The organism is Pectobacterium sp. S5 (assembly GCF_051707265.1).
Classification (GTDB): domain Bacteria; phylum Pseudomonadota; class Gammaproteobacteria; order Enterobacterales; family Enterobacteriaceae; genus Pectobacterium; species Pectobacterium polare.
On sequence record NZ_JAULSZ010000004.1, the window covers coordinates 230687 to 286316 of the forward strand.

At 50.6% G+C, this 55630-nt stretch carries 61 protein-coding genes and 1 tRNA gene (2 of these 62 cut by a window edge); 33 read left to right on the forward strand and 29 right to left on the reverse strand.

What is annotated here, in order from left to right; translation table 11 throughout:
• A protein-coding gene (locus tag QWJ20_RS15845) for a glycosyl hydrolase family 28 protein (protein ID WP_433992970.1) crosses the window boundary here: on the reverse strand, positions 1 to 678 show its beginning. Its footprint begins 1302 nt before the window's first position; the window shows 678 of its 1980 coding nt (coding positions 1–678); the start codon lies at positions 676 to 678; its stop codon lies off the left edge, out of view.
• A 139-nt stretch (positions 679 to 817) separates the two neighbouring features.
• Complete coding sequence (locus QWJ20_RS15850; protein ID WP_433992971.1) at positions 818 to 2386, reverse strand: pectate lyase family protein; 1569 nt, start codon at positions 2384 to 2386, stop codon at positions 818 to 820.
• 530 nt (positions 2387 to 2916) lie between these two features.
• Here QWJ20_RS15850 and gspB point away from each other — a divergent pair.
• Positions 2917 to 3486, forward strand: coding sequence for a type II secretion system assembly factor GspB (gspB, locus tag QWJ20_RS15855; RefSeq protein WP_226308523.1), 570 nt, complete (start codon positions 2917 to 2919; stop codon positions 3484 to 3486).
• Here the strand turns inward: gspB and gspS are convergent.
• Entirely contained in the window at positions 3483 to 3896 is a 414-nt protein-coding gene (gene gspS / locus QWJ20_RS15860; protein ID WP_095700124.1) for a type II secretion system pilot lipoprotein GspS, read from the reverse strand. The two genes, gspB and gspS, sit on opposite strands and share 4 nt — an antisense overlap.
• Positions 3897 to 4017: 121 nt before the next feature.
• Positions 4018 to 5259 carry an alanine transaminase gene (gene alaC / locus QWJ20_RS15865; RefSeq protein WP_349718606.1) on the reverse strand — a complete coding sequence of 414 codons (1242 nt, stop codon included), beginning with the start codon at positions 5257 to 5259 and terminating at the stop codon, positions 4018 to 4020.
• Between the two features lie 383 nt (positions 5260 to 5642).
• Between alaC and dgcA the strand changes: the two genes are divergently transcribed.
• Together dgcA and QWJ20_RS15875 are read left to right on the forward strand one after the other, a co-directional pair.
• Positions 5643 to 6623 carry an N-acetyl-D-Glu racemase DgcA gene (dgcA, locus tag QWJ20_RS15870; RefSeq protein WP_433992972.1) on the forward strand — a complete coding sequence of 327 codons (981 nt, stop codon included), beginning with the start codon at positions 5643 to 5645 and terminating at the stop codon, positions 6621 to 6623.
• A 42-nt stretch (positions 6624 to 6665) separates the two neighbouring features.
• Positions 6666 to 7535: a D-amino-acid transaminase gene (locus QWJ20_RS15875; protein ID WP_433992973.1), complete on the forward strand. Its 870-nt coding sequence runs from the start codon at positions 6666 to 6668 to the stop codon at positions 7533 to 7535.
• A gap of 60 nt (positions 7536 to 7595) precedes the next feature.
• On the opposite strand, the gene QWJ20_RS15880 is transcribed toward QWJ20_RS15875, so the two are convergent.
• Positions 7596 to 10049, reverse strand: coding sequence for a DUF3772 domain-containing protein (locus QWJ20_RS15880; RefSeq protein WP_120358460.1), 2454 nt, complete (start codon positions 10047 to 10049; stop codon positions 7596 to 7598).
• A gap of 398 nt (positions 10050 to 10447) precedes the next feature.
• Between QWJ20_RS15880 and QWJ20_RS15885 the strand changes: the two genes are divergently transcribed.
• From QWJ20_RS15885 to QWJ20_RS15910, 6 genes are all read left to right on the forward strand, one after another.
• Positions 10448 to 10524: transfer RNA gene (locus tag QWJ20_RS15885), tRNA-Arg, on the forward strand.
• A gap of 165 nt (positions 10525 to 10689) precedes the next feature.
• Positions 10690 to 11904 carry a tyrosine-type recombinase/integrase gene (locus tag QWJ20_RS15890; RefSeq protein WP_433993085.1) on the forward strand — a complete coding sequence of 405 codons (1215 nt, stop codon included), beginning with the start codon at positions 10690 to 10692 and terminating at the stop codon, positions 11902 to 11904.
• 143 nt (positions 11905 to 12047) lie between these two features.
• Positions 12048 to 12770, forward strand: coding sequence for a hypothetical protein (locus QWJ20_RS15895; RefSeq protein WP_433992974.1), 723 nt, complete (start codon positions 12048 to 12050; stop codon positions 12768 to 12770).
• 221 nt (positions 12771 to 12991) lie between these two features.
• Positions 12992 to 13189, forward strand: coding sequence for a helix-turn-helix transcriptional regulator (locus tag QWJ20_RS15900; protein WP_433992975.1), 198 nt, complete (start codon positions 12992 to 12994; stop codon positions 13187 to 13189).
• A complete protein-coding gene (locus QWJ20_RS15905; protein WP_433993086.1) occupies positions 13186 to 13632 on the forward strand; it encodes a hypothetical protein in 447 nt (148 codons plus the stop codon). The genes QWJ20_RS15900 and QWJ20_RS15905 overlap by 4 nt, the downstream gene beginning before the upstream one ends.
• Positions 13633 to 13646: 14 nt before the next feature.
• Positions 13647 to 14444: an antA/AntB antirepressor family protein gene (locus tag QWJ20_RS15910; protein ID WP_433992976.1), complete on the forward strand. Its 798-nt coding sequence runs from the start codon at positions 13647 to 13649 to the stop codon at positions 14442 to 14444.
• A 90-nt stretch (positions 14445 to 14534) separates the two neighbouring features.
• On the opposite strand, the gene QWJ20_RS15915 is transcribed toward QWJ20_RS15910, so the two are convergent.
• Positions 14535 to 14726: a YlcI/YnfO family protein gene (locus tag QWJ20_RS15915; RefSeq protein ID WP_433992977.1), complete on the reverse strand. Its 192-nt coding sequence runs from the start codon at positions 14724 to 14726 to the stop codon at positions 14535 to 14537.
• A gap of 213 nt (positions 14727 to 14939) precedes the next feature.
• Here QWJ20_RS15915 and QWJ20_RS15920 point away from each other — a divergent pair, with 213 nt between their 5' ends.
• The 13 genes from QWJ20_RS15920 (at position 14940) to QWJ20_RS15980 (ending at position 23125) form a co-directional block, all read left to right on the forward strand.
• Positions 14940 to 15131, forward strand: a complete 192-nt coding sequence (locus QWJ20_RS15920; protein WP_233958183.1) for a host cell division inhibitor Icd-like protein — start codon at positions 14940 to 14942, stop codon at positions 15129 to 15131.
• The gene (locus QWJ20_RS15925) at positions 15121 to 15309 is read left to right on the forward strand and encodes a hypothetical protein (RefSeq protein ID WP_127156103.1); all 189 of its coding nucleotides are present in this window, start codon (positions 15121 to 15123) and stop codon (positions 15307 to 15309) included. The genes QWJ20_RS15920 and QWJ20_RS15925 overlap by 11 nt, the downstream gene beginning before the upstream one ends.
• On the forward strand, positions 15302 to 15508 hold the full coding sequence (locus QWJ20_RS15930; protein WP_433992978.1) for a hypothetical protein: 207 nt from the start codon (positions 15302 to 15304) through the stop codon (positions 15506 to 15508). The genes QWJ20_RS15925 and QWJ20_RS15930 overlap by 8 nt, the downstream gene beginning before the upstream one ends.
• Positions 15501 to 15710 carry a hypothetical protein gene (locus QWJ20_RS15935; protein ID WP_433992979.1) on the forward strand — a complete coding sequence of 70 codons (210 nt, stop codon included), beginning with the start codon at positions 15501 to 15503 and terminating at the stop codon, positions 15708 to 15710. Before QWJ20_RS15930 ends, QWJ20_RS15935 begins: the two co-directional genes overlap by 8 nt.
• On the forward strand, positions 15707 to 15934 hold the full coding sequence (locus QWJ20_RS15940) for a hypothetical protein (RefSeq protein WP_433992980.1): 228 nt from the start codon (positions 15707 to 15709) through the stop codon (positions 15932 to 15934). The genes QWJ20_RS15935 and QWJ20_RS15940 overlap by 4 nt, the downstream gene beginning before the upstream one ends.
• Positions 15934 to 18618, forward strand: coding sequence for a DUF927 domain-containing protein (locus QWJ20_RS15945; RefSeq protein WP_433992981.1), 2685 nt, complete (start codon positions 15934 to 15936; stop codon positions 18616 to 18618). Before QWJ20_RS15940 ends, QWJ20_RS15945 begins: the two co-directional genes overlap by 1 nt.
• A gap of 169 nt (positions 18619 to 18787) precedes the next feature.
• Entirely contained in the window at positions 18788 to 19225 is a 438-nt protein-coding gene (locus QWJ20_RS15950) for a single-stranded DNA-binding protein (protein ID WP_433992982.1), read from the forward strand.
• Positions 19226 to 19236: 11 nt separating this feature from the next.
• The gene (locus tag QWJ20_RS15955; RefSeq protein ID WP_433992983.1) at positions 19237 to 19689 is read left to right on the forward strand and encodes a ProQ/FINO family protein; all 453 of its coding nucleotides are present in this window, start codon (positions 19237 to 19239) and stop codon (positions 19687 to 19689) included.
• Positions 19690 to 19747: 58 nt separating this feature from the next.
• Entirely contained in the window at positions 19748 to 20404 is a 657-nt protein-coding gene (locus QWJ20_RS15960; protein WP_433992984.1) for a hypothetical protein, read from the forward strand.
• A gap of 64 nt (positions 20405 to 20468) precedes the next feature.
• Complete coding sequence (locus QWJ20_RS15965; RefSeq protein ID WP_433992985.1) at positions 20469 to 21539, forward strand: hypothetical protein; 1071 nt, start codon at positions 20469 to 20471, stop codon at positions 21537 to 21539.
• 98 nt (positions 21540 to 21637) lie between these two features.
• A complete protein-coding gene (locus QWJ20_RS15970; RefSeq protein ID WP_433992986.1) occupies positions 21638 to 22150 on the forward strand; it encodes a helix-turn-helix transcriptional regulator in 513 nt (170 codons plus the stop codon).
• A 449-nt stretch (positions 22151 to 22599) separates the two neighbouring features.
• Positions 22600 to 22851 carry a hypothetical protein gene (locus QWJ20_RS15975; protein ID WP_433992987.1) on the forward strand — a complete coding sequence of 84 codons (252 nt, stop codon included), beginning with the start codon at positions 22600 to 22602 and terminating at the stop codon, positions 22849 to 22851.
• 37 nt (positions 22852 to 22888) lie between these two features.
• Positions 22889 to 23125: a hypothetical protein gene (locus tag QWJ20_RS15980; RefSeq protein ID WP_433992988.1), complete on the forward strand. Its 237-nt coding sequence runs from the start codon at positions 22889 to 22891 to the stop codon at positions 23123 to 23125.
• 259 nt (positions 23126 to 23384) lie between these two features.
• Here the strand turns inward: QWJ20_RS15980 and QWJ20_RS15985 are convergent, their stop codons facing one another.
• Complete coding sequence (locus tag QWJ20_RS15985) at positions 23385 to 23735, reverse strand: hypothetical protein (protein ID WP_433992989.1); 351 nt, start codon at positions 23733 to 23735, stop codon at positions 23385 to 23387.
• A gap of 235 nt (positions 23736 to 23970) precedes the next feature.
• Between QWJ20_RS15985 and QWJ20_RS15990 the strand changes: the two genes are divergently transcribed.
• Both QWJ20_RS15990 and QWJ20_RS15995 read left to right on the forward strand, forming a co-directional pair.
• A complete protein-coding gene (locus tag QWJ20_RS15990) occupies positions 23971 to 24153 on the forward strand; it encodes a hypothetical protein (RefSeq protein WP_433992990.1) in 183 nt (60 codons plus the stop codon).
• Between the two features lie 222 nt (positions 24154 to 24375).
• Positions 24376 to 25008: a putative metallopeptidase gene (locus QWJ20_RS15995; RefSeq protein WP_433992991.1), complete on the forward strand. Its 633-nt coding sequence runs from the start codon at positions 24376 to 24378 to the stop codon at positions 25006 to 25008.
• An 855-nt stretch (positions 25009 to 25863) separates the two neighbouring features.
• Here the strand turns inward: QWJ20_RS15995 and QWJ20_RS16000 are convergent.
• Positions 25864 to 26328: a hypothetical protein gene (locus QWJ20_RS16000; protein WP_433992992.1), complete on the reverse strand. Its 465-nt coding sequence runs from the start codon at positions 26326 to 26328 to the stop codon at positions 25864 to 25866.
• Positions 26329 to 26360: 32 nt separating this feature from the next.
• Positions 26361 to 26702, reverse strand: coding sequence for a DUF6388 family protein (locus QWJ20_RS16005; protein WP_433992993.1), 342 nt, complete (start codon positions 26700 to 26702; stop codon positions 26361 to 26363).
• Between the two features lie 283 nt (positions 26703 to 26985).
• On the opposite strand from QWJ20_RS16005, the gene vapB reads away from it, so the two are divergent.
• Complete coding sequence (gene vapB / locus QWJ20_RS16010) at positions 26986 to 27210, forward strand: type II toxin-antitoxin system VapB family antitoxin (RefSeq protein WP_433992994.1); 225 nt, start codon at positions 26986 to 26988, stop codon at positions 27208 to 27210.
• A 96-nt stretch (positions 27211 to 27306) separates the two neighbouring features.
• Here vapB and QWJ20_RS16015 read toward each other — a convergent pair whose 3' ends face one another.
• The 6 genes from QWJ20_RS16015 to QWJ20_RS16040 all read right to left on the reverse strand — a co-directional run bounded on the left by QWJ20_RS16015 (position 27307) and on the right by QWJ20_RS16040 (position 33907).
• A complete protein-coding gene (locus QWJ20_RS16015) occupies positions 27307 to 28740 on the reverse strand; it encodes an FAD-binding protein (RefSeq protein WP_433992995.1) in 1434 nt (477 codons plus the stop codon).
• Positions 28737 to 29615 carry a TauD/TfdA family dioxygenase gene (locus QWJ20_RS16020; RefSeq protein WP_039512884.1) on the reverse strand — a complete coding sequence of 293 codons (879 nt, stop codon included), beginning with the start codon at positions 29613 to 29615 and terminating at the stop codon, positions 28737 to 28739. The genes QWJ20_RS16015 and QWJ20_RS16020 overlap by 4 nt, the downstream gene beginning before the upstream one ends.
• A 239-nt stretch (positions 29616 to 29854) precedes the next feature.
• Complete coding sequence (locus tag QWJ20_RS16025; RefSeq protein ID WP_010300175.1) at positions 29855 to 30076, reverse strand: acyl carrier protein; 222 nt, start codon at positions 30074 to 30076, stop codon at positions 29855 to 29857.
• 16 nt (positions 30077 to 30092) lie between these two features.
• On the reverse strand, positions 30093 to 31526 hold the full coding sequence (locus QWJ20_RS16030) for an AMP-binding protein (protein WP_433992996.1): 1434 nt from the start codon (positions 31524 to 31526) through the stop codon (positions 30093 to 30095).
• On the reverse strand, positions 31523 to 32641 hold the full coding sequence (locus QWJ20_RS16035; RefSeq protein WP_433993087.1) for a membrane-bound O-acyltransferase: 1119 nt from the start codon (positions 32639 to 32641) through the stop codon (positions 31523 to 31525). The genes QWJ20_RS16030 and QWJ20_RS16035 overlap by 4 nt, the downstream gene beginning before the upstream one ends.
• A gap of 129 nt (positions 32642 to 32770) precedes the next feature.
• A complete protein-coding gene (locus QWJ20_RS16040; RefSeq protein WP_219679981.1) occupies positions 32771 to 33907 on the reverse strand; it encodes a D-alanyl-lipoteichoic acid biosynthesis protein DltD in 1137 nt (378 codons plus the stop codon).
• A 520-nt stretch (positions 33908 to 34427) separates the two neighbouring features.
• On the opposite strand from QWJ20_RS16040, the gene QWJ20_RS16045 reads away from it, so the two are divergent.
• Complete coding sequence (locus QWJ20_RS16045) at positions 34428 to 34802, forward strand: hypothetical protein (protein WP_433992997.1); 375 nt, start codon at positions 34428 to 34430, stop codon at positions 34800 to 34802.
• Positions 34803 to 34889: 87 nt separating this feature from the next.
• On the opposite strand, the gene QWJ20_RS16050 is transcribed toward QWJ20_RS16045, so the two are convergent.
• From QWJ20_RS16050 to QWJ20_RS16065, 4 genes are all read right to left on the reverse strand, one after another.
• Complete coding sequence (locus QWJ20_RS16050) at positions 34890 to 35276, reverse strand: hypothetical protein (RefSeq protein ID WP_433992998.1); 387 nt, start codon at positions 35274 to 35276, stop codon at positions 34890 to 34892.
• Positions 35277 to 35315: 39 nt separating this feature from the next.
• Positions 35316 to 35789: a hypothetical protein gene (locus QWJ20_RS16055; RefSeq protein WP_433992999.1), complete on the reverse strand. Its 474-nt coding sequence runs from the start codon at positions 35787 to 35789 to the stop codon at positions 35316 to 35318.
• 175 nt (positions 35790 to 35964) lie between these two features.
• Positions 35965 to 36858 carry a LysR family transcriptional regulator gene (locus QWJ20_RS16060; RefSeq protein ID WP_039486359.1) on the reverse strand — a complete coding sequence of 298 codons (894 nt, stop codon included), beginning with the start codon at positions 36856 to 36858 and terminating at the stop codon, positions 35965 to 35967.
• A 116-nt stretch (positions 36859 to 36974) separates the two neighbouring features.
• The gene (locus tag QWJ20_RS16065; RefSeq protein WP_433993000.1) at positions 36975 to 37100 is read right to left on the reverse strand and encodes a hypothetical protein; all 126 of its coding nucleotides are present in this window, start codon (positions 37098 to 37100) and stop codon (positions 36975 to 36977) included.
• Here QWJ20_RS16065 and QWJ20_RS16070 point away from each other — a divergent pair.
• Positions 37099 to 37539, forward strand: a complete 441-nt coding sequence (locus QWJ20_RS16070; RefSeq protein WP_421667265.1) for a (R)-mandelonitrile lyase — start codon at positions 37099 to 37101, stop codon at positions 37537 to 37539. The two genes, QWJ20_RS16065 and QWJ20_RS16070, sit on opposite strands and share 2 nt — an antisense overlap.
• A 101-nt stretch (positions 37540 to 37640) precedes the next feature.
• Here QWJ20_RS16070 and QWJ20_RS16075 read toward each other — a convergent pair whose 3' ends face one another.
• A complete protein-coding gene (locus QWJ20_RS16075) occupies positions 37641 to 37964 on the reverse strand; it encodes a PTS lactose/cellobiose transporter subunit IIA (RefSeq protein ID WP_010280285.1) in 324 nt (107 codons plus the stop codon).
• Positions 37965 to 38464: 500 nt separating this feature from the next.
• On the opposite strand from QWJ20_RS16075, the gene QWJ20_RS16080 reads away from it, so the two are divergent.
• The 3 genes from QWJ20_RS16080 to QWJ20_RS16090 all read left to right on the forward strand — a co-directional run bounded on the left by QWJ20_RS16080 (position 38465) and on the right by QWJ20_RS16090 (position 42272).
• Positions 38465 to 39481, forward strand: a complete 1017-nt coding sequence (locus QWJ20_RS16080; protein WP_127156120.1) for an iron ABC transporter substrate-binding protein — start codon at positions 38465 to 38467, stop codon at positions 39479 to 39481.
• A gap of 155 nt (positions 39482 to 39636) precedes the next feature.
• Positions 39637 to 41214 carry an ABC transporter permease gene (locus QWJ20_RS16085; RefSeq protein ID WP_433993001.1) on the forward strand — a complete coding sequence of 526 codons (1578 nt, stop codon included), beginning with the start codon at positions 39637 to 39639 and terminating at the stop codon, positions 41212 to 41214.
• 2 nt (positions 41215 to 41216) lie between these two features.
• Positions 41217 to 42272: an ABC transporter ATP-binding protein gene (locus QWJ20_RS16090; protein WP_433993002.1), complete on the forward strand. Its 1056-nt coding sequence runs from the start codon at positions 41217 to 41219 to the stop codon at positions 42270 to 42272.
• Positions 42273 to 42302: 30 nt separating this feature from the next.
• On the opposite strand, the gene arnF is transcribed toward QWJ20_RS16090, so the two are convergent.
• The 8 genes from arnF to QWJ20_RS16130 all read right to left on the reverse strand — a co-directional run bounded on the left by arnF (position 42303) and on the right by QWJ20_RS16130 (position 51152).
• Positions 42303 to 42695, reverse strand: a complete 393-nt coding sequence (arnF, locus tag QWJ20_RS16095; protein WP_095995116.1) for a 4-amino-4-deoxy-L-arabinose-phosphoundecaprenol flippase subunit ArnF — start codon at positions 42693 to 42695, stop codon at positions 42303 to 42305.
• Complete coding sequence (gene arnE, locus QWJ20_RS16100; protein WP_433993003.1) at positions 42695 to 43036, reverse strand: 4-amino-4-deoxy-L-arabinose-phosphoundecaprenol flippase subunit ArnE; 342 nt, start codon at positions 43034 to 43036, stop codon at positions 42695 to 42697. Before arnE ends, arnF begins: the two co-directional genes overlap by 1 nt.
• The gene (gene arnT, locus QWJ20_RS16105) at positions 43033 to 44703 is read right to left on the reverse strand and encodes a lipid IV(A) 4-amino-4-deoxy-L-arabinosyltransferase (protein ID WP_433993004.1); all 1671 of its coding nucleotides are present in this window, start codon (positions 44701 to 44703) and stop codon (positions 43033 to 43035) included. Before arnT ends, arnE begins: the two co-directional genes overlap by 4 nt.
• Positions 44704 to 44720: 17 nt before the next feature.
• Positions 44721 to 45614, reverse strand: coding sequence for a 4-deoxy-4-formamido-L-arabinose-phosphoundecaprenol deformylase (arnD, locus tag QWJ20_RS16110; RefSeq protein WP_433993005.1), 894 nt, complete (start codon positions 45612 to 45614; stop codon positions 44721 to 44723).
• A complete protein-coding gene (gene arnA / locus QWJ20_RS16115) occupies positions 45611 to 47644 on the reverse strand; it encodes a bifunctional UDP-4-amino-4-deoxy-L-arabinose formyltransferase/UDP-glucuronic acid oxidase ArnA (protein WP_433993006.1) in 2034 nt (677 codons plus the stop codon). Before arnA ends, arnD begins: the two co-directional genes overlap by 4 nt.
• On the reverse strand, positions 47641 to 48624 hold the full coding sequence (gene arnC / locus QWJ20_RS16120) for an undecaprenyl-phosphate 4-deoxy-4-formamido-L-arabinose transferase (RefSeq protein WP_039503106.1): 984 nt from the start codon (positions 48622 to 48624) through the stop codon (positions 47641 to 47643). Before arnC ends, arnA begins: the two co-directional genes overlap by 4 nt.
• Positions 48617 to 49765 carry a UDP-4-amino-4-deoxy-L-arabinose aminotransferase gene (gene arnB / locus QWJ20_RS16125; RefSeq protein ID WP_433993007.1) on the reverse strand — a complete coding sequence of 383 codons (1149 nt, stop codon included), beginning with the start codon at positions 49763 to 49765 and terminating at the stop codon, positions 48617 to 48619. Before arnB ends, arnC begins: the two co-directional genes overlap by 8 nt.
• Before the next feature lie 220 nt (positions 49766 to 49985).
• The gene (locus QWJ20_RS16130; protein ID WP_174865118.1) at positions 49986 to 51152 is read right to left on the reverse strand and encodes a nucleotide sugar dehydrogenase; all 1167 of its coding nucleotides are present in this window, start codon (positions 51150 to 51152) and stop codon (positions 49986 to 49988) included.
• Between the two features lie 550 nt (positions 51153 to 51702).
• On the opposite strand from QWJ20_RS16130, the gene QWJ20_RS16135 reads away from it, so the two are divergent.
• The 3 genes from QWJ20_RS16135 to ybcJ all read left to right on the forward strand — a co-directional run bounded on the left by QWJ20_RS16135 (position 51703) and on the right by ybcJ (position 54605).
• Positions 51703 to 53250 (forward strand): sensor domain-containing diguanylate cyclase, encoded by a 1548-nt coding sequence (locus QWJ20_RS16135; protein ID WP_433993008.1) that lies wholly within the window; start codon positions 51703 to 51705, stop codon positions 53248 to 53250.
• 117 nt (positions 53251 to 53367) lie between these two features.
• Positions 53368 to 54231, forward strand: coding sequence for a bifunctional methylenetetrahydrofolate dehydrogenase/methenyltetrahydrofolate cyclohydrolase FolD (gene folD / locus QWJ20_RS16140; protein WP_433993009.1), 864 nt, complete (start codon positions 53368 to 53370; stop codon positions 54229 to 54231).
• A 161-nt stretch (positions 54232 to 54392) separates the two neighbouring features.
• Positions 54393 to 54605, forward strand: a complete 213-nt coding sequence (ybcJ, locus tag QWJ20_RS16145; RefSeq protein ID WP_039486392.1) for a ribosome-associated protein YbcJ — start codon at positions 54393 to 54395, stop codon at positions 54603 to 54605.
• A gap of 92 nt (positions 54606 to 54697) precedes the next feature.
• Here ybcJ and cysS read toward each other — a convergent pair whose 3' ends face one another.
• Positions 54698 to 55630 carry the 3' portion of a cysteine--tRNA ligase gene (gene cysS / locus QWJ20_RS16150; protein ID WP_109411493.1) on the reverse strand. The gene runs 453 nt beyond the window's last position, so only the last 933 of its 1386 coding nucleotides appear in the window; its start codon lies off the right edge, out of view; it ends in the stop codon at positions 54698 to 54700.

Sequence of the window (55630 nt, forward strand, 5' to 3'; positions counted from 1 at the left end):
GGCGCCTTTCGCGACTTCAAACGTCATATCGCTGTGCAGGAACAGCGCCCCCGTTTTAAACGTGCCCCCTTCAACCACGACTTTACACCCTTTCGGATACGCGGCTGGCGTACAGTCATCAATCGCCTTCTGAATCGCCACCGTGTCGTTGGTTAAGCCATCGCCTTTCGCACCATAGTTGGTCACATTCAGTGAAGCTGGTGTCGCCGTCGTTTTCTGCACGACGGTTTCACTATCAACGGATTCTTTGCCGTCGTCATAAAGCGCACGCACTGTGAAGCGGTATTCCGTTTCCGGTGACAGATTAGCCACCTTGAAATTATGGAAGCTGACGCGGACATGCCAGTTATCGGTATCAATCGAATTGTAGAAATTATCGATATAGGGCTTGGCCGGTGAATGGGCGTTCTGGTTATCAATGGTTCCGCCCAGTAAGGTTCCATTCATGTAGACACGGTAATCCTTAATGCCAGCGGCAGGTTTGGTCGGTTTTTCCCAGGCAAGTACCACGCTGTGGTCATCATAAGCCAACGTCGGCACTTTAAGATTTTGTGGTGCGGCGGAACGATCAACACCGACATCCGGCGTTGAGTCGCTATCGCTGCATCCGGCAATCAGGCCGCTCAGGACTAATGTTGCGCAGAGCGTAAGACGGGTACGAGGTAAAAAGTCAGTCATAGCATTTCCTGTATTTTTACTATTATTTTTCCCGATGTATTTCGCCCTACAGCAGAATCGTTGCCACAGAGCGAAACCTATCGGCAGAGGGTTTACAGATAAAAATCAAATAAAAAAATAACGGGTTGAATCAGACGATCTACGGCAGAGCAATATCCAGTTTCCCCGCGCCGGCATTCTCCAGGACGTATTTCTCAACGGCGGCAATGGATTTCCCGGCGCTATACGTATAAGGCGGGCTCCATTCCAGTTCATTGGTGCAGGTTTCCAGCGCCCATGCGGGTACGGCTTTCCCAGAATTTGTAGCGGCTGCCTTCTCGGCTTCTTGCAATGTGCTGCATTTGTCTAATGCGATTTGATTTAAATTGCTTGCCGGATTGCCATTGAACCAGGAGCCGTTGTCTTTAAATTTGCTTCCTTTGTAGGCACCGATAATCAACTTTTCATCCGCCCCGCCGCCTTGGAAATTAAACACGTTACTTTCGGAAAGAATAGATGAATCGAAGCCCATCCCAATGGCATACAGAATGGGGTAATTCGTATCCGTTGCCCCACGATGGTAGTTATTCAGCAAATGCACCTGACCAAAACGCACGCGCGGTGAACGCTGCACGCTGTTATCCCATAAATTGCCTTCAAACGTGATTCGGTATTCCCCTTTATCACCATCGCCGGAGCCAATTAATACCGTTTTGTCATGTTGGTCGAAGATGTTGTAGGAAATCGTCAGGTAATCGGCGCCATCCTCTATATCCAGCAAGCCGTCGTGGCGTTGGATATGCTTACCAAATAGCACCGGTTCTAAATGGTCTGGATATTCACCGTCCGTAAACGTGCAGTGATCGATCCAGACATTTTTGCTGGCATTAATCGACACGGAATCATAACGTGCATTCCAGTTGCCTTTATCGCCGTCGCCCGCGTCCCAAGCCGGAGCAAAGTCACGTGGTGCCTGAAACGTAATATTGCGGATAATGATGTTGCTGTTATCCGTTTTGCCGAACGTCTGGCTCAGGGTATTGAGGGATAAATAGCCTTCCACCAGTTTGGCTTCACTACCCACGCCTAAAAGCGTGGTATTTGGCGGTACCTGAAATTGAATCTGCGCCTTCTGGTTGTTGGCATACTGCGAACGTTGACCATTCTGCCTTTTCAACAGGTTAAGCTGTGTGCTGGCCGCCGCCGCGTCACTTCCACCCGCATCCACCGTCGCTTTCAACTGCGCCATATAATTTTGATCGAATGCTTTGACGTATAAGTCAAAATCAAACGTTGTTTTATTCGGTTTAGTTTTATAATCCTCAGCATTGGCATAGCGTCCATTGCCTAAGTCATCACCACGGATAGTGCCTTGCCAGTAGATAATTTTTGGTTCTAATTTTGCTTTCAATTCCGCATCGGCATCACCGGCGATATAGCGGGGGCTGCGGATATTATTTAATGCGTCTTTTAATTCCTGACGACTGGTGACGACATAAATGCTATTTTCAAGCGCGCCTTCGCCCCCCGTCGTCGCATAAAATTTACCATCCGTATTATGATATTGCGCAGCCCAGCCAAACGGTGCCGTTTTCACCTGCAAATCTGGCGGGGTCGCTTCTGCCACTGGCTGCTGACTATTATCACACCCAGAAAGCACAAGCCCGGAAAGGGCAATAGCTACCGCACAGGTGCGTAAACGACCAGTCCCAATAACCGTTCTAAACATGTTATCCCTCAGTATTTTTTAATTATTAAAATAGAAAAATAAATCCGCACAAAACCCTGCGATATTAATCGCATACTTTAAAAGTACTTTTATTCTTAATGTTGTGGCAGATTGACACGTCCCTTATTGATGAAAAAGCAGCACACTATCTGTAGTCAAAAACCACATAATAATACTGCCCATTTAGCACTCGGGACTGTTAATTAAATAATGATGGCACCACCCCACGCTGATTGATTATCGAGCACCAAAAAGAAACGTTATACCTACAATGGTAAAACATGGTTTCATTAAAGCAAATTCACACGTTTTTTTTGCGACCCGCATCAAGATTCCATCTGTGATTATTATGACTGTAATAGTTTTTAATCAAAATGGAGGAACTGTCACATAACCGAGAGATTCAGTTTTCTGGCTCTTTCTATTTTTTGCAAAATAAGGCAGACGGCACCATCCTACTCGCCCGACTTTGGTTTATGATGTGATGCTACACGACCTAAAATATGCCCTAAACACTTAAGGATGAGCGCGTGGATAACGCACCGGACGCAACGACACACTCACAGCCAGCACTGCTTGCCAGATACCCGATGCCCGGTTATCTGATGATTATTTATGCTCTGCTTTTTACTGCACTCGGCTGGTTCAGTCACCAGCGCTGGGGTAACCCTGCTTCTCCGACGACCACGTTAGCGGCTCAAGCTGCCACCTTGCCCGCGGCAGAGGAGCAAACGCCAACTGCACTCGCCGCTACCCCTCACCCAAGTGAGGCCCATACCGATACGCCGACCTCCTCAGAGAAGAGGACCACGCTGCCGCTACCCGCCATCAGCAATGGTGAGATTCCGCCGCTGGCCTACAGTGCACATGTTTACACGTCGGATGAAACCAAGCGCAGCATCACGCTCAACGGCCTGCAATTCCGTGAAGGGGATTCGCCAATAGAAGGGCTGACCATAGAACAGATCCAGCAGGATATGACCATTTTCAGCGTAGAAGGTGAAGTGTTTATTCTGGAAGCACTGGAAGATTGGCCGGGCGGAAAATTCAACGAGAATGAACGTTCCGCCGACGGTAAAAGTGGAAGCGCGACGCCTTAGCCTTGGCTGCGAATGGCCTCAATAAACGGCGTCAGCGTACGGTTAAATTCCGAACACTGCGCCTCTTTTGGCGTACTGTCTTTCAATAACCCTTGATACAGGCTTTCACTGCGCTGCGGTAAAGCCTGATAGCTCGCGACATTCCAGCCTCGTTGTTTCGCTACAGCCAACGCAACATTGGCAATCGTCGCATCATCGGGCAGATCGCTGCGGTTACACTTCGATTTAAGGTAGCGGGTAGCCGCAACCAGCGATGCCAGTTGATTCAGTTGATCGTTAGGAGAAACCGTTACCGCAGAAGACTGGCCTGCCACTGTTCCTTTTTGGGCAGACGTTCCTGTTTGTTGGCACCCGGCCAGCGTGACGCAAAGCAGCGTTAACGCAGAAATTTTAGACAGAGATAATGACATGACAAACTCATCCTGATTGAGATTAACGGTAGGCATTCTAGCAAATGATAAGCCGCTGTCACGGCATGTTTATGTGCTCCCAGTCAGCCGACTGAGAGCCACAGTTATCAAGAAATCACTATCAGGCAGCCGTGCCCTTGCCGGGTAAGGATTTGGTGGTCGGTAAGAGACCGTCAGCGCGGAACATGGCCTTAATACCGCGCACCGCCTGCCGAATACGATCCTGATTCTCAATTAAGGCGAACCGAACATGGGTATCGCCATAATCGCCAAAGCCAATGCCGGGGGAGACACAAACTTTCGCTTCTGCCAGCAGTCGCTTGGCAAACTCCAGCGACCCCAGATGCGCATAGGCTTCAGGAATTTTCGCCCAAACGTACATTGAAGCTTTCGGCTCATCAACCATCCAGCCCGCCTCGTGCAGACCACGCACCAAAACGTTACGGCGCTGGCGATACTGCTCGGCAATATCCCGCACACATTGCTGATCGCCTTCCAACGCAGCAATCGCCGCAACCTGCAACGGCGTAAATGTGCCGTAATCGTGGTAGCTCTTAATCCGCGCCAGCGCGTTGACCAGCTCTGGATTGCCGACCATAAAGCCGATGCGCCAGCCCGCCATGTTGTAGCTTTTTGACAACGTGAAGAACTCTACCGCGATGTCCTTCGCGCCGGGAACCTGCATGATCGACGGCGCTTTCCAGCCGTCATACACGATGTCGGCATAAGCCAGATCGTGGATCACCAGCACGCCGTACTGTTTCGCCAGCGCCACAACGCGTTCGAAGAAATCCAGCTCGACACACTGCGCTGTCGGGTTCGACGGAAAGCCGAGAATCATCATTTTCGGCTTCGGAATACTCTCGCGGATAGCGCGTTCTAATTCATTAAAGAAATCGACGCCTTCCACCAGCGGCACAGAACGCACCTGCGCCCCGGCAATCACCGCACCATAAATGTGAATCGGATAACTGGGGTTAGGCACCAGCACCGTATCACCATGATCCAACGTTGCCAGCATCAGGTGCGCCAGCCCCTCTTTGGAGCCAATCGTGACGATCGCTTCACTTTCAGGATCGATATCAACCTCATAACGATCGGCGTACCAGCGGGAGATCGCACGGCGTAAGCGCGGAATGCCTCGGGATGTCGAATATCCGTGAGTATCTTCGCGTTGTGCGACCGTACAGAGTTTTTCCACGATATGAGGAGGGGTCGGGCCGTCAGGGTTACCCATGCTGAAATCAATAATATCTTCGCCGCGACGACGCGCAGCCATTTTTAATTCAGCAGTAATATTAAATACATACGGGGGAAGACGATCGATGCGCGTAAAACGGCGCGGAGAAGTAGAATCAGCCATAACATCCTCAGATTAACGTGAGCGCCCGGACCGTCCGAGCGACGCAGTGCCTGTAAAGGCACTCTACTCAGCATCATTCAAATCGCAGTAAACCCGTTTTCGTTGACGACAGCTTTCGTTAACTACAATTTCGTTAACTACAAGGGTACAGGCGACCTGAAGTGTGATGAGCTTATTCAAGCTATCTCAGATAATTCGCCCTGTCGATACCGTGCTCATAAATTTTTCCAACCCGGAATTAAGCCTCATCGATTTCTGGCTACGATCGCGAAAAATGGAGAATACGCACCGGAAGAAGCATTACACTTGATGACCCGTTCAGACCTTGCAAATAAGGCACTGATGCCAGTGAGGCACAGGATGGTTAATCCGAGAGTAACCTTATGACTGAGATGCGATATTTCACCGAGAGTTGGCCAATAGAAGGCGCATTTACCATTTCACGTGGCAGCAAGCGTCAGGCGGATGTCGTTGTGGTGGCGCTCCAGTCCGGCAACGTGACAGGCTACGGCGAATGCGTTCCTTATTCACGCTACGGCGAATCCCTCGACAGCGTAATGGCACAGATTGCTTCACTGCACAGCGACGTCCGTAACGGTTTAGATCGAGAGACGCTGCAAACCATCCTGCCCGCAGGTGCGGCGCGCAATGCACTCGATTGCGCATTCTGGGATCTGGAGTGCAAACAGTATCAGCAGCGTATTTGGCAGCGTTTGGATCTCCCTTCGCCTACGCCGTTGGAGACGGCCTATACGCTATCCCTGGATACGCCAGACCGTATGCGCCACGCCGCAATGCATCATGCCAGTCGCCCTCTTCTCAAACTAAAACTGGCGGACGCAAACGATCTGGCCAGAGTTGCTGCAGTGCGCGAAGGTGCGCCATTAGCTCGCCTGATTGTGGATGCCAATGAAGGATGGGACACCGAACGTTATCTGACGCTGGTTCCTGAACTCGCGGCGCTTGGCGTAACGATGATCGAGCAACCTTTCCCAGCAGGCAAAGACGATGTGCTGGCAGACTTGCCCCGCCCGATTCCCGTCTGTGCCGATGAATCCTGTCATGACAGTCAGTCGCTGGCCGCTCTGGTCGGCCGCTATGACATGATCAACATCAAGCTGGATAAAACCGGCGGACTAACTGAAGCCCTGCGTCTGCGAAAATATGCGCAGGAGCAAGGTTTAAAAATTATGGTCGGCTGCATGGTGAGTACATCGCTCTCGATGGCACCCGCATTTGTCGTGGCACAAGGTGCCGCCGTGGTCGATTTGGATGGCCCGCTGCTCTTGCAGCGCGACCGCACTAACGGACTGCACTATAACGGTAGCGAAATATTACCGCCCAACGCATTATTGTGGGGATAACGCGCGTTAACCTGCATTGAGCAACTATTAAGGAGTGTTGTGATGCAACGTCTTGTTTATGTTGATGGACAGTATTTAGAAGAAAATGAAGCAAAAATTTCTGTATTTGACCGTGGTTTCCTATTTGCCGATGCCGTCTATGAAGTGACGGCAGTCATCGATGGCAAGCTGGTTGATTTCGCCGATCATATCACTCGCCTGCAACGCTCCTGCCGCGAGCTATCGCTCACGTTGCCTGTCACACCTGAGGCGCTCAGAGAGATTCACGATGCGCTGATCAATAAAAACGATCTGAAAGAAGGCGCGATCTATTTACAACTTAGCCGTGGCAATGCCGGCGATCGTGATTTCTATTTCCCTTCTGCTGACGTCAAATCCACACTGGTTTTATTCACTCAGGCACGTTCGCTGGTCGGTAACCCGAAAGCCACAACGGGCCTGCACGTTGTCACCACTGAGGATATTCGCTGGCATCGTCGGGACATCAAAACCATCAGCCTACTCGCCGCCAGCCTGGCAAAAGAGTATGCCCATACTAATCAGGCCGACGACGCTTTCTTTGTTGAAGACGGTTTCATTACCGAAGGCAGTTCCTGCAACTGCTACATCGTCCTGCATGACAACACGATTGTAACGCGCCCACTCAGCAACGCTATTCTGCACGGTATTACGCGTCAGTCCCTGCTCAAGCTGGCAGAAAAGGATGGTATTGCGCTGGAAGAACGCTTTTTTACGCCGGAAGAGGCGTATCACGCCAAAGAGATTTTTGTCAGTTCAGCCACCATGCTTGTTCTCCCCGTCGTGATGCTGGATGGAAAAACAATCGGCGACGGCAAGCCTGGAAAAGTGACTCAGCGGTTGCGTGAAATTTATCTCGATATGATTAGAATAGCCGCGCCTCACGCTCTGTAAGCACGGCTTCGATGTTCATCCGTTACCCGTTCACTGCCGGATAACGGATGGCTGAGCACATTATTTATCCTCACCCGAAATGCTGTCAGGCAACGCAAGCCCTGAGTTTTCCAGCACCATCTTCTGCGGTACGGCCAGCGGAATGTTTGATGCCCGTAGCCGCTTGATGATCTCAAACAGCAGATCGCTCTTCGCTTCCGATACCATTCTCGGGCTACTGACATAGCCCGTGACGCTCAGCACCATGCCCGTTGGGTTCAACTGACTGAACTTCACTGACGGTGCGGGTGTTTCCAGAATCGCATCATGGCCGATGTAAGCGTCCAGTAACAGTGTCCGGACTTCTTCAGGGTCGATATCCAGCGGGAACGTCAGCGCCAGCGTGGCAACCCCAAACGGGTTCCCCATCGTAATATTGCGCACATTCTGCGAAATAAATTGGGAGTTCGGCACGATCACCGTCGAGCGATCGCCCAGCTGAATTTCCGTCGCACGCACGTTAATCCGCCGGATGTCCCCTTCAACCCCGCTGATACTGACCGAGTCTCCGACTTTCACCGGGCGCTCCGTCAACAAAATCAGGCCAGAGATAAAGTTCTTCACGATCTCCTGTAAACCAAAACCAATCCCCACCGACAGCGCGCTGACAATCCATGCCAGCTTGTTCCATTCAATCCCTAATGTCGCCAACGTCAGCAGGATAATCAGGATGTAGCCGATGTTGCTGAACAGCGTCACCAGCGATGCCCGGATTCCGCGTTCTAACGTCGTTTTAGGCAGGAATTCATCTTCCAGCCAGCGTTTTGAGGAGCGTAAAACATAAACCCCCACTACCAGAAAGAGCACGGCATTGACCAGATGAGCAGGCACGATGCTCAGCGTTTCCAGCCCTTTTCCGCCCCAGATTTCAACGGCTTTTTGCACCAACTCCAGCGGCGTAGTGGTGCCAAACGTCCCGTTCAGTAAGGCGACGGCCGCCATCAAAATTAAGAAGACTTTACCGCCAGCCGACAGGAGCAAGGTGGCCTGAGCCAAATGTCGATCGTCCAGATTGAGCGAGTTTTTCATTCGCTTGCCGCTGGCATTGTTGGGAGAAAAGAGGCTTTCGCAGATATCAGTAATAAACGTTGAGAACAAATACAGGCAGGAGAACACCATACCGATCCACACCAGCTCGAACGCAAGGAAACGAGCCAGTGAGATATAACCGATGACCAGCGACACCAGAATAGCGAACGATGTCGCCAATACAGCAAGATGAATAATGCCGGATAATGTCGAACGCGCTTCCGGCTGTTCCCCTGAATGCACCATCTGCCGACGAATCTGATCGCTTTTCAGCGTGATCGTCCCCGCAGTAAAGGCCAGGAACAGGGCAGATAAGCCGTTCACCATAATGGTTGCCGCGACCGATGTTCCCACCGTCGCCGTCACTTGTTCAATAAAACCGAAGATCAGAATAATGCCCGCGGCAACCACAGGAAACGGCTTCATGGCTTTTGCGACGGGGTTAGCAATCGCAGGTAAACGCCATGAAGGGCGCTGATTCGAAAGGAACGCGCGCCCCAAGCCAGCGATCATCGAACAGAAAATTGCCTGTCTCACCAAGGCATCAAGGAACGACACGACACGTTCTGAAGCCTCACCGTGGCGCGTAAACGTAAAGTCGATCAGATTTACTGCAATGCCGATCGTGACCACCGTTGAAATAACCGACGCCGTGGCTAAAAAACTCCGTCGTAGACGCCCTTCTGGCAGCCAGTTAATTCCCGCCCAGGCCAGACATTTCTCCAGATACCGACGCCCCGCCGAACTCATGGCCATGGCGATCAAAATCAGAAGTGCAGAACCGTAACGCCAGTCTGGCTCCCAAGCCACCGTAAAGGCGTCACTTAATTGATCCTGAAAGGTGCTCAGGCGACGTACATCCTCAGCCTGCGGGGCTACAATCGGCGCCCAGAAGCGTCCGCCCAGAATGCTACCGGAATTCAAGGCCAGCTGCGTTTTCAGCGCATTACGGCGCAGAGTCACTATTTGCGCGGACAGATTGGCCGCACCAGTGCGTAAAGCCTGAATCTGCTCGATCTGCGCATCCATTTTTGCTTTTTGCGCATTCAGACTGTTTCGCTTACGCGTCACTTCGCTGGTTTCATTAATACTGGAGCCAGACTCTGGCGCTGGCCCTAAGACATCCAACTGAGCCTGAATTTGAGCGCGTTGCGGTGTTACTGCATTAGCAAGCTCATTGGCGCTATTCACCAGCTCCTGCGTTGTGTCATTCAACGCGCCAAACTTGCTGTCGCTATTGGTGCCTGAAACCTGCTGCTTGATGTTATCTAACTGTTTTTGCAGCTTGATCAACTCGGCATCAACATTAATTTTTACTGGCGCATCGGTCTGCGCGGGCTGTGGGTCAGGATCAGAATCCGCACTCGCCGCCGATGCATAGCCAACAGGCAGCATCAACATTGCCAGCAGACAAACGCGCAAGAATGCGGATGAAAGAATGTTCATAAATCAAAAGGTTCCAAAGTTCGACAAAATAGCGGTTCCACAAATGACCAGGCGACAAACCCGGCACGTGAAAGCAGCCCACACTCATCCAAAACCCACGAATGCGGGCATAGTGTACCAACAGCGCAGGATGCAGAATACGTCCGTTCATAACTTGAAAAGAATTACTGAACGCATCTAGCAGATAAAACTGAAATTTTCATTGCTATGTGTAGTTCATGTGGACGAGGCTCGCAATTGTGCAAAAAAATCACACCAGAGAACGCGACATTCACCCAAAGTTGTACAGGGATTCACCGTATAGCGTAAATCCAGCGCCAACCCGTTGACTCACTGGGACGTGTGGGTATAATCCAGCCCACTGTTGTGACAAGCAACAGCCATTTCTTTTTTGAAATGCGCCCTTAGCTCAGTTGGATAGAGCAACGGCCTTCTAAGCCGTAGGTCACAGGTTCGAGCCCTGTAGGGCGTACCATTTTAAGTTCTCGAAACGTCCACTCAAGTCTATAAAACCCAAACAAATCAAGCAACATAGCCATATCTCAGTATTCCTACGTCTACAGCCGTCTATTGAAATCTACAATCATGTGGGGGTATATTTGGGGGTATTCGCAGGTTCAATGAAATGAGATACCCCCAAGTGAAGCTAAATGCCCGTCAGGTCGGTACTGCCAAAGGTAAAGAGAAACCCTACAAGCTGGCTGATGGTGGCGGGTTATACTTGTTAGTAAATCCGAGCGGTGCAAAATACTGGCGTTTAAAATATCGCACAGCCGGTAAAGAAAAATTATTGGCTGTGGGGGTATATCCAGATGTTTCACTTGCCGATGCTAGGGCGAAGCGTGATGAAGCAAGGCGTCTTCTAGCTGGTGGCGGAGATCCAAGTGACGATAAGAAATCTGAGAAACAAGCCAAGAAGCTAAGTGTAGATAATACTTTCGAGGCTCTGGCCAGAGAATGGCACGCATACAAACATCCGAACTGGTCAAAGGGATATTCTGAAGACCTGATGGAATCTTTCGAGAAAGATATTTTCCCCTACATTGGCAAGCGACCGATTACCGATATTAAGCCACTCGACATTCTGGAAGCCCTACGCAAACTGGAAAAGCGAGGCGTATTGGACAAAATGCGCAAAATCCGTCAGGCCTGTAGCCAGACTTTCCGCTATGCCATTGTTACCGGTCGGGCAGAGAATAACCCCGCCAGTGAGTTAGCTGGTGCGCTCGCTATACAGAAGCATAAACACTACCCACATTTAGTTGCTTCCGAATTCCCTGAATTTCTGCAATGCCTCAGTCAATACTCAGGAAGCCGAATAACCCAAATAGCAACGCGATTACTCATGCTAACAGGTGTGCGTACCATTGAGTTACGCGCCGCTGAATGGATAGAATTTGATTTAGATAATGGGCTATGGGAAGTCCCTAAAGAAAGAATGAAAATGCGCCGCCCTCACCTTGTTCCACTTTCCGAACAAGTTTTGATACTGCTTCGTCAATTACAGGAAATGACCGGTCGCTTTAAGCTCGTATTTCCAGGCAGAAATGACAGTACTAAACCAATGAGTGAAGCCAGTATCAATCAAGTAATAAAGCGAATTGGTTATCACGGAAGAGCTACAGGCCATGGCTTCAGGCACACCATGAGCACCATTCTGCATGAGCAGGGTTACAACACAGCATGGATCGAAACCCAGCTTGCGCACGTTGATAAGAATTCTATTCGCGGCACCTATAATCACGCGCAATATCTGGACGGACGCAGGGAAATGCTTCAGTGGTATGCCGACTATATGGAAGCATTGGAGAACGGTGGAAATGTGGTTCATGGCTCGTTTGGGAAACGTGCGTAACTGGATAGATAGACAGTTGTAGTATACCGCGATAGACTGCTTTAGACGAACAAAGAATAGGCTGTGTCTAGGCTGATCCCCGAAAACCCGCACACCTCTGCGGGCTGGCATAGCCGCCAAAATCAGAGGGCATGAGGTGGCGTATGCCTATTGTAGAAAACCTTCCTGATCTAACTCATTGGAAAACAGTACAGGAATTCAGTATTACTCAGGCCGCGTTATTACTATCGGGAATAGATCCTTATGATTATGTAAATGGCCTTGATGGTGTAAAAAATACCCATCATGAACGCTGGAAAATGGCTTGGGGAATATCTGAGGGTATAATAAGTGCTATTCGCCGTGGGGTGTTAACTCCGGTTCAATGCCTTGCTACTCGATGGGTTGGGGATGAGTGGAATAATCACGAGGAGCATTATGAGATTAGACCCACAGATCGTAAGCATGATATATCCAAAGATAAAACAATAATCACTCGCGACTCATTATTTGTGTGGGTTGAAAATGAGCGAGTGGATTTTGTCCGTAAATCTATACCAGTAAGACCTCGTGAGTCTATTCCTCATTGGAACGCAAAATCATCACATATCGTCATTGATATGGAAACAGATAATAATAATGAAAAAACATTATTTCTGCCAGGCTATGAACACAAATGTGAAGGGCTAGATTTTGTTGAAGAAGCCATAAAACAATTCTGGTCAACATATGATGCGGATGATCCGACTACCGCCCCAACAAAACCAGAAATAATTGAATATCTTAAAGGGAAAGGGGCATCAACTAATCTTGCCGAAGCTGTAGACTTAGTCCTTAGGCCGTTCGCAGTTAGAAAGATTGGCAGGAGAAAATCAAATAAATCATAAAGTTAATTCACACCCACCCTTATTAGTAATGGGTGGGTATTGATGGCACGGGAAGTTACCATTATTTAGTAAATCAGGGTGTATTTAACAGTTTTTTGTTGAAAATAGGTACCCATAGATAAGCATCTTGGGTGGGTGCGATAATTATTACCTCCCATCTATTTTTAATTCTCTGCAAGTGAAAATATCTCGTAAACCGCAATAGACGTTACGAGGTAAACATGTCTAATAATTTGATTCGTCTCCCTGAAGTCCAACGCCGTACCGGTTACAGTAAGGCATGGTTATATCGCCTGATGAAAGAACAGCGTTTTCCCGCCGCTATTAAGATTGGTTCTCGCTCGATCGCTTTCATCGAATCAGAAATTGACGAATGGATTGCTCAACGCATCGCGGAGTCTCGCGGGGAGGTTGCATAATGCAAATGAAAAACGCCCGTGCTACCGAGCGTCAACTTGAACAAATAAAACCTGCTGCGCAAACTAATATTGCTAGTGGACATAATAGCCAGCCAGAGCGGATAAGGCCAGTCCCTAAGAAGCATCGCGCACGGGTTTTCATGCTGCGCTCTGGCGCTGGTGGATTTACTGAGAATGACATTCTCCGGCATTGCCGCCTTTCCTCTGGCCAGAATTACGCTACTGAATTAGAACGCCTGCTTGATATTCAGTTAGAGCGTATTGACGAACTGAACACAGACGGAATCGGCAGTCACTATCGTTACCGTTTTGCAAAGCGTGATGATATTTCCCGCGTCATTCGCTTGGTAAATACCAATGCCGGTATTAACGGCCACCAGTCGCTTACCCAGCAAGAAATTAACCACATCCTGAGCCTGTACCCGAATTACGCCGCCAGCTAACGGAGCCTGATTTTATGACATCAAAAAATAATGACCTTAACGGTCAGGGATTCGCTCATCCTGAAAACAGCCAGAGCGATATTTTCAGTAATGACTTTTCCGCGATCGTCCCTGTTATTTCTGGCCGAATCTGTGGGCGTGAAAATAATATTGTTAGCGCGAAATCGTTACACACAGCGCTAGGCGCAGGGCGTGTCTTTTCCAGTTGGTTTAATGGTCGAGTTTCTCAGTACGGTTTTGTGAGAGGAACAGATTTTGACCAATTAACACCGGAACGGGTGGAAATTACTGGAGCCGGCCGCCCTGAAGTTGATTACACCATCACTTTGGATATGGCAAAAGAATTGGCAATGGTCGAGCGCAACGAGCAAGGCCGTGCCGTTCGTCGTTACTTCATTCAGTGCGAAGAAGCCCTACAGCTTAGCGTACCAGAAGTGGCCGCACGTTTCCGCCGCCAGCTAAAAGCCCGCTTGACCGCTGCAAATTACTTCAAGCCGATGTGTGCCGCATTGGAAATCGCCCGCTCTGAACTGGACAAAAAAACGCTACCGCACCACTACACCACCGAGAGCAACATGATCGCCCGCCTGGTATTGGGTGGCCTAACGGCAAAGGATTGGGCGCGGGTTAATGGTATTGCAGGAGAGCCACGCGACAGCATGAGCGCCGATCAGTTGGAACACCTTTCCTACCTTGAACAGACCAACATTACGCTGATCGAACTGGGGCTAGATTATCACCAACGAAAGGCTGAGTTAACCCGACTGTCTCAACGCTGGATGGCAAAACGTTTGGGGGTAAACCATGCGTAATGCTTCCATGCTGTTAATCAACGCTGCGCGCACTGTATGCGAAATGCGCCCGCACCATTTAGCCAACGCGATCATGCGGGCGCTGGCTGGCTATTCTTTTGATTTCTTGCGTAGCTCTGCTCTGAGCTTCCGCCCACAAGCATCCAGTACCCAGGCTGAAAAATTAGACGAGGGGTTGTCTTCTTTTTCTCTTTCTACGCTTGCGTCGATTTCCTCGATCAAGTCGTGTGGAAAACGGATTCCTTTGTACAGTGATTTATTGTTTTTGTGGCCTGTAGCCATGTTATTTACCTGTGAGAAGTGTTTTAACACCAAAAACCATACAGCAAGGTGTAAGAACAATAAAGTGTTTAAACAAAATAGCATTGACGTGTTTAAACACTATGCGTTATGGTATTTAAACACCTTATCCACAGGTGATACACAAATAACGAAGCCCAGTAGTGCGCCAACACTTACCGGGCTTCTCACCACACCGTTATTAGGAGTAACGCTATGGCTGATTCACAGTCTACCCAAACTCACCCCAAATTTATATGGCGCTTTCTGGCGCTGGGTATGTCGTCTCGCCGCATTATTCGCATTGTCGCCACTACCGAGCACGAAGCACGGGAAAAATCCCCTGCTGGCTGTGTCATGGTTTTCGCTGGTCGCCTGCCTGTTCAGGAGGTGCGCTATGTTCGATAACACCCCGTTAGAACTGGAAGAAATTATCGACCAATGCCGCGCACTGGCCTACGCCGCTGTTAATACCGATGAACCTCAAGCGCGTGAAATTCTGCTGTTTGTCCTGCAAGAACGTATCGATCACCTGTACCGCACCAGCCAGGCAGAACCAGCACAAGCGGAGGTGTCCCATGCCTAATAATGCGCAAAACGCAGCCGCTACCCCATTCAAAGGCATGGCGATGAATGCCGAGGATGCGATCACTAATATTGCCGGATTGCTGAATGCGGGCATGTTTCTGATGAACACCGAGCACCACCGTAGCGTAGGCATTGAGTTAATCGATATTGCTCATGGTTACGCCTGTGAAGTTTCTAAAGGGGGTAGCCATGCCTAACCAGACGCCAACCATAACCGCCACGCTACAAGTTATCCCTGATTTCACTGGGCGCGTTCTGGTGTACGTGAAGGACGGCAGAGCCACCAGCGACCGCCGACTATTCGATGATGAGCTGGTGGCGGGACTCGATACCTTTCTGGAGCTGGCAACCCGTGCGGGCTATCAGGTGATTTCACCGGACACAGGGGCGGCAGCATGAGCAGACAGGTTTATGAAATCCAGTGCCAGGTTGAGGAAGCGTTACAGCACGTAAAAAAATCGAAAGAGATCCTTGATATGTGGCTGAACCTCATCCCAAACGATGAAGCCCGCGAGGGTGAATCTATCCGTGTCGCTATCGTGATGGATCAGGTTATCGAAGCTATTTCCTGTCTGAATAAGGCGGAAGCGATGGGCAGCAACAAAACAGGAGAGGCACGATAGTGCGTAATATCGATTTTATCCGCAAGGTATCCGCTGCTGCTGCGGGGCGCTGGCCTGATGTGCTTTCTCAATTGGGGATCGAGGTTCCCCGCCATCCCACAACGCTGACCCCTTGCCCGGCGTGTGGCGGTACCGATCGCTTTCAGTTCGATAATCTGGAGGGGCGCGGGACATGGCATTGCCGCCACTGTGAACCGGAAGCCGGTGACGGGCTGGCGCTGGTGATGAACGTGCGCCAGTGTGCCGCAATGGACGCCGCGCAACTGGTGGCGGAGGTAATGGGTATCGATACCCGGACATGGGAACAACCCACCCGCCAGAGTGAACCGCCAACGGAAAATAACGGGCGTTCCCCTGCCGTTGAAGAAAAATCCCAACGCTTTGCCGCACGGCTGGCAACGCTGACCGCGCAGGCACAGCCGGGGGAGTCTGCTTATCTGGCTGGAAAAGGGTTAACCGGCTTTTCTTATCCGCTGCTGTCTGATGGCACCCTGCTGCTGGTGTTACAGGACGCGAACGGTACCACCATCGCCGCACAGACAATAAAACCTGATGGTAATAAGCGGCTGGTGACGGATTCCGCCAAGCGCGGGGCGTATCACGTTGTTAATGCCTCAGAACAGCCCGATACGGTGATTATTGGTGAGGGACTGGCGACTGCGTTAAGTGCTCACCTGATGCGCCCTGATGCGCTGACCATCGCCGCTATCGATGCAGGCAACATGGTGCCGGTCGCAAAGACGATGCGTGCTCTGTATCCCAATGCGCAAATCATCTTTGCCGCTGATAACGACATCGTGGCAGGTAAGCCGAACGCGGGGAAAGACTGGGCAGAAAAAGCCGCCCGCGAGGTGAACGGCTGGGTAACGTTGCCACCCACCAGCGAAAAAGCCGACTGGGATGATTACCGCCTGCAATACGGACTGACCGCCGCGACGCAGGCATTTGCCGATTCGCTCTATCCGATGTCTAGCGGTGATAAACCGACGCATGACGACCCGTTAAGGCCGCGTGTTGAGAGCCGCAAAGATGGCGTTTTCTGGCTGACTCCCAAAGTGGATAAAGACAGTGGCGAGGTGATCAATAACGAAAGCTGGCTATGCTCCGCGCTAAACGTGGTGGGCATTGGTCGGGATGAAAAAGACCAGTACCTGATACTGCGCTGGCGGGCAATCGGCGCGAACGCGGATACCACGCAGGCTATTCCCCTGGCTGATATCGGTGAGCGCGAAGGCTGGCGAACGATGAAAAACGGCGGTGTGAACGTCACCACCAAAAACAGCCTGAGGGCGATACTGGCCGACTGGCTCCAGCGCAGCGCCGTGCATGAGATTTGGCATATCGCCCATGCGACAGGCTGGCAGTGCGGTGCCTACATCATGCCGGACGGTGAAATTATCGGACAACCCGACAGGCCGGTACTGTTCAACGGTCGCAGCTCTGCGGCGGCGGGCTACACCGTCAAAGGCACCGCTGAAAGCTGGCGCACCAACATTGCGCGACTGGTGGACGGCAACTATTCCATGATGACCGGCATAGCGGCGGCGCTGTCCGCTCCGCTTATTGGGCTATCTGGTTCGGACGGGTTCGGTATCCATTTCTATGAGCAATCCAGTGCCGGTAAGACCACGGCAGCGAATGTCTCCGCCAGTCTGTACGGCAATCCTGATTTACTGCGTCTGACGTGGTACGGCACCGCGCTGGGCTTGGCGAACGAAGCCGCCGCCCACAATGACGGCCTGATGCCGCTGGATGAAGTCGGGCAAGGCGCTGACCCGGTGAGCGTGGCGCAAGCCGCCTATGCCCTGTTTAACGGCGTGGGCAAGCTACAAGGTGCCAAAGAAGGCGGCAACCGGGATTTAAAACGCTGGCGCACGGTGGCGATCAGCACTGGCGAAATGGATTTGGAAACCTTCATCGCCAGTGTGGGCAGAAAGACCAAAGCCGGGCAACTGGTACGCCTGCTGAATATTCCGTTAAGCAAGGCGATGCGCTTTCATGAACACAACAACGGCAAACAGCACGCCGATGCGCTGAAAGATGCCTACCAGCAGCACTACGGCGCAGCCGGGCGCGAGTGGATTAAGTATCTTGCCGACCACCCGCAACAGGCTATCGAGGCCGTGAGAGCCGCCGAAATGCGCTGGCGCGGGTTAATTCCATCTGACTATGGCGAACAGGTTCACCGCGTGGCCGCTCGCTTTGCCGTGATGGAAGCTGCGCTATCGCTGGGCAAGGTTATTACTGGCTGGGATGAGCAGACGAGCCGCGACGCGATACAGCACAGCTTCAATGCCTGGGTACGTGAATTCGGTACCAGCAACAAAGAGCACCAGCAAATTATCGAGCAGTGCGAAGCGTTCCTGAATGCGTGTGGGTTAAGCCGGTTCGCACCGTTGCCTTACGACCGCACCAGCCTGCCTATACGGGATTTGGCCGGATACCGTGAACGGGGCAAACATGACGATGCGCCGATGGTGTTCTACACCTTCCCCGCCGCGTTTGAGGGCGAAATTGCCAAAGGGTTTAACGCCAAGCAGTTTGCCGAAATCCTGCGCGGCGCGGGGATGTTGACCCCGCCCACCAGCGGGCGCGGCTATCAGCGTAAGTCTCCGCGTATCGATGGACGGCAGATAAACGTCTACGTCCTTCAGTATCGCCCGGAGGACGGCCAGCCAGAATAGGATTACTTCACACACGTAGAGAGTGTGTTGGTTCAGTTAGTTCAGTTGGTTCAATGTGTAAAGATGATTGTTATGTAAGGAAAATATTTTCCATGTTGAACCAACACTGAACCAACAAACGGGCATTTTGAACCAACAGCGATAAATGGCTGAGGGGAGGAAAACAACCATGACAGCACAGATTTCCGCTTATGGTCGCCTGGTGGTGGACGTGCAGAGCCGTACCACCAGCAACGGTAACACGATGAGTTTCACCCGTATGGCGGTACCGCTGCCCTGTCAGAAGGCAGAGAACGGCGAGGCCACTTTCTGGCTGGCGGTGACGGCCTTTGGCAAACAGGCAGACGCGCTGGCGAAACACCAGAAAGGCGACATGATGAGCGTATCGGGCAACATGCAGATCACCCAGTGGACAGACGGCCACGGTAACGCGCAGACCGGTTATCAGGTAATTGCCGATAGCGTGGTAAGCACCCGCACGGTACGACCCGGAGGCCGTAAAGGTGCAGCAGGCCAACCCACTGACGCGCTACGCCGCGCACACGAACAAAGCGCACAGGGTAACAGCCGTCACGCACCAGATTTCAGCGATGATGCTCCATTTTGAGGAATGCCACGATGACAGAGAACACACGTACCGTATTGCGTCTGAAGCGTGCCACCGTGAACAAGGTGACAACGCCGGGACATGTCACAGCTAAATCCTCACAGGCAACGGACAAAACAAGCAATAAGCAGCACCGCAAGAACCGGAAAAAACTCGAACGGCTGGTTTTACTCTGGCCGGATGCGTTCAATCTGGAAAATCCCCACCCGTTGGCTATCGGGATCGATAAGGCGCTGGCGGCAGATATTGAACGCCGCCAATTATCCGGTGCGGGTTCGCTGCGTTTTTCGCTGGGGCTGTATGTCCACCGCTCTGCTTACATCAAAGTGCTGGCCGCTGGTGGACAACGCTACGACCTGAACGGCAAGCCTCTGGGGGAAGTCACCGCCGAACAGCAGGAGCGTGCCAGAGCGCAACGCAAGCAGAAAACCGCCCTGCGCACAGAGGATGCAAAATGCGACTGACGCAGACACAGAAGGCGGAATAGCGAGTTATTACCATCGATCATTATGAGGTTTAAAGATGTCAGAACAAGGTACTATTATTGAGATAGGCAGCCATTTATGGCCTAGATACATTGCAATACATGAAGCGGGACACGCTATAGCGGCGTGGTTTCTCGGTTGTGATCAAGTTGAAATTGCTCTGGCAAATAAGCAGAGAATTGCAAATACCTTTATGGCTGGTTATGTGGATGACTGTAGAGCTGTAGCTGTATATCACCTTAGCTACCCGCAACGAGTCACCGATATGAAACCACATCACCTATCAACTGATTACGCAAGAGAGTGTTTGATAGAGCAGACTTGTAGAGGGTTAATTATTTCTTTGTCTGGTGTTGTAGCCCAATCCCAATACACGGGGGAAGATGTTAGCGAGTTGATGCAAACATCAGGGAAACAGGATATGCAAAATGTACGTGATCTGGTCGCTGTGTATAAGGAGGCTGGTGGAAAGGATGAAGATATTCAGTACAAATCTCTTTCCCGCTCCCAGGCGTTGATCACGCTAAAATGGTGGGATGCTATTGCGTTGGCGAAAATTCTAGAAAATCGTAATCACCTGCCTGTCAGTAATTTTCAATACATCATGGGAAATATCGACAGCTCTGTGCCGAAAATTTTAACGCTGTCCGAATTAGATGATTTGGTTAATAACGACCAGCGCAAGGCAATTTAAAGTTAACAAATACAATTCGGGGTAGGTTGTGAACACTTACCCAATTTTGACTACAGGCATTAGGATGATGAAAAAATACTTAGCAGCTTCTTTCAGATTCATTATTTGGTTTTCACTGCCATTTTCGCTTGGTGCGTGTACCGCTGGAAAAATCTCCCCTGCAAATATGCTAACTCAAATGCACATGGTTAAAAGCAATGACTACAAGGAACGCCCTGGCTGGGATGCGGTGGTTCGTCTTGGTGATGATGACTGTCAGGTATATCGCAGTGGGGGCGAAAGTTTCTTTAAATGGGACGGTGCCACTTGTGATACCAAAATCGTTATTGACAGTGTGAATACAAAACCGCAAAACATCCCCGTGTTTTATGCTGCTTATCATGAATATGGGAGATATGGCATTGGGGAAATATCACATTTTAATAATAGTGATGCTACCAGAGAACAAGCGATAAAACTGATGGTGAATTTGTCAGAGGTTCTCAGCACCCCTGAAAAAATTGATTCAATTTTCGCCGACTATGAAAGGGATTATCGGCGAATGGGATTGGATAAAGTGGAGGAAGGTGGCTTTAAAAAAAGACTGGTAGATTTTGCACAAAAAAGAGATGAACTCACATCAAATTACCAAAAATTTCATGATGAAAATCAAAAGCGGTATCAAGCTGAGCGAGATACACAGATCAAGCGTGAAAAAGAAGCATCTATAGCCTCTGAAAGAGAGATAGCTCTTGTGCTGTGGCAAAACCCTACGCCGGAACACCAGATTATCGTTGATGCGCTGCGCACTGTGAAATTCACTATTCGGAATGATGGCGTGGCATATGCCAATGGACGGCGCTTTATGTCTGTTATGGGGCTAGAGTATCTTAGGAATAGCCTAAATATGAGTATGGCGTCGTGCTCTGATGTTGGGGCATATATTGGTGAAAAGGCGCTCAATCGTGCATGTGTGCGGGGCATAGCGAGGAATATTGTGGAGTGGGGAAAAACAGCTAAAGATAGCTCCATTTCAGATAGGGCGTGGAACGCCGCAGCAATGGAAGGCAGTATCAATTACAACCCAATTAAGTACGAAATACTTTTCTCACATTGGGCTGGTATGGCTCGCGTCTACGCTTCTCGCGGATACTGAAGCGGTTTCCGTCCGCACAAATACATCGATTCTCAGTATGTAGTAGGCATGTTATTGCACCCCGTCAGCTTGCTGACTCAGAAAAATAGGTATCCATTATGTTAATGAGTAAGGCCGAATATGCGCGGCATTGCGGTGTAAGCCGTCAGACCGTGTACGACTGGGTGAAAAAGGGTGAGGTGATTCTTTCTGGCGTGAAAATCGATGTCACAGCGACCGAACAGAAGCGTGCTGGTGGAAATCATGCCAGTGATTCGCCGTGGCCACATCGCACGATGGAAATGACATTTAAACAGGCCGCTGAATGGGTTACCTCCAATGACGGGAAAATACCACCAGCAGCAACCATAGAAGAAGCACACCAACGCCTGGCAGCGGCGGCTGATGAAGTGGGTTTTGATACTGAGTTTATGCCCAACGCCGATCCGTGGATACGCATCTATCGTGAAGATGAGGAGGAACATTACTTTATGTCAAAAAGTGGTGATTCTTGTGTAAGGCAGTACCTGCGTGCGGAGTTCTTCCATGGCGCGATGAATTGCCCTGATGATTTGCAGGATTGGAGCCTTGAAGGGCTAACAGGGTTATGTCATCCAGCCAAAAGTGAATAACGCCATTTGATAATGTCTTGACACTTTTGTGCCAGATGTAAAGTCGGGTGCGCAGAAATGCGCAGGTTTTCGGTGATAGCGTCAAATTCCCCCTCAATGTGTAAAGCGCTCAATATATAGATTTATATAGGTTATCAGCAGAATGAATCTAAATTAATCAGCCTGTTATCGGGTGCGCTCCACATCATTGATGAGCGTCAGACTCCCGACCATTGGCCTGTAAAGTACGCACAGCCGAATGATAAGGTTTGATAAGGTTATCCGCTCGATGTATCGAAATGTATCGGCTTTTCTGGTGAAGGTGTAAAGCGCGAACATCACTAATCCTTACGTTCGGCCAAAACGAAACCTGAAGGTTTACACAATTCTCAAAAACGAAACGGATACGGGTTTATATCTTCTGGACACATCCAAATAAGCCCCAATTAGTTGAGAGTGTGTGCCTGATAATGTTGCTGCTCGACTACACGCACCGTTTACGCGCCAGCGCAATGCATACCGTTACCGAGCGAACTGACACAGCCCGTACTGGTGCCGCTGCCACCGGCTGCCGATTGACATACGGACAGGCTATTTACTGGATTGACCCGTTATTGACGGCGATTGACCAGGCTAATAGCCAGCTGGTGGGTATACTTGACGCTGAATCAGATAGAGCGCGGGGCGCGATTGCTGTGGATGTTAAAAGCCGCAAAGAGTAGGATTAATTACTCATCAAATTGTTTATAAGCAAAGCACATGTATACCGAATACATTAATGGGCGAGAGGTTCGCTCTATATCTTATCCTTTTGATAAGAAGGAAACCTTCAATCCCAATTTGGAGGCTGAAGTATTAGCAAAGGCAATGGAATTTATCAAAGAGCGTGACGGCGAATACTGTCGTGGTCCAGAAAAAAGCACGTACTATTGCGGTGATACGGGTTTGACTAAAATTAAGTATACAGTCACCTACTACAAGAAAAGGCTGAAATAACTTGTTCACTTTTGGTTGGAGGAGTTATGTCACACAATTTAGGTGATTTACCGCGTGACGAGCGGGACAAAATTAACGTCGATCTGGCGGCGTCTGGCGCACTATAGAAACGTGAGCAGGACGTTACCGCGTGGCACTGATGCCGTGTATCAGCAGATGGCAGATGCAAACTGGAAGAAATAGCCACACCGTTTACCTATAGACCGTCCCAGGGGGGGCTGTTACCATCACCAAAAGTTATTTATGGTGATGGTATGGTTTAGATTTCTGAAAGTTTCTGGATGTCTTGCTCTGAAACATTCAAATGAACACCTATGGTGCCGTCCTCTGGGCGCGATTTAATTGCTTGGTAAACTTTGAATATTTCATCATCCATCAGTGATGGGGCCGGTGCATGATCCTGAGGTACGATATTAACTGAACTAGCCTCAACGCCTTGAGGAGTTTCTTCAACTCTAAAGTTGATAAAGTCTTGATCGCGCCATAAACCAATGGGGTAGTATTCTGTACTACCTTTACCAACCTCCCATCCAGGAACGGTCGCTAGAGCTTCTGTAAGAAGCTCGATACTATTCGCTGAAATTTTTATTGATCTTTTATCATCCATCATCAACATCCTATTGTAAGAAAAGTATTCGGTAATCACCGATAAACAATAAATGTTCTTTCGCGTGCACCACATTGATTTTCACAACCAATATGAACCTCTAACTGTATAAAAACCAGGGATAATTATGGCAAAACCGGACTGGGGCGAGCTTCAGCAACGGTTCCTGCCCGAGCATTCCTCACTCTGTTTAGTCTCCGCTATAATGTATAACCTCAATTGTGAAAAGGAGATAGTGATGCAAGAGTGGTTTGTAGCTTTTGAGATAGAGCTTAATGGAGTGAGAACAAGCGGCTGGAATATATTTGAAGCAAGCGGTAAATCAGCTAGTCAGGTTGCAGAACAGTATGTTAAAGAGGCCGCACAAAACTTAGGCGTCTCTAAAGAAAAGATTATGCTTACAGCGTTCAATCGAGTTTAAACACGGTTGTTATTAACTTTTACTGATAAAGCCACCAGCTAGCTGGTGGCTTTTTTGTTGCCATCACATTATTCATTTCCGAGTGAATAGCGTAATGGTTTTATGAAATGCTAAAAACACCTGTGGCGCCATGCGAAAAACAGAACATCGTATAGGTTTTCGTTGCCTAGCATGCTCGTCACTATGGGATTTATAGTTTCCAGCATAGAGGAATATTCTGTTATGGCTAATAAAGACATAACACGGCCATACCCGCCACCCCACCTCATGAACGAATTCAGCTTATACACCAGGCTAATTCCGGCAAACGAGATTTATGATTGGGTGGACAGGCAGATCATCAGCGAAAGCGGAAATTTGTATAACCCGGATCATTTCCATCTGCATACGGCTGACATTGCGTTTATGTGGGCGTCATCAGCATTCGAGAAAAAAGGCCGGACGGTTCTTGGTCAATGCGAGGAAGTGATGATGCATGCTGGTGGATGGCAAAAGGCAAGGATGGAACAACAGATGTATGAATGGTTCGGCCGAGTGCCGACGTTCATTATCACTCTGGCTGCTGACTACTGCGCTGAGTGTTCAGATTTGGACTTTTGCGCACTGCTCGAACATGAGCTTTACCATATTTGCCACGCTACGGATGAATTCGGCGCACCGAAATTTAAACGAGATTCGGGATTGCCGGTGCTGAAAATGCGCGGACAAGATGTTGAAGAGTTTGTCGGTGTGGTTCGTCGCTACGGTGCCAGCCGTGACGTGCAGGAAATGATTGATGCGGCAAATAACAGGCCAGAGGTTGCTCACGTCGATGTAGCGAGAGCGTGCGGAACGTGCTTATTAAAATTGGCGTAAATTTAATACTGTTTAATACGGATCGCTTACGCCAATTCACGGCAAAGCCTTATACAGATTGGATTACAGCGTGATTGATCAAAAACTCCGTCTTAAATTCTTCTCCGCCTAGCCCGCGCACTTTCACCAATAAATTAGACAGGGTTAGACAGATTGAGATAACGAAAAGCGGGTAATGCCTTATCTGGCAAGCGACGCAGGCCAACCGCTACAAATCCGCGTCAAAAAAAGCCGAGATAGTTTTATTTACTTTTACATAATTGAGCATGGATTTTGAGCCTAACCCGTGCCACTGCTGGCTTTAACGGCAATTTGTACTCATGGGATGTAAAACAAAAAATCGCTCATCACCACATCCTTTTTCTACAGCCTGATACAGGCTATATGCAGAAAAATAGTAAGAAATAGTAAGGTTTTGACCTATCACCATTGCGACAAATTGCAACGTTTAACCAGTATTCCAAGCGGATGATAGGAACAAATAGTAACGTTGCGAGCGTTACTGATTCAGGAACATGTTGATGAAGGGCTTTGTACCCGATCAAACGGAAATGACAGCAGCGGATCATGATGTTGGTTCAATCAGGGGTTCGTGTTGGTTCAAAACCTCCCTGTGTTGGTTCAGTTTTTGATAAAATAGTTAGTTAAAACAATCATCTTTACAAATTGAACCGACTGAACCGACTGAACTAACGTACTTTTGCTTATATATGCGTTTTCAGGGAAGTGAATTGTTAATCAGGACAACAGCGTGCAAGCTTCAATGTGTCTCACATTTACTTGTATTTTCGTTGTCCTATGCTGCCACCTTGATAATTCTTTCAGCAGCTTCAAAAGTGTTGTTGACGGGATAAATCAGATTTTACGCCCTTCCAGATGGCATTGGTAAGAGACTCCGCCATGTTCCCCAATTAACCAATCAACCGCTTGCCCAGTCAGTCGATTAATGGACACGTTTGATACAAGTCCCCAAGTTTTCTTATCTCTTGATCCTTCGATTTTGTACTCGATTTTTTTGTCAGTGATGGTCGGGCGAACTACCCTAAACCAAGTATCATCACGCCCTTGAGGTTTTCCATCGATATCCACGATAACCGCCTCAGTAAACCAGCTTGTGCTTTTCCCGTTGCCAACACATTCATTTCCCGAATCAGCCCGAATATCAAAACAGAGCTTATCTTTTGATAAATACGGGGAAGGCCAGATACCTGTTGCTGATTGATCACTGGAGTTTTGAGGCTTACACACAATCAATGATGGTTCAGATGCTATAACAGGCAAGCAAATTAGAAGCGTTAATGCTAGATATTTGTTTTTCATGTAGTTAGCTATCCAATTCTATAATTAAACTGTTAAAGATTGTTTATATCCATACGGTTTAGGTCGAGATATTCTTCCAACGATAGTCCAATGCTGCTTGCCACCTTTGAAAGGTGCTCTATGAGAAGGTCTTTCCTCACTGTTTCGTTTGGAGCATACATCTTGATTACTGTAACCGCTGCGTCCTTATCTACACCGAACTGCTGAAGATAAGATACGAAATGGCGGTACAGCTCTGAATCCAGAAATTCGTTTTCGGACAAACCCAGGTTTTTGGCGTGAAGAGAGGACTCACGCTCAATGTCCAGAATCAGCGCCTGATTTTCCTGTATAAACTGCGCCCTAGCGGCATCGAAGCAATCTTTTATATTCATCAATTTATCCTTTTATTTGTGGTATCAAGGATAGCTGCATGTTGTTAAATTTTGAAGCTGGATATGCTCATTAGATAATGAGCAAAAAACGAGCAACTAACAGCAACAAAAAACAATATGGGGGTATCATTGGGGGTATGTATAAAAACATAACAAAAATAAAACAATACAAATCAGTTAATTAAACCTTACGTTTTACTCCTGTAGGGCGCGAGATGATTACCCCCAACGGCAAAGCCGTGTATGCTGCTCATAGAGCAAAATTCATCCAAGGATGAGCACTATGGAAAAAACCACGGTATTCAAAAGCAATCGCAGTCAGGCGGTACGGCTTGCTAAAGCCGTTGAACTGCCCGACGATGTGAAACATGTCGCGATTGGCCATACGCGTATCATCACTCCGGCAGGTGAAAGCTGGGACAGTTGGTTTGAAGGGAACGAGGTAACGTCTGATTTCATGAGCACGAGGGAGAAACCTGATGAACAGATCAGGGAAGATTTCCGATGATTAAATATCTGCTCGATACCAATATCTGCATTTTTCACTCTGCCCGACAGAGTGAAATCGGCTCAGTGCAATCTCACTGAGCCGGCAACGTTTATGCTATTGAACTCGCCAGTCACTGAAGTAATGACCGATCGCGGAAGGTTGGTCGAGAGGAGCGGTGGCTGCTATGTAGCCATCTGGCCGAACTAACAGGTATTGATCGGAATAGGGGCTACTTCCCGTTTCAACGGGCAGAACAGTGACGATATCAGGCAGTGATGCAGGTACTGTCGCCGCGCCAATGATGAGCAAACTGTAATTACGATAATTTAAATGTGAGTAAATTCTGCCCGGTTGACTGGATTGAGAATCACGCCACATAAAATCATGCAGCCTTTCGCCAACACGCCCGTCGGTTCCATAGCGAACGCCCATACCCGTGATGTAACCCGCCCGTTTTTCGACAATCTTGACGTAATCATCGGCATGGGTGCCTGTCTCTGAGGTTTTGGTTGAACGCACGAGTTCCGCTGACGTTTTGACGACTTCCAGCGCGACCGCTTTTCGCTCTGTTTCGTAAGTCTGTAGCAACGTTTGGGGCGCATGATGATGGGTAATCATCGCTATTTTCCATATAAGGTTAAATGCATCGGCCAACCCCGTATTTAACCCTTGCCCACCATTTACCGAGTGAATGTGGCTCGCATCACCAGCGATAAATAATTTATTTTCAAGGATATAGTGTTCTGCCACAGACTCTTTAACCGAGAATTTTGAGTACCATTCAATCGACTTGAAACGCAGACGGTGTGGTTGCAAAGCATGATTAATTTTATCTATCGCCTGCTGTTGCGTGAAGTCCTCACTGTCCATCTGGATATAGAAACGATCGATCTTACCTTCACGTGGTATCCAGGCGACATCGGCGGTTTCTGCCTGGAAAACAATAATTTCCGGTACTTTGGGGAAATCAGTTTCTATTTCGCCATCAATCACTGCCCAGGTAATTTGCGGCCGAGTGATCTCAAACGGGATAGCAAAGTGTTGGCGCACAAACGATCGTGAACCATCTGCACCAATCAAATACCGGGAACGGACGGTCTCACCGCTGGTGAGCGTGGTGAGGCAGCCGTCTTCCTCCAGCACAATATCTTCCACAGAGGTATTGCGGCGCACGGCACTCTTTAGTTCGGTGAGCTTATTATCGAGCGCTTGTTCCACATAAGTCTGACCAATCATTAAAAAATGCTTGTGAAAACAGCCTTCTAAAGCATCCCACCAGGTAGATTGACGTGAAATAAATTTGCCTTTTGACCAAACTGAGCTGGTATTACAGGCTTTGCCCAAGGGATAAAGTTCGTCGAATAAACCGATAATTTCAAACAGCTGCAAGCTGCGGGCGTTGAGCGCATCAGCACGGCCTACCGTTAGCGGCCCTGATGATTTATCGATAATGACGGTGCTTAAACCCGACAGCTGAGCAAGATAGGCACAGGCCAAGCCGACAGGCCCCGCACCGATAATCATGAGATCAACATCTTGTGGTTTCATGACGGTTGCACCAAATGTGGGTTATTCAGTGGCTGTTTAGCATGGATATGCACGCGGCGTAGATGACGGCCACTCTGGCTAGCATAAGATTCACGGCCGTGTAGTAACGAGTAGTTATCTGCAATCGCAATATCGCCGCTTTGCCACTGATGAGCATACTGAACCCGTGGGTCATATAAGGCATGTTGCAAACTACTGAGTAATTGCTCTTGTTCTTCAGGTTCAATACCTGAGAAATGATAGGTCGATGGATTCAAAAATTCTTTATCGCCAGCAATAGGCGGTTCACAAAAACGAATGACGGGATGAGTGCGGTAAGGGTGTTGTTCTATAATAGGAGCCTGCGCGGTACTGCTGTATAACTCGACTGCACGCTGATACTGGCCTGTTGCACGCTGCCACAGTGCTTTGGTTTCGGGTGATGCCAGACGTAACGCCGTGGTGGTGCTCGAAAACGTGGTTCGCCCTCCCTGACCTTCGCCAATAGCTGATACGCATTGAAAGACTTGTAGCTCCGGCACGGTTTTAAGGTACATGCCGTCCCAATGTAAGGGGACATAGTTGTTAGCAAAGATATGGTCGGTAGCATCGGGTTGTTCAACCAACTCCAACACGGCGCCAAACGGCCATTGCATAATGTCACCAATGGCTTCGCAGTATGTTGTTAAATTTTCTGCACTCGTAAAGCTATCAAAGCCCCGTAGTATCACTAACTGTTGGTTTTCTACCAATGTACGCAGCCAGGTAGGTGATAACTCGCCAATGTGTACGCCCGACTGTTTAGGCTCAATACGTACACCAAAATGACAGGTTTCACCTTGAGAATTGGTTAGAGGCTGATAATCAAATCGATCTTCTAAAGTGAATGCGTCCATTTTACGTCTCCGTGTATTATCCATTGTTGAAAGATCTTTCAGATAATATCGGCAACAAATATTCAACACCACGGATACAATTATAATAATTAGGGTGATTTGAATATAGAATCACTGCCCTCCTATTCTTCACCAATATCTGATGATGTAATCGACCTTAATAAAAACCCAAACAAAAAACCCCAGATAAATCTATCCGGGGTCTTTAAACAGCCGCAAAAACCGTCGCCGTTTCAGGCTTAGCCGCGGTTCTCTTCGATGTAGCGAGCCAAGTCCGCAGGGGTCTTCAGAACGGTAGCAACTTCGGTTGGTGGGATCACGCAGCCGTAAACGTCCTGCACTTCCAGCACCAAGTCGACCGCCAGAATAGAGTCGAGAATATCGGACTCAATCAGCTCATCGTTAAAGCCCACTTTACGGGATAAGATCTTTTCAAACAGCGCGAGTATTTCTTGTTCCATCATTTTTCCTGAGTCATTAGATCGTGCGGGCATGGGTATCCAGCAGCTTACGGTCGATTTTGCCGTTAGGATTAAGCGGCAACGCATCTTTGATAATAATTTGGGAAGGCACCATGTAAGGCGGAATGACCTTCGAGAGCGACGTTTTAATCGCTTCTGGCGCTAAGTTCGTCACGCAGAACGCCGCGATGCGCAGAACGCCGCCGCCCGATTTCATCAGCGGCAGAACAACCGCTTCGCTGATGTCAGATATCGCCAGCAGACGATTTTCAATCTCATTGATTTCAATACGATAGCCATTCAGTTTGATCTGACTGTCATTGCGACCCTGGCAGTATAGCAGCCCGTCATCGTAGCCCAGGTCGCCGGTTCTATAGCCCCGGAATGCTTCGCTTTCCCGATGCAGCAGTTTCTCCGCATTCTCTTTCGCCAGCCCAAGGTAGCCACGCATGACGTTTTTGCCCCAAATGATCAGCTCACCCTCAGACGTAATTTCCATTCTGGAGTCCGGCATCATCGCGCCGACCGGCAGCAGATCGTTTTCACTGTGCAGGATTTCATCGGTGATTTCGATGACGGTGGTCGCGATAGTCGCTTCCGTTGGGCCATAGGAGTTGAGAATTTTGGCGTGTGGGAAGCGACGGCGTAACTGTTTTACCAGCGCTTTGTTGAGCACTTCGCCAATGAACACGAAGACGTTGAGTTCAGGTAAATACTCACTGTTGAACTGGGGAGACAACAGCCTCTGGTAGGCGAAAGAAGGCGTTGAAACCCAGACCGAAACACCGTTGTCTTTCAGGCGATCGAGCCAGTTTTCTGCCGCGATATCCTCTTTTGCATTCAGAACGATGTGCCCCCCAGTAGCCAGATTCGCCAGCAGCGGAATTAGAGAGAGATCGAAGCTGAACACTGCATGGTTCATCAGCACCGGCACGTCTGGCAGCGAAAAGTCCTGGCGCACCCACTTCATGAAGTGCCACAGGCTTTCACGCCCGATCTGCACGCCTTTAGGCTTTCCAGTGCTGCCGGAGGTGAACATGATATAGGCAAGATCTTGCTCGACTAACGCCTGCCCTGCCTCACCGGTAGCAATGAACTGTCTGGTAGCCACATCGTAATAATAAGGGGCATTCGCCAGGTGGCAAATCTCGTTAAGCCGCTCCTGAGGATAGATGCAATCCACCGGAATATACGGGATGTTATGCAGCAGACAGCTATAGATAGCCACGGCGAATTCCGCCTGCTGATGGCCGTATAACACGACCGGTGCGCCATCGAGCTGCTGGCAGTGCTGATAACGACGCGACCAGTCTGTCACGGCGGCGGATAGCTGTTGCCAGGTCATCGCGTCATCGCTGCCACTAATCGCCAACTGCTGTGGGTTCGCGGGGTCGAGTAATGCCGCCCGGAGGAAATCTTGTAGTTCCTGAAGCTCTGAGTGAAGTTTCATAGTGGGGACATTCCGCTAAATATGTAGAGGGAGGCCGCGGCGCTTGCCAGCGTCAGAATTCGACCGATGAACACAATAACCGGATGGTGTAGACAATTGCTCAGTGCCGGACTGCGTTTGGCTGACCATTGCAGCATGTTGTGAGCAACGGAAATGGCGCCAAACAGCGCGCCGCTGATAACATAGTGTCGTTCAAGCCCGTTCCATGCCCCCATACAAAACAGGGTGCAGAAGATGCCAATATTCTGTGCCAACGTTTTGTTCTGTCGGAAAAAGTCGAGCTTCATCAGATTCATATAAATCGGCATAAAGACCACGTCCCTCAGCCATTCAGACAGGCTGATGTGGAAGCGTCGCCAGAAGTCCTGCGGGTTTTTCGCCAGAATAGGCAGATTGAAGTTCGCCGGGATATTCAGACCAAATAAGCGCCCTGCCCCGATAGCCATATTGCTATAGCCAGCAAAATCAAAATAAAGGTAGGCGCTGTAAGCCAGCGACATCACGACCCCCACGCTTAACGTAAATGGGCGATGGCTCCACGACTCAATCACCAGATTATTGATCAGCATGGCGAATAAAAATTTCTGAATAATGCCGGTAAAAATCTGCTCCATCGCCACTAAAAACTGCTCACGGGTCATCGTGAAGACGGGTTTATTAATGTCATTAAGCCACGTCCGCCAGCGATACATGGGGCCGGCCAGAATAATAAAAGGCATAAAGAGGTAGCAGAAATAGTGCAGGAAATTCCGACCATCTTTTTTGCTGCGATAAAGCAGGACATCAATGGCGCGGAAGGTCATGAAGGACAGGCCGATCATGCCCCAGTGGTTGTTAAGGTGTAATTTCACCAAAAACAGCGGGAGCAACGTCAGGCTGACCGCCTGCCAGGTTTTTAACCACCCTTTCTCTTTTAAGGTGACGAGAACATAAAAGCTCAGGAACACCGTCACGGGAATAACGTAATCCCCCTGGAAAATATATCCCCAGCCGAACACCGCCAATACGGAGAAGGCGGATAAATACGTCAGCCGATAACTGAATACGCGATTAACCAGCGCAAACAATAATGCTGATGAAAACAGAAGGAAAAAAAACATTCCGGAGCTGTACATCATTCATCCTTCAGAATTTTTGATATTCAAAATGCACTTTTAAACTCATGCTTTCATCAACAGAGGTCCACGCGACGATGGTGACTGCCAGAAAGAGATAAAGGAAAAAAAGGCGAATGGCGGATTTCATCATTTAAAACTCTCAGCAATAAATTGATCCATGGCGACCCAGGCGGGTTCGGTTGGATGCAGGCGGTCCCAATTCCAGCCGTTCTGATAAGGCTGCGCATACATATCAAAATAACGCACCTGATTTTCCTCCAGCATCGATCGGATTTGGCTGTCGACGGGCTGGAATTTCTGGGAGTTATTAATTGCCCACGGATTAATCGGATCGACAATGACGACAAACTGGACGTTGCGCGCTTTCAGCAGTTTGATCGTCGCCCGTAATGCCTCCATTTGCGCCGGAACAATCGGTGCGTCGTCCCACTCCTCAGGTGTTTTATCATCGGCAAACACCGACTTATCCATCCACAATGTGTCTGCACTTTGCTGACGAGACTGATTCAACACATGAGCCTGCGCCAACTCGTGATTCCAATCGGGAGTTATATTGGCTGTTGCTTGCTGAGGCCACGGTTGCGCAGGCTGAGGGACAATACCTAACATCGCCAGCCAGTCGTTTTTTATCAGCTCGCAGAAATTAGCAAATTGATAACTCACTTCCTGCCAGATAATTTGCGGGTGCCAGCCATAGACTTTCATTTGGCCGAACGTTAAATGGCTTATATCTTCTTTATCGATATGTTGTAAGTAATTGACCAGAAAGGGACGCGTCTGGTCATCTTTCATCAGCGGATCAAAAATAGATGCAGGGAAATTGTTGGCGAAAATAGCCGGGGGAATCCCATCTGAATAAAAGCTATCGGGTGCCAGCAGCAAAACGACCTTACTGTTAGCATTAAGCTCGTTTTTAAAACGTGAGAGCAGTAAGAAGTGTGTGACGCTATCAACATAGCTATCGCCATAGGCCACTACCGGGCGATGTAACTGGTTATTAAAGTAATTATATACCGCGTAATGTTCGTCCTCAGAGGTCGAGACCTCAGAAGCTCCGAGAAAGAAAATCGCATTCCCCTGTAACGCATGGGAAATGGTGGCTATTTTTTCCTTTTGTTCCTTTGTCGTGCCTTCCATTGTGTTAATCAGTGGCTGGAACGTTAGCGCCGGATCAATGCTCTTCACCAGCGGGGGAACGCTAAGAAACAGGACGGCAAGGGTTGCCATCAGGATATGTAGGCAGAGAGTATTTTTGATTTTCATTATAAAGTAAGACTACATAATATTTATTGTTTGAAATTTGTGAATTTTTATCTTCACAGTAAATCGATCCCTGTATTTTTGGATTATATACCAGGCTTATCCTGGATGATGAGCATTGCTGTGTAACGGTATGTACAGTGTTTATGTCCGTCACAGAATAAGGCTGACGAGCCCCGTGCGATCGAGATAGGAGAAGGGTTCTCCGGTATCCATTATCACTTACGCGGTTTGAATATGCGGCAGTAAAAGTTCGGTGTCGGCAACGCCGTGAGGCTCAGTTTGTTAACAATTGTAGGGATGGTAGGGTTCAGAAATCTTTGGTACGATGAATAAGTACCTTATCGCGTAATCCTCGCTTTCCTCTTTATTTCATCTGACAATCTGTTCTCTTAATGTTAAGTTAATAAACATGCGTTCTTACTTATTCACTCGGTATGCCTTACATATTTTACAAGGCTACTGTTGCACGATTAAATTCAATACTAGGCCTATGTGTAATTGCAAAGAACTTCCCACTAGTGTGGTTGAACTCGACAGTTGGTGGCACAGCTTCCATTTTTCGAATGAATTAACTCATAATCGGCATTTTGAAACGCCGGACAGCGAGTATTTCGAACCGCTGCTTGATTATACGGAATCCCTGTATCGCTGTTCGGAATGTGGGCAAGCATGGTACATCGAGTGTGCCCCAGAACAATCTCCTTATCCCCTATTCGCATTAAAGATTCAGGATGCCAAGTCGTTACCTTCAGATAAAGAAGTGAAGGCAGCTAAAGTACACCTTTGCATCCTTGCGCACGGCGGATTTGACTCAGAGAAATGTCGAATGGCGGGATGTAAGAACCTTAAATTATTGGGTCGAGAGTTGTGCCATTTTCATATTCCCTTTCCATAATAAGTAGAGTTCAATTGTGCTAACTGAAAGCCAACACAGGAAGGATAGAAAAATAGCGGTCATTATCGAAAATAACCGCTATTTACGTCAATTCGCTGCCCGTTCTAAATCGCCATAGAATGAATATGGACGTTCGTTTTCCCACCAGCGTGCATTGTCAACAACACAGGTATCGTCTTCTATATAAATATCCGACGCCATTATTATTACTGAGAAGCTATTAGTTTTGTATCTCGAGTGATAATTTCCATAGGTAATTTCCCCTTGGCCAAAATAGCCCCCGAGATCTTCCCGAAATAATAGCGAAATTTCGGCCTTAAACGGGCCACTCCCCATTTTCCCTTTCAGGCTAGCGATGATTTTTTTCTTCTCGACAAAACCCCACCGTACAGCATCCAGCGTCCAGGCATCATCACTCACGCTAAACTCACCGGAGAAAACCGCTAAAAGCGCATCACGATTATCAGAACACATTTTATTTCCTTAAGTATTCAAATTTGTCGGTGGAGTCGATTATCTCAAGCGTTTTTTAATCGCCTGATTCATATAAGGAGGCAGTGAATTTATCATCGTTACTATTGCGTCAATGGTGCTGTTTTCTTCATCAGCCACGCTGCTGTTTCTCATTACAGAGACTCTCAGCAACTTATTAGGTAATTTGCCAAAAGAGGACAACAGTTCCGCAACCTTCCCCATCAACAGCTCTTTTTCTTTTCCCTCTGCGGCAACGGAGAAACGCGATAAATTACTTTCGGACGTGCGCCCATCAAGGCTGTCCAGATGTTGAATGTATTTGTCTCTATCCATCCCTGCATAACCGACATATTTGCTCGGTGCAAGAAGCCAGCCATCACGTGATTTATAAGCGTACCAGGCCCGAAAATAAGGCAGGTAATCATAGAGTTTATGGTCAGTTGACGACAAAATTTCATCGTTGAATTTTTCAATGTTTTCAATGCACTGGGATTCGTTCGTGATAGGTTCCATGATCATCATTCCTTTCAAAGTTATATAACGCCATCACCTTGAAATAATATTACAACATGAAGTTCATCATTTTCAAGTGAATTATAACCATAATTTTTAATCAGAGAAAAATGTCACAAAACGATTGCCGCTGGCGGAGTCAAAGCACTCCGCCTTACTGGCATCCCGCCAACCGCTAACGCGGGTAGCGCAGCGCTTCCACAAACAGTGAGAATGCGGTGGTATGCTGTTTGCGGCTAGGATAATACAGGTAGTAGCCGGGGAACGGTGGACACCATTCCGTCAGTACCCGTATCAGACGCCCACTGGCAATGTCATCTCGCACCGAATCTTCCGGCACATAGGCCAGACCAAGCCCGATGAGTGCCGCGTCGATCCGCTGGCGCAGGCTATTCATGGTCAGCTGTCCCTCAACGCGGACCTTGATTTCCCGACCGTTTTTTTCAAATTCCCATGCATAAATGCCGCCCATCGTCGGCAGACGCATGTTAATACAGCGGTGATGCTGCAAATCCTGTGGCGTTGCGGGGGCAGGATTGCGGGCAAAATAGTTCGGGGAGCCGACCACCGCCATGCTCATTTCCGGTGCGACACGCACGGCAATCATGTCTTTTTCCACCTGTTCCCCTAGGCGAATACCCGCATCAAAGCGGCCGAGAACAATATCGGCTAAGGCATTATCCACCGTGATTTCGACGTTAATATCGGGATAATTCGCCAAAAATGGCTTTAACACCGGCCATAATATTGAATCAACCGCATGCTCCCCCGCCGTGATACGAATATTCCCCGCAGGCCGTTCGCGCATGTCACCCAGCGCGACCAGCTCGCTTTCAATATCCGCGAAGTGCGGGCCGAGGCTATGCGCCAGCTTCTCCCCCGCTTCCGTCGGCGCGACGCTGCGCGTGGTTCGGGTTAGCAAACGCACGCCAAGTCGTTCTTCAAGGCCGCGAATCGAATGGCTTAGTGCCGACTGGGAAAGCCCGAGCTTCGCCGCCGCTTTGGTAAAACTGCGTTCTCTTGCCACCACAAGGAACGAAATGAGGTCATTAAAATTTTCTTTTAACATCAGAGTGTCCTGCATTACGCGGCGTAATTAATGAATATAATTCATAGCCGCTTGCGGGTTTTGTCCTCTGGTGCTTCTCCGCAAATCGCAGTAACGTTTTTCACAGCCGCTGTCTTTCATCTTTTACCAACCCTGAATAGTTCAATCACAGCGAATCTTTCAACAACTACAACTACAAATTTTTCAACAACAGCTACGCTTTCCATGAGATGACTTGCCGCCTCTGCCGTGATGTTATCCATGTTAGCCCCGGCTGCGATTGCCGGAACGGAGGAAAAATTGAAAATTACCCGCAGTGGTTCACACCCGTCCCAACCTGGCCCAGAAAGCTATTTTTCTGGCAACGTACGTATCGATGCGCCCTTTCAGGGCACCGCCCCGGCTCGGGTTGGTGGCGCGACGGTCACCTTTGAACCCGGAGCCCGCACGGCATGGCATACCCATCCGCTCGGTCAAACGCTAATCGTCACGCAGGGTCGGGGCTGGCTTCAGGAATGGGATGGCGAGATTCAGGAAATCAATCAAGGTGATATTGTCTGGATACCCGAGGGCGTAAAACACTGGCACGGCGCAACGGCACAAACCGCGATGACGCACATTGCCATTGCCGAATCACTTAACGGCAGCCCGGTCGAATGGCTGGAGAAAGTCAGCGATGAGCAGTACGGAAACGGGAAATAGCCTAAGGAAAACGTCGCGATAAGAAAAAATAGCGGCGGGTAGAAACAGCAAAGCCACTCAGCGTGAAACTGAATGGCTTTTTCCTTTGCTCCGCGATGCGGCTAGCGCATGTGGAGATTGACGCCAGAGACCTCTTTTCTGAGTTCAATAATCTCTTCAGCCAGCTCACGGCATAGCATCGCATTCATCAGGTGATCCTGCGCGTGTACCACGATAAGTTCGATATTGGCTTTTTCCTTACTTTGGTTGCCAATAAATCCGGTCTGGATCAACTGCGCCCGATTCAACGCCACCGCCGCCATTTTTAATAATTCATCGACGTGATCCCACTCCCCTCGGCGAGCGGATCTCAGTGCTTCCATTGCGCAGGAACGTGTTTCGCCAGATTTAACGATAAGCTCAATCATCCGCGTTTCTACATCCATTTTTCCATCCCCCGAATATCAGTTGCTGTGTCACCTTTTTGTCGGTCAATTAACCCCAAATTGCAGACAAGCGCACGTGACACCGAAGCAAGTACGGTGCATTTGTTGTATCGCTACTCACAGCCTGCAGAGTAAATATAGATGATAAATCAGGATTTGTTTCTGTAAATCATGACGTTATGTCTCATTTCCGATGAAATTAATTTCACAGATACGTCAACCTGTTTTTTAGGCGATGGATTTATACAAATTAATACCGCGACACGCTTTGAAATAAAATGATGACCGAAAGATCACACTCACCGGAACCTTAATTTAACCTTAAGAAAGCGAAATAATAATAACTATCATTATTATTATCAATATGTAGAATCCATCGTCGACTGCCGCTACCTATCGGCCTGTGTCGCTAAAATAGCGTAGCTATCGTGAGTGACGCAGGGCTTCCCATGTAAGCCAGCCATACGCAAACACGACAGGTATTGATAAGGGTAAATAATATGAAGCTTAGTTTTGGATTGCTGAGTTCTGCCGTTTTATTCGCTTCCGGTTTGGCTCTCAGCGCGTCGGCAACCGCAGCAGAAAACGATGAAGGGATTGTGATTTACAATGCCCAACATGAAAATCTCGTGAAATCCTGGGTTGACGGTTTTACCAAAGAAACCGGCATCAAGGTGACGTTGCGCAATGGCAGCGACACCGAATTGGGTAACCAGCTGGTGCAGGAAGGGAAATCCTCCCCTGCAGATGTGTTCCTGACTGAGAATTCACCGTCGATGGTGCTGGTCGATAACGCCAATCTCTTTGCTCCGCTGGATAATGCGACCCTTGCTCAGGTGCCGTCTGACTATCGTCCATCCCACGGCCGCTGGATCGGGATTGCCGCACGCTCCACCGTCTTTGTTTACAATCCGACCAAATTTACCGACGCTCAATTGCCGAAATCCTTAGCCGATCTGGCGAAGCCAGAATGGAAAGGCCGCTGGGCCGCGTCTCCGTCCGGTGCAGATTTTCAGGCCATCGTCAGCGCCTATCTGGAGCTGAAGGGTGAGCAAGCCACACAGGCATGGCTGAAAGGTATGAAAGAGAACTTCACCGCCTACAAAGGTAACAGCACGGTGATGAAAGCCGTGAACGCGGGTCAGATTGATAGCGGCGTGATCTATCACTATTACCGTTTTGTCGATCAGGCTAAAACCGGCGAAAACAGTAACAACACGAAGCTGTACTACTTCAAGCATAAAGATCCGGGCGCGTTCGTCAGCATTTCCGGTGGCGGCGTACTGGCATCCAGCAAACATGCAAAAGACGCACAGGCCTTTATTAAATGGATTACGGGCAAATCCGGTCAGGAGATCTTGCGCACCAACGATGCCTTTGAATATGCCGTTGGCGTCAACGCGGCCTCAAATGACAAACTGGTTCCGCTGAAAGATCTGGATGCGCCGAAAGTCGATGCCGCCAAGCTCAACAGCAAAAAAGTCGTGGATCTGATGACGCAGGCAGGTCTGTTGTAATACGTGAGTTGTCACGCATAGATTGCAATACTTAGATTACAACGACAGCTCCTTTCGTCAGGGCGTCCACGCCCTGACGAATCCTCACTCGAATGTCCGCTCAGTGCGGCTTCACCGTCTCAAAATATCGACCTAACGAGGCAGCCACAGGCCGTATGACAAACGTTAGCTACAGCGAAACCACCCCGTTCACCGCCCCCTCTCCGCCATTACGCAAGCCAGCCGCGTTGCTGACGATCGTCGCCCTGACGCTATCCCTGTTGGGGTTTATTCCGCTGGGCTTTGTGATTGGCGTGAGCATTGATACCGGTTGGGAAACGGCGCGCGCGCTGCTCTTGCGCCCTCGCGTCGGCGAACTGCTAACCAACACGGTGCTGCTGGTTGCTCTGACGCTGCCGATTTGCACGGTGCTCGGCGTGCTGCTGGCCTGGCTGACGGAACGCACTACCCTGCCCGCCCGACGCCTGTGGTCACTGCTGCTCACCGCGCCGCTGGCAATACCCGCCTTTGTACAAAGCTATGCCTGGATCAGTACCGCGCCCGGCCTGCACGGCCTGCCGGCTGGCGTGTTTTTATCCGTCGTTGCCTATTTGCCGTTTCTGTATTTGCCCTGTGCCGCGACGCTGCGACGGCTTAATCCCGCACTGGAAGATGTCGCGGCTACGCTGGGCGTGCCTCCCGTGACCGTATTTTTCCGCGTGGTGCTGCCGCAGCTAAAGCTGGCTATCGGCGGCGGACTGCTGCTGATTGCGCTGCATCTGCTGGCGGAGTATGGCCTGTTTGCCATGATCCGCTTCGATACCTTTACCACCGCGATTTTCGATCAGTTTCAGTCAACGTTTAACGGTCCGGCGGCCAACATGCTGGCCGGTGTGTTGGCGCTGCTGTGCCTGTTTCTGCTGTGTGCGGATGCCCGCGTGCGCGGCGTCACGCGCTATGCCCATGTCGGTTCCGGCGCGCCGCAGGTTGTCACGCCGGTACGTCTGTCGCGGCTTCCGCTGTTACTGGCTCTGCTGTTACTGGCGACGCTGGTGCTACTGACGCTCGGCGTGCCTTTTATTACGCTGTCTCGCTGGCTGTGGTTTGGCGGCAGGGAGGTGTGGCAGCGCCGCGAACTGCTTGATGCCTTTCGCCAGACCATGACGCTGGCGCTGAGCGGTGCCGCACTGACAACGCTGGCGGCGATCCCGATGGCCTGGCTGACGATTCGCCACCCCAGCCGCCTGTATCGGTTTCTGGAAGGGTGCAATTACATTACCAGTTCTCTGCCGGGTATCGTCGTCGCGCTGGCGCTGGTGACCACCACGATTCACATCATCAGGCCGCTCTATCAGACCGAATTCACCGTGCTGCTGGCTTACCTGCTGATGTTTATGCCACGGGCGTTGGTTAATCTGCGCGCCGGTATCGCACAGGCACCAGTAGAACTGGAGCAGGTCGCGGCCAGTCTGGGGCGTTCGCCGTTGCAGACGTTAATGACCGTGACCGTTCGGCTGGCCGCGCCCGGCGTCGCCACTGGGGCAACGCTCGTCTTTCTGGCGATCATCAACGAGCTGACCGCTACGCTGCTGCTGGCTCCCAACGGCACCCGCACGCTGGCGACGGGCTTTTGGGCGCTCACCAGTGAGATTGATTATCCGGCGGCAGCACCCTACGCGCTTATTCTGGTTCTACTGTCGCTGCCGTGGACCTGGTTTCTCTACACGCAATCACAAAAAATGGCGGGGCTGTAATCATGTTGGAACTTCATCACGTCAGTAAAAGTTTTAACGGGCGCACCGTGCTGTCTGACATTCATCTGACGTTGGAGAACAGCCGCCGCACGGCGATTGTCGGCCCGTCCGGTTCGGGGAAAACCACGCTGCTGCGCCTGATTGCCGGGTTTGAAAAACCGGATACCGGCGTCATCACGCTGAACGGGCAAACGCTCTGTGATAATGGGCTTTCCATTCCTGCCCATCAGCGCGGAATCGGCTACGTACCGCAGGACGGCGCGCTGTTCCCGCATCTTTGTATCGCGGACAACATCGCATTTGGGCTCAAAGGCACGAAGGCAGAAAAGCAAAAGCGCGTGGATGAGTTGATGGCGCTGGTTTCTCTTCCGGTGCATTTGCGCAAGCACTCGCCGCATGAGATTTCCGGCGGTCAGCAACAGCGTGTCGCACTGGCTCGCGCGCTGGCGCAGCGCCCTACGTTGATGCTGCTGGATGAACCCTTTTCCGCGCTGGACACCGGCCTGCGTGCCGCCACCCGTAAAGCGGTGATGGACGTATTGCAGCAGGCTAACGTGGCATCGATTCTGGTGACTCACGATCAGGGGGAAGCGCTGTCCTTTGCTGACCACGTTGTCGTCATGCGCGACGGCAAGCTGTCGCAATCTGGCTCGCCATGGGCGCTTTACCATCAGCCCGCCAGCGAAGACATCGCGACCTTCCTCGGCGAAACGCTAATTCTCGATGCACAGATCGACGGCGGTCAGGCTGACTGTCTGCTTGGGCGTATCGCGGTGGATCGCCCAACCGCAAGCGGGAAAGTAAGAATCATGCTCAGACCAGAGCAGATCGCGATTCAGGATGCTGGGGAAAATAGCGTTGCGGGGAATAGCGCAGCAACGATTAGCGCAACCATCCGCAAAGTCGATTTTTCCGGCTTCGTATCTACGCTGACGCTGCACGTCCACCACGCAGAAGCCGATATCATTGAACTGAAAACCGTCAGCCACGCCGCTTTTGCCGTCGGCCAGCAGGTCAGCCTAAGCGTGAACGGTGCGGTACACGTTTTCAGTCAATAACATCAATCGCTACTGGCACGCGCAGGCGGCTTATCGCGCCGTCTGCGCGTTGCGGCTCACCAGCCAGACGCCCAGCAGGATAATCAGGACGCCGAGGTTTTTGCGCAGGCTCATCGGTTCATTCAGCCACGGCAGAAAAACCGCCGCCAGATAAACCACCGCGTAGCTCAGGCTAATCAGCGGATAGGCGCGGCTTAGCGGCAGATAGCGCAGCACCATGAACCAGCACACCATCGACAGCCCGTAGCAAAGCATCCCGAACAGCACCGCAACTGCAGGCCAGCCGGACAGCAACGAGCTGAGCGACGGCCAGTGCGCGATGGAAATGCTCGGCAGCGCCAGCATCCCGCTTTTCATTAATACCTGCGCGGTGCTGGCGAGCACAATGCTGCCAAGCGCCCAGACATAGCCTTTTTTCGCCATCATCCCCCCTGCATCAGATAGATACCGGTGACAATCAGCGCAATGCCCCACCAGTGGTGCTTGTCCACACGTTCGCCAAACCCGTAGTGCGCCAGCAGCGTGACCAGCACAAAATTGATGCTCAGCAGCGGGTACGCCACGCCGAGCGGGATCTGCTGCAACACCACAAGCCACAGCAGTAGCCCGATGCCGAGCAGCAGAGCCGCCAGCATCAGCCACCCCAGCGTCACGCGTTGACGCCGATCCGTGGATAAACGCCGCCAGCACTCCGCAGCCTGTTTCTGGCACAGTTGCCCCAGACTGGTGAGCAGGCAAACGATAGCCACCAAGAGATAACTCATGGCGCTATCTGCTTATAAAACAACAGCACGTAGCGGTGCGATTTTTTCAACTGATCGGGGGCAGGCAGGCTGCGGTATTCTTCATCGGTATCCCTATCGACCTTCAGCACCAGTGCGACATTTCCGCTACGCCGTTTCTCGGCAAGCCAAGCTGGGAAAGTGCCCTCATCTACAAAGCGGTCAGTGGAATCGGCGTAGTCCAGCCCGTAGTTCAGCTCGCCCCGCGCCTTGAATAAGGTGATATCGCTGCGCTTCAGCTCCCACGCCAGTCCGGCGGCCAGCCCAACTTCATCGCTCAGCACATAGCGACTCTCCTCCAGCAACGGCTGATGGCTACGAATGAAGGTTTGAGGGTTCTTTGAATCGACCACGCTCGCCGGAATACTTCCACCGAAGAGCAGCGCCAGAAATAGCGGACAGCCCGCCACCAGATAGCCCCACGCTCGCGGTTTCTTCAAGCTGACAGCGGCAAAGGCAATCCAGCCGATAAAGCAGACGACACCCGAGACGATGGTCAGCCCTTCTCCCGATTGATAGAAATGCGGCACGATGATGCCGAGCCCCAGCGCGGCAACCGCGAGCGCCAGTACGCTGCCGAAAGCTATGTTGAGCCAGCTATTAATGCGCAATACACGTTCGCGTACCGCAGGCACCAGCCCGGAAATCCACGCCGCCATCAGCAGTGCCAGCGGCGCAAAGCACGGCAGAATGTAGGTCAGCAACTTGCCTTTAGCGATGCTGAAAAACAGCAGCGGCATCACCATCCAGCACAGCAGGAGGAACCGTTCCGGGTTCGCTTTTCGTTCCGTCCAACCGCTGCGCAACGCACCCGGCAGCAGCGCCAGCCAGGGGAAGGTGCCGACAATCAGCACTGGCAGGTAATACCAGAACGGCGCTTTATGCTGCGCATCGTCTTCTGCAAAACGCTGGATATGCTCAATCCAAAAGAAGTAGTGCCAGTAATCGGCTTCTCGCGCATGCACCGCCAGCGCCCACGGCGCACTCAGCAATACCGCGACGACAATCGCCAGCGGCCCGAACAGCAGTAATTCCTTAATCCGCTTTTGCGCCAGCGCCACCGGCAGCACGCTGATCACTGGTAAAGCCAGCGCCAAAAAGCCTTTGGTCATAAATCCCATGCCGCAAGCAAGCCCCATCAGCCCCCAGGCCATGAGCCGTTCGCGCGTCAGCGTGGCGCGCTGGATAAGCACGTGGCTGAACAGCGCCGCCGTCATCCAGAGCGTCACCATCGGATCGAGAACGCTGTAGGTGCCAATGCCATACACCAGCAGCGACGTCAGATAGATCGTCGCCGCCAGCAGCGCGGTACGCTGGTTTTTCCACAGCAGCATCGCCAGCCAAAACACCAGCAGCGCGCTCAACCCGGTAGAGAATACCGAGGCAAAGCGCACGGCAAAATTGGTATGACCGAGTAACCACTGGCTGATGTTATTCAGCCAGTAGCCTGCAACGGGTTTCTCAAAATAGCGAATACCCAGCAAATGCGGCACGATCCAATCGCCACGCTGAAGCATCTCGCGGCTGATTTCCGCATAGCGTGTTTCATCCGGCGACCACAGCCAGCGGCCGTTAAGCGGTAACAGGTAGAGCAAAGCAAATAGCACCAGTATCACGGTACTTTTCAGCTTTATCATGCCTTTTTCCATGCTATCTCCTGCTTTATTTATTCTTCCGTTTGCACACCAAGCCAGCCTTCCCGTCCGGGAAACGGCGCGCGTTCAACCCGCCCGACGGGCAGCGTGGCGAGGTCACCAGGCAGTAATGCGGAAAGCGGACAAAATTCGATGTGCTGCTGGCGGGCACGAAGCAGCAGCTGGCGGAACTGCGCCAGCTTCGCGCCACCTTCAACTTCCGCATGGATGGTGTAGACCGGCACGCCGCGATCCTGCTGGATCGCCTCAAGAATAAAGTCGTTAAATTCGCCGTCGCTCACGCGCTCGCCGATGATTTCATCGTAGGTCGGCAATGTGACCGGGATCTGCACGGTGCCCAGCTCACCATTTTCCAGACGCGGTCGAAAAGGTCGGGTGCCGCGACAGTCGCTGTTATAGTCCAGATTCCAGCGCTGTTTCATCTCTACAACACGCGAATCGGCTCGCCAGCCCGCCACGGCGGAACAGCGCACGGGCGATGGCAGCATCGACGTCAGCGCGTCCATTCCTTCACGGAACTGCGCGGCTAATTGCGCGTCCGACCAGCGGGCGATATTCGCCTGCCAGCCGTGATGATCCCAGGCATGTAACCCGACTTCATGGCCTGCGTCGTACGTCTGGCGGATTAACGAGCCAAACCGCGTACCGATATGACGCCCCGGCCACGCCGTACCAGCCAGCAAGATATCCCAACCGTAGAGCGAGGCCGCGTTGGAGCGCAGCATCTTCCATAAAAAGCGTGGACGCAGCAGACGCCACAGGTGACGCCCCATGTTGTCCGGCCCAACGCTAAAAAAGAAGCTCGCCTGAATATCGAACTCTGCCAGCACATTTAGCAGCGCGGGCACGCCGTCCCGCGTCCCGCGCCAGGTATCGACATCTATCCGCAGGCCAACACGTGTCATCCCTGTGCATCCTTGGTGTCAGCAGTGTGCTGGGGGTCAACGGTACGCAGAAAATAGTCCAGCGTTTCCGCGACGGTTTGATCCATCTTCACCGTCGGTTCCCATGCCAGCAGGCGTTTGGCGTTGCGAATACTCGGCGTGCGGTGCTCGACATCCTGATAGCCCTTGCCGTAATAGCTGCTGCTTTCCACGTCAATAAACCCGGCGAACGGCGGGAAGCGATCACGCAGCGGGTGCGCATTAAAGCTGGTTAACAGCATTTCACCCAGTTCGCGGATACTAGCTTCATTGTGCGGATTACCGATGTTGATAATCTGCCCGTCACACTGGCCGTTGCGGTTTTCAATAATGCGGAACAGCGCTTCAATACCGTCGTGAATATCGGTAAAGCAACGCTTCTGCGCCCCGCCATCCACTAGCTTGATCGGCGCTCCTTCCACCAGATTGAGGATCAGTTGGGTAATCGCACGTGAGCTGCCGATGCGTGCCGCGTCCAGCGTATCCAGACGCGGTCCCATCCAGTTGAACGGACGGAACAGCGTGAAGCGCAGGCCACTTTTCGCGCCGTACGCCCAAATCACCCGATCAAGAAGTTGCTTGGACACGGAGTAGATCCAGCGCTGCTTGTTGATCGGCCCAACAATCAGGCGTGAGGTATCTTCATCAAACTCTTTGTCATCACACATGCCGTACACTTCCGAGGTGGACGGGAAGACAATGCGTTTGTTATAGCGCACGCAGTCGCGCACAATTTTCAGGTTCTCTTCAAAATCCAGCTCAAACACACGCAGCGGGTTACGGGTGTATTCGATAGGCGTGGCAATCGCCACCAGCGGCAGAATGACATCGCATTTCTTGATGTGATATTCGATCCATTCGTTATGGATGCTGATATCGCCTTCCACAAAATGAAAACGCGGATCGCCAAGAAAACGAGCGATGGCATCCGAGCTAATATCCAACCCGTAGATTTCATAGCGATCGTCGCGCAGCAGGCGTTCAGTCAGATGGTTGCCGATAAAACCGTTCACGCCGAGGATCAGAACGCGCGTGCGGCGTCGTTGCACACGACTAGCGAGATTACCCAGTTTCGCCTGCGGCACCATGCCCATTTCCGCCGCCAGTCGGCTACCCGACATATACAGCCCAGCTTCACTCTGTCCGCTGACTATCTCAAGTGCATCTTCACCGCAGGACACCACCAGCGGCGACGTCGAGAGAATCGCGCCCGGTTCATGCTTCACACCATTGGCTTTCACATCACTGTCTTTAACACAATTGCCCTTCACTACACGGGCGCGCCAGATAATCACTTTGCGCTCACCGAGGAACGTAAACGCGCCCGGATACGGTTCTGTCACCGCACGGATCAGGTTGTTGATCTCACGGGCACTTTTTTGCCAGTCGATCAGCCCGTCTGCTGCCGTACGACGTCCGAAATAGCTGGCCAGGCTGTCATCCTGCGGCGTCAGCGTAATTTCACGCGAGCGGATCAGCGGTAGCTGCTGTGCCAGCAAAACGGCAGCGGCGGTACTGCATTTGCCATGTAGCGTCAGCGCGGTGTCTTCCTCATCAATCGCCACCACGGATTGCGCGACGATATCACCGGCATCGGCGCGAGACACCATCTTGTGCAGCGTCACGCCTGTCTGCGTCTCACCGTTCACCAGTACCCAATTTACTGGCGCACGTCCCCGGTAGCGCGGCAGCAAAGAACCGTGCAGATTGAAAGCGCCAAACGATGGCAGTTGGAGAATGTCGTCGCTTAATAACGTGCGGTAGTAGAAGGAAAAAATAACATCCGGTGCCAGTTCACGAATGCGATTCACCCAAAGCGGATGGTTAACGTCTTCCGGCGCAAACACCGGCACATCCATCTCGGCAGCCGCTTTCGCCACTGAGGCGTAGAAGTGGTTCTCGCCCGGCGCATCGTTGTGCGTGAACACCGCCTGAATCTCATAGCCCGCTTGCTTTAACGCCTCAAGGCCAACGCAGCCGATATCATGGTAGGCAAATACGATCGCTTTCATTCTTCTTCATCCCGTAAAGTGGTAGCCAGTGGCGTTGCCGCACTCACTGTTTTTTGCACAAAATAGCGTGGTCGGGCACGGACATCGGTATAGATACGGCCGATGTATTCCCCCAATAGCCCCATCCCGACGAACTGCGCGCCGATAAACATGAACAGCACGGCAAACAGCGTGAACACGCCCTCTGCCGCCCATTCCGCACCGAAGAAAAGACGCAGGCCGATCAACAGCAGCGCCAACAGGAAGCCCGACAGCGCAACGACGCTGCCAATCAGGCTGAGTATGCGCAGCGGCGTCGTCGTCAGGCAGGTCAGCAGGTCGTACATCAGGTTAATCAGCTTCAGAAAGCTGTATTTGGACGTGCCGAATTCACGCTCGGCGTGCAGCACATCGATCTCGATGGTTTTCCGAGCAAAGGTGTTGGCAAGGATAGGAATAAAGGTGCTGCGTTCATGGCAGCGCAGCATCGCGCTGACAATGTGGCGACGATACGCGCGCAGCATGCAGCCGTAATCCGCCATCGATTTCCCCGTTGAACGCCGGATCATCATGTTGATGGTTTTCGAGGCCAGTTTGCGAAACAGCGAGTCCTTCCGGTTTGCCCGCACGGTGCCGACCACGTCATACCCCTGTGCGGCGTACTCCACCAGCCGTGGAATTTCTTCCGGCGGGTTCTGCAAATCGGCATCCAGCGTGATAATCACATCGCCCACCGCCTGCTGGAATCCAGCCATGATGGCCGAATGCTGACCATAGTTGCGATTCAACAGCACGGCGATAATGTGCTTTTCCGGGTCGCTCGCCGCTTCGGTCAGGAGATCCGCCGAACGATCGCTGCTGCCGTCATCAACCAGAATAATTTCCCAGGGTTTACCGATCTTCTGACAGGCCGCCAGCGTGCGTTCGATCAGCACCGGCAAACTCTCTTCTTCGTTATAAACGGGGATCACAACGGAAACATTTTTGATGTCATCAATCACGAACAGACTCCAGAATCGAGGTTAGCGCCGCGACGACGCGATCGACATCGCTGTCCTGCATATCGGGGAACAGCGGCAGCGTCATCAGAGACGCCGAATTCCACTCCGTTGCCGGCAGGTGCAAGTGGGGATAGCGCTCGCGGTAATATTTTTGCGTATGCACCGCTCTGAAATGCAGCCCGGTGCCAATACCGTGCGCCTGCAACGCCGCCATCAGGTTATCGCGTGATATACCGCACTGCGTTTCATCCACGCGCACCATAAACAGATGCCAGGCATGCAGATGGGGATAATCAGGAACGGCCAGCGGCTGGAGCGGCAATGAGCGCAGTTGGGTGAGATAGCGCGCGGCAAGCTGCTGGCGGCGGGCGTTGATCGCCGGGAGTTTATCCAACTGAACCAGCGCAATGGCTGCATTGATATCTGCCAGATTGTATTTAAATCCCGGCGTCACCACTTCGGCCTGCGGCTTGCGCCCCTGCAACTGCCTGTCGAACGCATCCACGCCCAGCCCGTGAAACTTCAGGCTGCGTATGCGTTCAGCAAGTGCTTCGTCGTCCGTAACCACCATGCCACCTTCCGCACAGGTGATGTTTTTAATCGCGTGAAACGAGAAAATGGCGGTTCCACGCGCGCCGATCCACTCATCACGATATTGCGTACCGACGGCATGCGCCGCATCCTCAATCAGCGGGATGCCGTAGCGCTCGCTGATAGCACGCAGCGCCGTCAAATCAGCCGGAGCGCCGGCATAGTGCACGGGAATAATCGCTTTGGTCTTCGGTGTGATGGCCGCCTCGATATCCTGTGGTCGCACCATCAGCGTATGCCGATCCACGTCGACCATTACCGGTTCCGCGCCCAATAGTGTGATGACATTGACGGTTGAAACCCAGGTCTGGGACGGCGTAATCACCTCGTCACCGGGGCCAATACCGAGCGCCATTAGCGTGACGTGCATACCGCCCGTCGCCGAGCTGACCGCAATCGCCTGTCGGCACCCGATTTGCTGGCAAAACGCCTGCTCTAATTGCTGACATTTCGGCCCCGTGGTTATCCAGCCGGATCGTAATACTTCCGCCACGGCAGCAATTTCTTCTTCACCCATGTTCGGGCGGGAAAAAGGCAAAAAATCCGTCATAACGTATTCCCAAAATAAATAATGGCGAGAAATCATCATTCCGCAGTCTAAATAACGAAGCCTTAAGCCAACCTTAATTTATTGCGATAATCATAAAACCAAAGATAAACGGCACGACATGACAAAACGGAAATAAGACATAATTAATTACAATGCAAAAATGAACTTTTCGCGAATAACCGAATAACAAAATATCGCTTTATTGATTTACAGCAAGAAATCAATCCTCGCCAAATAAGTCTCGCGTATAGACTTTGCCCATCACATCTTTTAATTCATCGGCATAGCGATTGGTAATAATAATGTCACACTGCTGTTTAAAACTGTCGAGTTGATGAATGATAGGAAAATCTAAAAAATCATCATCATCAATCCCAGGCTCATAAATTACCACTTTGATTCCTTTCGCTTTTATCCTTTTCATAATCCCCTGAATGGAAGAAAAGCGAAAATTATCCGATCCCGCTTTCATGATGAGGCGGTGGACGCCGACGGTTTTCGGGTGACGGCGGATAATCGTGTCGGCAATAAAGTCTTTTCGCGTATGGTTAGCGTCCACGATAGCCTTGATCAGGTTATTCGGCACGGTACGATAATTCGCCAAAAGCTGTCGGGTATCCTTCGGTAAACAGTAGCCGCCATAGCCGAACGACGGATTGTTGTAGTAATCGCCGATGCGAGGATCGAGGCACACGCCTTCAATAATCTGCCGGGTATTCAGCCCCAGCGATTCGGCATAGCTGTCCAACTCGTTAAAGTAGGCCACGCGCATCGCCAGAAAGGTATTTGCAAACAATTTTATCGCTTCAGCTTCAGTTGGGTCGGTAAACAGCACGCGAATATCTTTTTTTAATGCGCATTCCATCAATAGGTTAGCGAAGAATCGTGCCCTTTCCGACCGCTCGCCCACTACAATCCGCGACGGGTAAAGATTGTCGTGTAGCGCCTTGCCCTCACGCAAAAATTCGGGCGAAAAAATGATGTTATCCGTATCCAACTGCTGGCTGATTTTCTCGGTGAAGCCAACGGGCACCGTCGATTTAATCACCATAATGGCCTGCGGATTAATCGCCAGCACGTCGCGAATGACCGCCTCTACCGACGACGTGTTGAAATAATTGGTTTGCGGATCGTAATCCGTCGGCGTAGCGATAATCACGAACTGCGCATCGGTATACGCCTCATGCTTATCCAGCGTAGCGGAAAAATTCAGCGATTCATGTTGTAAAAAACGCTCAATCTCGGCGTCATTAATCGGCGATTTTCTTTGATTCAACAGTGCCACTTTTTCAGCCACAATATCCAACGCCACAACCTGATGCTGTTGCGCTAATAATAATCCATTCGATAAACCGACATATCCCGTTCCGCTAATCGCTATTTTCATGAAGGGCTCTTTATTTCATTACTGGCTAAAAACCTATTTCGCCGCAGTATCTTTCTTCTGTTTTCATCTGAATAGAGGGGTAACATGTCAATTTATTTCTTGTTCCTCTCCCGCGATGCCTCTCTATCATTCACAAATACACTCTTCCCTTATCCGTCGATAACGTCAGAAGCACAACATCCTTATCATTAGCAATTCCAGTTAAACGCTAATTAAACATAGCGTATTTAATGAAAAATAAAGATCTTCTTACACCTTGTGACTTTTTTAAACCATTAGCGTGAAAACAAATTTTCATCCCGTTATGTAACACAACGTCATTTATCTTAGATGATTTTTACGAATAAACACGATGATACAGGTTCATTTTCAAGTTTTTATCAACGCTATATGGAGATAGTGTGTAGAGACGTTACTTTATTATCGAAGCGGATTATTATTCGATAATAACCGACAAAAAACATAAGAAAATCTCATCAATAACAGCGCAAATGGCGAGAGCGTCTACACTTATCATCAGTCATCTCTCTGGCTAAGGATGGGAAGGACAATGAAGGCCAGCACGCACGACAGAGCCAACCAGTATCAAATGCCGCTCCAAAAATTGATGATTGTTTTTATGTTATTCATCATCGCAACTGTCGTGGCGCTGAACGGATGGGCTGTCTTCAATTCTCACCAACAGCTTGTCGATTCCACAGAGCGAAACGCCAAAAACCTGTCGCTGTCGCTGGCCCGCCATGCCGAAGATACGTTTTTACAAGTCGATATATTGCTACAGGATTTACAAGAGCGCATCGAACAGGATGGCCAATCACCCACACAATTGAACCGCCTGGGCGATATTCTAAAAAGCCGTAAAACAGCGCTGCCGCAGTTGCATGGCCTCTTTATTTACGACAGCAAAGGCGAATGGCTGGTGAACTCCGGCATAATAAAACCCGTCAATGCCAATAACGCCGACCGAGAGTATTTCAAGTATCACCAAAACAACGTCAACCATTCCATGTACATCGGCAGCGTGATTCAAAGCCGCTCGACGGGCGATCTGATCATCCCCGTTTCTATGCGTATCAATAAGCCAGACGGCAGTTTTGACGGCGTGTTACTCGCTACCCTCTCGCTGAACTACTTCAAACAGTATTATGGTTACTACTCGCTGGGGAACATGGATGTGCTCGCCATTCTCCTGTCCGATGGGCGAATCCTGTACGGCCGACCTTACGACGATTCATACGTCAACCGCAATGTGTCTAACGGCCCGCTCTTTTCAGAGCATCTGAAACAGTCCGAAAGTGGCACGGCAACCTTTGTCTCCACGCTCGATCACATCGAACGTATTTATGGTTACACCAAATTAAAGCGCTACCCCATCGTCATCGCAGCCGGCTACGATCTTGGGCTAGTGCTCGAAAAATGGAGAGCAGACAGTCTGGTCTACGGTGCCATTACCTTAATTCTGCTGTTCACGATTATCCTACTCGGTCTGATCGTGCTGAAACAGATTCGTATGAATTTGAAAAATCAGATCGATTTAACCATCGTGCGCGATGAACTGACGTCGGTTAACCACACGCTGCAAACGCTGGCGCTGTTCGATGGCCTGACGGGCTTAGCCAACCGCCGCCAGTTCGATATTTTCCTGCAACAAACCCTATTGCAGGCAGCGGAGAAGCGGCAGTGTATCGCGTTGATCATGATCGATGTCGACGCTTTCAAGAAATATAACGACCACTATGGGCATGTGGCAGGCGATGAGTGTCTGCGCAAGATTGGTAACCTCCTGAGCAATATGCTGCGGCGTAACGAGGATTTGGTCGCTCGCTATGGCGGTGAGGAGTTCGCGATCATCATCACCGAGACCGATAAACAAAGCGCCGCCGCGCTGGCTCAGCGCGCGCTGGATTTAGTCCGTGAAGAAAAGATCCCGCATGAAACCACGCTATTCCCGGAAAAAATCGTCACCATTAGCGCCGGTGTCTACGTGTTCTGCGCCGATAGCCCGCCACCCGCGGCGTCATCCGTTATCGATATAGCCGATGCCGCGCTGTATCGCGCCAAAAATGGCGGTAAAAACCGTATCGAGGTGAGTGAATAGCGCTTTCAGTCTTAATGCAGAAACAATTAATGTTGATGCAATACCTGACAGCACGCGCAGCTTCTGACAAAATAGCGGCCATCTCCCCCTATTTCAAATTGATGGGTCTCTTCTCAGATGGCAGTAAAGATTATTGATGGTAAAACGATTGCGCAGCAGGTCAAAGACGAAGTTGCCGCACGAGTCACGCAGCGTTTGGCAGAAGGAAAACGCGCACCAGGCCTAGCTGTTGTGCTGGTCGGCGAGAATCCGGCGTCACAGATTTATGTCGCCAGCAAGCGCAAGGTGTGTGAAGAAGTCGGTTTTATTTCCCGCTCTTATGATTTGCCCATCACCACAACGGAATCTGAGCTGTTGGCACTTATCGACCAGCTCAACGCCGACCAGACGATTGACGGTATTCTGGTTCAGCTTCCGCTGCCGGAAGGCATCGATAACACCAAGGTGATTGAACGCATCGCGCCAAGTAAAGATGTGGATGGCTTCCATCCTTACAACGTGGGTCGTCTGTGCCAGCGTGCGCCCATGCTGCGCGCCTGTACGCCACGCGGCATCATCACGCTGTTGGAGCGTTATAATATCGACACCTTCGGGCTGAATGCCGTTGTCGTCGGTGCGTCCAATATTGTTGGCCGTCCGATGAGTCTGGAACTGCTGCTGGCTGGCTGCACCACGACCGTCACGCACCGCTTCACCAAAAATCTGCGCCACCATATTGAAAACGCCGATTTGCTGGTCGTCGCGGTGGGTAAACCGGGCTTCATCCCCGGCGAATGGATTAAACCGGGCGCGATTGTGCTGGACGTGGGTATCAACCGTCTGGAAAGCGGTAAAGTGGTCGGCGATGTGGAATTTGAAACGGCGCAGGAAAGAGCGTCTTACATCAGCCCCGTACCGGGCGGCGTCGGCCCAATGACCGTTGCAACACTGATTCAAAACACGCTACAGGCGTGCGAAGAGTATCATGACCACGCCGAATAATTGGCGATACCCGTCATACTTCAAGTTGCTTGTGCGTTGACTGCCCTTACTCACCCCAGTCACTTACTTATGTAAGCTCCTGGGGACTCGTGCGGTTGTCGCCTTCACGCAACTCGAATTATTTAGGATACATTAGGTCAAACACGAATAAGCAGGAATTTATGGCAACCTTTAATCTTGAAAAGCATCCGCACGTTGAACTGTGTGATCTCTTGAAACTGCTGGGCTGGAGTGAAAGTGGCGCAGCAGCCAAACTGTCTATCGCCGCAGGCGACGTGACTGTTGACGGCCAGACGGAAACACGCAAGCGCTGCAAAATCGTTGCTGGGCAAACCGTTCAGTTCAACGGCGAGACGGTAAAAGTCGCTGAGTAACCTTTACGGCATCGCTCACGGCGAAAAAAAAGCCCGCAATGTTATTCTTGCGGGCTTTTTATTTACTGAAAGCGTGTTACAGGAAGAAAGCGTTACTTACGGCGCCAGATCGTTCCCTGCGGACCATCTTCCAGCACGATCCCCATTTCATTCAAGCGATCGCGAGCCTGATCCGCCAGCGCCCAGTCTTTCGCCGCACGCGCATCTTTACGCTGTTGGATTAACGCTTCGATTTCTTTCACTTCATCGTTATCCACCTGCGCACCATTTTGCAGGAACTGCTCAGGATCTTGTTCCAGCAGGCCAAGCACGCCTGACAGTTTACGCAGTGCCGATGCCAGCTGGTTCGCCGCTTGTACATCTTCCGTTTTCAGGCGGTTAACTTCACGCGCCATATCAAACAGTACCGAGTAGGCTTCCGGCGTGTTGAAATCGTCGTCCATCGCTTCGCGGAAACGGGCTTCAAACTCGTCACCACCGTGCGCCGCAACGCTGAGATCCATTCCACGCAACGCGATATACAAACGTTCCAATGCCGATCGCGCCTGTTTCAGGTTGTCTTCGCTGTAGTTCAACTGGCTACGGTAGTGGCCTGACATCAGGAAGTAACGCACGGTTTCTGGGTCGTAATACGCCAGCACGTCGCGTACGGTGAAGAAATTGTTGAGCGACTTTGACATCTTTTCGCGGTCAACCATCACCATGCCGGAGTGCATCCAGTAATTCACATACGAGCCGTCATGTGCACAGCTAGACTGCGCGATCTCGTTTTCGTGGTGTGGGAACATCAAATCTGAACCGCCGCCGTGAATATCAAAATGCGTACCCAGCTGTTTGCAGTTCATGGCAGAACATTCGATGTGCCAGCCAGGGCGCCCTTCTCCCCACGGAGAGGACCAGTGTGGTTCACCCGGCTTGGACATTTTCCACAGCACGAAATCCATCGGATTACGCTTCACTTCGGTAATTTCAACGCGCGCGCCAGCCTGCAACTGATCCAGATCCTGACGAGACAGCACACCGTA

Excerpts from the sequence above, each read along its gene's own strand:
- QWJ20_RS15985 (WP_433992989.1), bottom strand. The coding sequence starts at position 23,735 with ATGATGGATGATAAAAGATCAATAAAAATTTCAGCGAATAGTATCGAG.
- gspS (WP_095700124.1), bottom strand. The coding sequence starts at position 3,896 with ATGTCATTATCTCTGTCTAAAATTTCTGCGTTAACGCTGCTTTGCGTC.
- QWJ20_RS16055 (WP_433992999.1), bottom strand. The coding sequence starts at position 35,789 with ATGGAACCTATCACGAACGAATCCCAGTGCATTGAAAACATTGAAAAA.
- QWJ20_RS15920 (WP_233958183.1), top strand. The coding sequence starts at position 14,940 with ATGGCTGATTCACAGTCTACCCAAACTCACCCCAAATTTATATGGCGC.
- QWJ20_RS16070 (WP_421667265.1), top strand. The coding sequence starts at position 37,099 with ATGTTAGCCCCGGCTGCGATTGCCGGAACGGAGGAAAAATTGAAAATT.
- QWJ20_RS16060 (WP_039486359.1), bottom strand. The coding sequence starts at position 36,858 with ATGTTAAAAGAAAATTTTAATGACCTCATTTCGTTCCTTGTGGTGGCA.
- ybcJ (WP_039486392.1), top strand. The coding sequence starts at position 54,393 with ATGGCAACCTTTAATCTTGAAAAGCATCCGCACGTTGAACTGTGTGAT.
- QWJ20_RS16135 (WP_433993008.1), top strand. The coding sequence starts at position 51,703 with ATGAAGGCCAGCACGCACGACAGAGCCAACCAGTATCAAATGCCGCTC.
- QWJ20_RS15960 (WP_433992984.1), top strand. The coding sequence starts at position 19,748 with ATGTCAGAACAAGGTACTATTATTGAGATAGGCAGCCATTTATGGCCT.
- QWJ20_RS16035 (WP_433993087.1), bottom strand. The coding sequence starts at position 32,641 with ATGTACAGCTCCGGAATGTTTTTTTTCCTTCTGTTTTCATCAGCATTA.
- arnT (WP_433993004.1), bottom strand. The coding sequence starts at position 44,703 with ATGGAAAAAGGCATGATAAAGCTGAAAAGTACCGTGATACTGGTGCTA.
- QWJ20_RS16085 (WP_433993001.1), top strand. The coding sequence starts at position 39,637 with ATGACAAACGTTAGCTACAGCGAAACCACCCCGTTCACCGCCCCCTCT.
- QWJ20_RS16000 (WP_433992992.1), bottom strand. The coding sequence starts at position 26,328 with ATGAAAAACAAATATCTAGCATTAACGCTTCTAATTTGCTTGCCTGTT.
- alaC (WP_349718606.1), bottom strand. The coding sequence starts at position 5,259 with ATGGCTGATTCTACTTCTCCGCGCCGTTTTACGCGCATCGATCGTCTT.
- arnD (WP_433993005.1), bottom strand. The coding sequence starts at position 45,614 with ATGACACGTGTTGGCCTGCGGATAGATGTCGATACCTGGCGCGGGACG.
- arnA (WP_433993006.1), bottom strand. The coding sequence starts at position 47,644 with ATGAAAGCGATCGTATTTGCCTACCATGATATCGGCTGCGTTGGCCTT.
- QWJ20_RS15950 (WP_433992982.1), top strand. The coding sequence starts at position 18,788 with ATGACAGCACAGATTTCCGCTTATGGTCGCCTGGTGGTGGACGTGCAG.
- QWJ20_RS15935 (WP_433992979.1), top strand. The coding sequence starts at position 15,501 with ATGCCTAACCAGACGCCAACCATAACCGCCACGCTACAAGTTATCCCT.
- QWJ20_RS16025 (WP_010300175.1), bottom strand. The coding sequence starts at position 30,076 with ATGGAACAAGAAATACTCGCGCTGTTTGAAAAGATCTTATCCCGTAAA.
- QWJ20_RS16040 (WP_219679981.1), bottom strand. The coding sequence starts at position 33,907 with ATGAAAATCAAAAATACTCTCTGCCTACATATCCTGATGGCAACCCTT.
- QWJ20_RS16075 (WP_010280285.1), bottom strand. The coding sequence starts at position 37,964 with ATGGATGTAGAAACGCGGATGATTGAGCTTATCGTTAAATCTGGCGAA.
- dgcA (WP_433992972.1), top strand. The coding sequence starts at position 5,643 with ATGACTGAGATGCGATATTTCACCGAGAGTTGGCCAATAGAAGGCGCA.
- QWJ20_RS16080 (WP_127156120.1), top strand. The coding sequence starts at position 38,465 with ATGAAGCTTAGTTTTGGATTGCTGAGTTCTGCCGTTTTATTCGCTTCC.
- QWJ20_RS15850 (WP_433992971.1), bottom strand. The coding sequence starts at position 2,386 with ATGTTTAGAACGGTTATTGGGACTGGTCGTTTACGCACCTGTGCGGTA.
- QWJ20_RS16090 (WP_433993002.1), top strand. The coding sequence starts at position 41,217 with ATGTTGGAACTTCATCACGTCAGTAAAAGTTTTAACGGGCGCACCGTG.
- QWJ20_RS15995 (WP_433992991.1), top strand. The coding sequence starts at position 24,376 with ATGGCTAATAAAGACATAACACGGCCATACCCGCCACCCCACCTCATG.
- QWJ20_RS16015 (WP_433992995.1), bottom strand. The coding sequence starts at position 28,740 with ATGAAACCACAAGATGTTGATCTCATGATTATCGGTGCGGGGCCTGTC.
- QWJ20_RS15900 (WP_433992975.1), top strand. The coding sequence starts at position 12,992 with ATGTCTAATAATTTGATTCGTCTCCCTGAAGTCCAACGCCGTACCGGT.
- arnE (WP_433993003.1), bottom strand. The coding sequence starts at position 43,036 with ATGAGTTATCTCTTGGTGGCTATCGTTTGCCTGCTCACCAGTCTGGGG.
- QWJ20_RS16130 (WP_174865118.1), bottom strand. The coding sequence starts at position 51,152 with ATGAAAATAGCGATTAGCGGAACGGGATATGTCGGTTTATCGAATGGA.
- QWJ20_RS15940 (WP_433992980.1), top strand. The coding sequence starts at position 15,707 with ATGAGCAGACAGGTTTATGAAATCCAGTGCCAGGTTGAGGAAGCGTTA.
- QWJ20_RS15930 (WP_433992978.1), top strand. The coding sequence starts at position 15,302 with ATGCCTAATAATGCGCAAAACGCAGCCGCTACCCCATTCAAAGGCATG.
- QWJ20_RS15875 (WP_433992973.1), top strand. The coding sequence starts at position 6,666 with ATGCAACGTCTTGTTTATGTTGATGGACAGTATTTAGAAGAAAATGAA.
- QWJ20_RS15895 (WP_433992974.1), top strand. The coding sequence starts at position 12,048 with ATGCCTATTGTAGAAAACCTTCCTGATCTAACTCATTGGAAAACAGTA.
- QWJ20_RS15980 (WP_433992988.1), top strand. The coding sequence starts at position 22,889 with ATGTATACCGAATACATTAATGGGCGAGAGGTTCGCTCTATATCTTAT.
- QWJ20_RS15910 (WP_433992976.1), top strand. The coding sequence starts at position 13,647 with ATGACATCAAAAAATAATGACCTTAACGGTCAGGGATTCGCTCATCCT.
- vapB (WP_433992994.1), top strand. The coding sequence starts at position 26,986 with ATGGAAAAAACCACGGTATTCAAAAGCAATCGCAGTCAGGCGGTACGG.
- QWJ20_RS15880 (WP_120358460.1), bottom strand. The coding sequence starts at position 10,049 with ATGAACATTCTTTCATCCGCATTCTTGCGCGTTTGTCTGCTGGCAATG.
- QWJ20_RS15955 (WP_433992983.1), top strand. The coding sequence starts at position 19,237 with ATGACAGAGAACACACGTACCGTATTGCGTCTGAAGCGTGCCACCGTG.
- QWJ20_RS15965 (WP_433992985.1), top strand. The coding sequence starts at position 20,469 with ATGATGAAAAAATACTTAGCAGCTTCTTTCAGATTCATTATTTGGTTT.
- QWJ20_RS16020 (WP_039512884.1), bottom strand. The coding sequence starts at position 29,615 with ATGGACGCATTCACTTTAGAAGATCGATTTGATTATCAGCCTCTAACC.
- QWJ20_RS15925 (WP_127156103.1), top strand. The coding sequence starts at position 15,121 with ATGTTCGATAACACCCCGTTAGAACTGGAAGAAATTATCGACCAATGC.
- folD (WP_433993009.1), top strand. The coding sequence starts at position 53,368 with ATGGCAGTAAAGATTATTGATGGTAAAACGATTGCGCAGCAGGTCAAA.
- QWJ20_RS15990 (WP_433992990.1), top strand. The coding sequence starts at position 23,971 with ATGCAAGAGTGGTTTGTAGCTTTTGAGATAGAGCTTAATGGAGTGAGA.
- QWJ20_RS15975 (WP_433992987.1), top strand. The coding sequence starts at position 22,600 with ATGTTGCTGCTCGACTACACGCACCGTTTACGCGCCAGCGCAATGCAT.
- QWJ20_RS15915 (WP_433992977.1), bottom strand. The coding sequence starts at position 14,726 with ATGGCTACAGGCCACAAAAACAATAAATCACTGTACAAAGGAATCCGT.
- QWJ20_RS16050 (WP_433992998.1), bottom strand. The coding sequence starts at position 35,276 with ATGTGTTCTGATAATCGTGATGCGCTTTTAGCGGTTTTCTCCGGTGAG.
- arnF (WP_095995116.1), bottom strand. The coding sequence starts at position 42,695 with ATGGCGAAAAAAGGCTATGTCTGGGCGCTTGGCAGCATTGTGCTCGCC.
- QWJ20_RS16030 (WP_433992996.1), bottom strand. The coding sequence starts at position 31,526 with ATGAAACTTCACTCAGAGCTTCAGGAACTACAAGATTTCCTCCGGGCG.
- QWJ20_RS16005 (WP_433992993.1), bottom strand. The coding sequence starts at position 26,702 with ATGAATATAAAAGATTGCTTCGATGCCGCTAGGGCGCAGTTTATACAG.
- arnB (WP_433993007.1), bottom strand. The coding sequence starts at position 49,765 with ATGACGGATTTTTTGCCTTTTTCCCGCCCGAACATGGGTGAAGAAGAA.
- QWJ20_RS15970 (WP_433992986.1), top strand. The coding sequence starts at position 21,638 with ATGTTAATGAGTAAGGCCGAATATGCGCGGCATTGCGGTGTAAGCCGT.
- QWJ20_RS16065 (WP_433993000.1), bottom strand. The coding sequence starts at position 37,100 with ATGGATAACATCACGGCAGAGGCGGCAAGTCATCTCATGGAAAGCGTA.